20 protein-coding genes and 2 pseudogenes (1 of these 22 running past the window's edge) are annotated in these 57,671 nt (G+C 61.9%); 13 read left to right on the top strand and 9 right to left on the bottom strand.

Annotated elements, in window-relative coordinates:
- Positions 1-723, bottom strand: the 5' portion of a protein-coding gene (gene pgm / locus JQ621_RS24475; protein ID WP_212237480.1) for a phosphoglucomutase (alpha-D-glucose-1,6-bisphosphate-dependent). 924 nt of this gene lie to the left of the window's left edge; the window shows 723 of its 1,647 coding nt (coding positions 1-723); it begins with the start codon at positions 721-723; its stop codon lies beyond the left edge, outside the window.
- Positions 724-867: 144 nt separating this feature from the next.
- On the opposite strand from pgm, the gene JQ621_RS24470 reads away from it, so the two are divergent.
- Both JQ621_RS24470 and JQ621_RS24465 read left to right on the top strand, forming a co-directional pair.
- A complete protein-coding gene (locus tag JQ621_RS24470) occupies positions 868-2,007 on the top strand; it encodes an alpha/beta hydrolase family protein (RefSeq protein WP_212237478.1) in 1,140 nt (379 codons plus the stop codon).
- A gap of 58 nt (positions 2,008-2,065) precedes the next feature.
- On the top strand, positions 2,066-2,842 hold the full coding sequence (locus JQ621_RS24465; protein WP_212237476.1) for a transglycosylase SLT domain-containing protein: 777 nt from the start codon (positions 2,066-2,068) through the stop codon (positions 2,840-2,842).
- Positions 2,843-3,155: 313 nt separating this feature from the next.
- Here JQ621_RS24465 and JQ621_RS24460 read toward each other — a convergent pair whose 3' ends face one another.
- Positions 3,156-3,971: a response regulator transcription factor gene (locus tag JQ621_RS24460; protein ID WP_212237474.1), complete on the bottom strand. Its 816-nt coding sequence runs from the start codon at positions 3,969-3,971 to the stop codon at positions 3,156-3,158.
- A 340-nt stretch (positions 3,972-4,311) separates the two neighbouring features.
- On the opposite strand from JQ621_RS24460, the gene JQ621_RS24455 reads away from it, so the two are divergent.
- Positions 4,312-5,427, top strand: a complete 1,116-nt coding sequence (locus JQ621_RS24455; RefSeq protein WP_312015442.1) for an acyltransferase family protein — start codon at positions 4,312-4,314, stop codon at positions 5,425-5,427.
- Positions 5,428-5,456: 29 nt separating this feature from the next.
- Here JQ621_RS24455 and JQ621_RS24450 read toward each other — a convergent pair whose 3' ends face one another.
- Complete coding sequence (locus JQ621_RS24450; RefSeq protein ID WP_212237470.1) at positions 5,457-6,341, bottom strand: aldose 1-epimerase family protein; 885 nt, start codon at positions 6,339-6,341, stop codon at positions 5,457-5,459.
- Between the two features lie 309 nt (positions 6,342-6,650).
- Between JQ621_RS24450 and JQ621_RS24445 the strand changes: the two genes are divergently transcribed.
- Complete coding sequence (locus tag JQ621_RS24445) at positions 6,651-7,007, top strand: hypothetical protein (RefSeq protein ID WP_212237469.1); 357 nt, start codon at positions 6,651-6,653, stop codon at positions 7,005-7,007.
- Between the two features lie 669 nt (positions 7,008-7,676).
- On the opposite strand, the gene JQ621_RS24440 is transcribed toward JQ621_RS24445, so the two are convergent.
- Entirely contained in the window at positions 7,677-33,752 is a 26,076-nt protein-coding gene (locus JQ621_RS24440; protein ID WP_212237467.1) for a tandem-95 repeat protein, read from the bottom strand.
- A 349-nt stretch (positions 33,753-34,101) separates the two neighbouring features.
- Here JQ621_RS24440 and JQ621_RS24435 point away from each other — a divergent pair, with 349 nt between their 5' ends.
- The 5 genes from JQ621_RS24435 (at position 34,102) to JQ621_RS24415 (ending at position 41,315) form a co-directional block, all read left to right on the top strand.
- The gene (locus tag JQ621_RS24435; protein WP_212237465.1) at positions 34,102-34,419 is read left to right on the top strand and encodes a DUF3467 domain-containing protein; all 318 of its coding nucleotides are present in this window, start codon (positions 34,102-34,104) and stop codon (positions 34,417-34,419) included.
- A gap of 355 nt (positions 34,420-34,774) precedes the next feature.
- Positions 34,775-36,319, top strand: a complete 1,545-nt coding sequence (locus JQ621_RS24430; protein ID WP_212237463.1) for an efflux RND transporter periplasmic adaptor subunit — start codon at positions 34,775-34,777, stop codon at positions 36,317-36,319.
- Positions 36,320-36,335: 16 nt separating this feature from the next.
- Positions 36,336-38,489: a site-2 protease family protein gene (locus tag JQ621_RS24425; RefSeq protein ID WP_212237461.1), complete on the top strand. Its 2,154-nt coding sequence runs from the start codon at positions 36,336-36,338 to the stop codon at positions 38,487-38,489.
- A complete protein-coding gene (locus tag JQ621_RS24420; protein ID WP_212237459.1) occupies positions 38,482-40,464 on the top strand; it encodes a preprotein translocase subunit SecA in 1,983 nt (660 codons plus the stop codon). Before JQ621_RS24425 ends, JQ621_RS24420 begins: the two co-directional genes overlap by 8 nt.
- Before the next feature lie 32 nt (positions 40,465-40,496).
- The gene (locus JQ621_RS24415) at positions 40,497-41,315 is read left to right on the top strand and encodes an efflux RND transporter periplasmic adaptor subunit (protein WP_212237457.1); all 819 of its coding nucleotides are present in this window, start codon (positions 40,497-40,499) and stop codon (positions 41,313-41,315) included.
- A gap of 883 nt (positions 41,316-42,198) precedes the next feature.
- Here JQ621_RS24415 and JQ621_RS24410 read toward each other — a convergent pair.
- The 3 genes from JQ621_RS24410 to JQ621_RS24405 form a co-directional block, all read right to left on the bottom strand.
- Positions 42,199-42,384, bottom strand: coding sequence for a hypothetical protein (locus tag JQ621_RS24410; protein ID WP_212237455.1), 186 nt, complete (start codon positions 42,382-42,384; stop codon positions 42,199-42,201).
- Between the two features lie 139 nt (positions 42,385-42,523).
- Positions 42,524-42,925, bottom strand: coding sequence for a DUF5681 domain-containing protein (locus JQ621_RS36040; protein WP_409334242.1), 402 nt, complete (start codon positions 42,923-42,925; stop codon positions 42,524-42,526).
- Entirely contained in the window at positions 42,888-43,922 is a 1,035-nt protein-coding gene (locus tag JQ621_RS24405) for a DNA-methyltransferase (RefSeq protein ID WP_212237453.1), read from the bottom strand. The genes JQ621_RS36040 and JQ621_RS24405 overlap by 38 nt, the downstream gene beginning before the upstream one ends.
- A gap of 174 nt (positions 43,923-44,096) precedes the next feature.
- Between JQ621_RS24405 and JQ621_RS24400 the strand changes: the two are divergent.
- The 3 genes and pseudogenes from JQ621_RS24400 to JQ621_RS24390 form a co-directional block, all read left to right on the top strand.
- Positions 44,097-44,576, top strand: a pseudogene (locus JQ621_RS24400) (YqaJ viral recombinase family protein); the annotation flags it as partial.
- Positions 44,560-45,612, top strand: a pseudogene (locus JQ621_RS24395) (ERF family protein); the annotation flags it as partial. The pseudogenes JQ621_RS24400 and JQ621_RS24395, both read left to right, overlap by 17 nt.
- A gap of 122 nt (positions 45,613-45,734) precedes the next feature.
- Positions 45,735-46,316 carry a hypothetical protein gene (locus JQ621_RS24390; RefSeq protein WP_212237443.1) on the top strand — a complete coding sequence of 194 codons (582 nt, stop codon included), beginning with the start codon at positions 45,735-45,737 and terminating at the stop codon, positions 46,314-46,316.
- 748 nt (positions 46,317-47,064) lie between these two features.
- Here JQ621_RS24390 and JQ621_RS24385 read toward each other — a convergent pair.
- Together JQ621_RS24385 and JQ621_RS24380 are read right to left on the bottom strand one after the other, a co-directional pair.
- On the bottom strand, positions 47,065-47,328 hold the full coding sequence (locus JQ621_RS24385; RefSeq protein ID WP_212237441.1) for a hypothetical protein: 264 nt from the start codon (positions 47,326-47,328) through the stop codon (positions 47,065-47,067).
- 2 nt (positions 47,329-47,330) lie between these two features.
- Positions 47,331-57,383 (bottom strand): beta strand repeat-containing protein, encoded by a 10,053-nt coding sequence (locus JQ621_RS24380; RefSeq protein ID WP_212237440.1) that lies wholly within the window; start codon positions 57,381-57,383, stop codon positions 47,331-47,333.
- Between JQ621_RS24380 and JQ621_RS24375 the strand changes: the two genes are divergently transcribed.
- Entirely contained in the window at positions 57,358-57,657 is a 300-nt protein-coding gene (locus tag JQ621_RS24375) for a hypothetical protein (protein WP_212237438.1), read from the top strand. The genes JQ621_RS24380 and JQ621_RS24375 overlap by 26 nt on opposite strands.
- Positions 57,658-57,671 lie beyond the last annotated feature (14 nt).

Raw genomic sequence — 57,671 nt, 5'->3', positions numbered from 1 at the left:
CGCGCCGCCGAGCGGATCGATGCCGATTTTGATGCCCGCGGATTTGACGAGCTCTAGATCGACGACATGGCCGAGGTCGGCGACGTAGGGCGTGACGTAGTCGTAGGCGTGCACCGTCGACGATTTCAGCGCCTTGGCATAGTCGATGCGCTTCACGCCCTTCAGGCCATCAGCGAGATAGGCGTTGGCGCGCTTCTCGACGACGGAGGTCGCGTCGGTGTCGGCGGGGCCGCCATGCGGCGGATTGTATTTGTAGCCGCCGTCTTCGGGGGGATTGTGCGAGGGGGTGACGACGACGCCATCGGCAAGGCCAGACGTGCGGCCCTTGTTGTAGGTCAGGATCGCGTGCGAGATGACGGGCGTCGGCGTGTAGCCGTGATCCTTGTCGATCATGACGTCGACGCCGTTCGCCGCGAACACCTCGACGGCGCTGGCAAGCGCCGGCTCGGCCAGCGCGTGGGTGTCTATGCCGATGAAGAGCGGACCGGTCAGCCCTTTCTCTTTCCGGTAGTCGCAGATCGCTTGCGTGGTCGCAAGGATGTGGCCCTCGTTGAACGTGTTCTTGAACGAGGTGCCGCGATGGCCTGACGTCCCGAACGCCACCCGCTGCGCCGGATCGGCTGCGTCCGGCTTGCCAGCAAAATAGGCCGTCACCAGCCTTGGAATGTTGGCGAGCGCGTCCGGCGAAACCGGCTTGCCCGCCGCGGGATGAACATCAGCCACTGGGAATACCCTCGTCCTGTCGTGCAGAGATGCGACGCACCATAGCATCGGCCGCAAGCGCGCCAAGCCACAACACAGCCGACGGGTGGCCGTTCCCGGGATCGTGCTATGGTCGCTTCCGATCGGGGCTTTTCGAGTCGGGGCATGACGCGGTTTCACAGATTCCTGGGTGTTCTGATCGCCTGGCTTGCGGCGTCAGGCGCGCCGGCGCGCGCGGCCCAGTTCTACATCGAGGATCTGCGCATCCCGATGGCGGCCGCCGGACCGCAGGGGCTGGAGGCGTTCCTGGTCCGTCCGGCCGGGACCAAGCGCTATCCGCTGGCGCTGCTCAGTCACGGCTCGCCGCGCAGCTTTGCCGATCGCGCGACCATGTCGGCCCACCAATACTACGGCATCGCGCTGGAATATGCCCGGCGCGGCTTTGCCGCGCTGGTCGTGATGCGCCGCGGCTATGGCACCTCGCCGGGCGGGCGCGTCGACAACGTCGGAAGCTGCAGCAACGCCGCTTATCTGCCCGCGGCAGCGGTTTCCGTTGCAGACTTGCGCGCCGCGATCGACGCGATGGCACGCCGGGCCGACGTCACCACGTCAGGCATGATCGCGGCCGGCCATTCCGCCGGCGGTCTTGCCACCGTCGCGCTGACGGCGCAGGCACCTGCCGGCCTTATCGCCGCGATCAGCTTTGCCGGCGGTCGCGGCTCGCTCGACGATGACGAGGTCTGCAATCCGGACGGACTGGTGCAGGCCTTCGCCACCTTCGGCAAGACCTCGCGGGTGCCAATGCTCTGGGTCTATTCCACCAACGATTCCTATTTCGGCCCGGATCTGGCGCGCCGGTTCCATGATGGCTTTCGCGCCGGCGGCGGCAACGCAAAGTTCGTCACCGCGCCGCCTTACGGCGATGACGGCCACTATCTGTATTCGGTGGAGGGCCGCCCGCAATGGACGCCCTATCTCGACGCATTCCTGCGCGAGCGCGGGCTTGCCCAGGATGTGCTGAGCCCGCCCGATCCACTGCCGCCGCCGAACCATTTCAACGACGCGGCCAAAGCCGAATTCGCCCGCTATCTCGCCAGCACCTCGCCGCACAAGGCCTTTGCGGTGTCGCCGAACGGCGGCTACGGCTGGCGCTCGGGACGCAACACGGTGGAGGACGCGGAGCGCGATTCACTCGCGGCCTGCATGAAATATACCCCGACCTGCACGCTCTATGCGGTCGACGACCACCTCTCCTCCGGCAACGTCCAGGGGACCTCCACGGACCAGGTCTTGCGCGCACGATAGGCATCTCGCCTGCCGGCGGCACATCGGTTGTTAACATCAAAGATGTACGACACGCTGCATGCAGCGGGATCCGGCACGACCAAACCTCACCGCGACGTGGAAGAACGTCGTCGTGGCCGTGCTGTTGTCGGCATCGACCTGCGCGCAGGCCCAGGAGGCTGCCAAAGAGGCCGACCTCGGCGCAGGCGAAACGGCGACATCACGCGCCGAGATCCGCAAGATCATCGAGCGCGAGACGGCGAGGACCGGTTTGCCCGCCGACCTCGCGGAGGCCGTGGTCTTCGTCGAGAGCGGCTACAACTCGGCGGTCGTCGGCAGCGGCGGCGAGCTCGGCCTGATGCAACTGCGACTGGAGACCGCAGCAGCGCTCGGGTTCAAGGGAAACGCCGCGGAGCTCGCGGAGCCCGACCTCAACATCCATTACGGCGTACTCCATCTCAGCCGTGCATGGGGTCTGGCGGGCGGGGATCTCTGCCGCACGTTGATGACATATCGAGCCAGGTCCGACGAGGAGGAAACGTCTGCCCGTTCGCAGGTCTATTGCAACCGCGCCCGCAACCGGCTGCTCGCCATGAACTCGGCCGCTGCGATCACCCGGACCGCAGTCGCACCACCGGCGCCGGAACCTGCGGCAGCGCCAGCGCCGGCGACGACATCGGCACGGACTGAAAGGCCACGGATGCAGCCCAGGGCGACGCAGCCCAGGGACGTCTATGCGCGCTACCGCCGCGGCACGGCCGCCGCATCCAGGGCATTCTGGGCCGCGCATGAGGCCAGGGTCAACCGCATCAAGGCCCGCATCGAAGTCAGGTGGAAGCGGACCGCCTCGCGTTAACAGTCGTTCGCGATAAGGCGGACGCAGCTCTTGACGGGACCGTCCTGATCGATGGAATACTGCGGATGCTCCCCTTTTTGGGGGTAGCTGCAGCGATTTTGCCAAATAGTCTTTTTGCGTAGCCCCGAATAGAGACCATGCACAACGGTTTGAGAGTTTTGTTCGCGATCTTCGCCACGGCAGCCGTGGCGACCTCGACCTTCGTCGCCATCCGGCTCGTCGTCGGCTTCAGCGGCTGAGACAAAAAACGCCGGCCAGCAATGCTGACCGACGCCATATCGCTTCACGTCGTTGCTCGCGTCAGTAGTTGCGCCTAGAGGCGTTCGCTGAGCGCGAGCTTGTAGCCGACACCGGTGACCGTGGCGATGACGGGCGTGCCGCTGCCGACGAGCTTGCGGCGCAGCCGCGCCACCAGCGCATCGACCGTGCGAATGTCGACCTCGGCCTGGCGGTTGCTGACGACCTCGATCAGATAGTCACGACTGAGCGGCCGTCCGTCCGCACCGACCAGCGCGGCGAGCAGGTCGAACTCGGCACGGGTCAGCGCCACCGGCTTGCCGTCGCTGCCGAGCAGCTCGCGCCGCGTCAGGTCGATGATCCAGTCGCCGAACGCAATCGAGTTGTGGTTGCGCGCCGCCTTGCGGTCGATCGAGCGCCGCCGCAGCACGCTGCGCGCGCGCGCCAGCAGATCGCGCAGATTGATCGGCTTGGTGACGTAATGGTCGCCGGCGATCTCGAGGCCAAGGATGCGATCGACGTCGGTGTCGCGGCGTGTCACGAAGATAATGCCGGCGTTGCTGGTCGCCTGGATCTCCTTGGCGAGCTCGAAGCCGTCGCCGTCCGGCAATTGCAGGTCGAGGAAGACGAGGTCGGTGCGCGCGCGCAGCGCCTGGCGGCATTCCGCGCAGGTGCCGGCGCCGACCACATCGAAATTGTTCTCGCTGAAGTAACCGACCAGCATCGTGCGCGTCACGGGATCGTCTTCGACGACAATCAGCCGATCGCGCCCGAGCGAACGCAATTCCTGAAGTGCGGAATCAGCCACGATATTGGATGTCCTGTGTGCCTGCGACCCGGCTCGAGAGTTCAAGTCGCCGCGCCATGCGCCGTCGTGTGAACGAACATTCACGGCCTGTTCGAGCCCCCGAAATTGCCTGCCGAATACTAGGCGCGTTGCGTCGCCCAAACAATATAGGTCACGGTATTGCAGTATTTACTATGAATTGCCTCACACTTCTCAATCAGCGCATCGGCCAATGACAGCTGGCTCGCACCGGTCCCTGCAGCGCTCCCGATACCAACAATTCGGCTCATTGGATGCCGGATTCAACCGCTGATTAACGTAAAGAAAGGGTTCGGCTTCGGTTGGCATGGCCGCGCCTCTATACTTTGCGCGCTGCAACCACGGAACAATGCGAGACAACGGAGCAGGCGTGATGGGAGGGCAAGCCCGGTCGGCTGCCGGTCGAGTGGATCAAGGCGCAACACCTTTCGATCGCTCACATAGTCTCGACGTCCTGCGCGGTCTCGCCATCGCCGGCGTGATGGCAATCCACGTTTCGCAATCGTTTCCGTCGAACATTCACGGCATCGACTACGCCTTCATGTGCGGCTGGACCGGCGTCAACGTGTTCTACTTCGTTAGCGCCATGACGATGTGCCTGATGTGGACGCGGCGCGCCGAGGCAAACCCGACGCGGAAGTTCTACATCCGCCGTTTCCTGCGCATTGCGCCACTGTTCTGGCTCGCGATCCCGCTCTATCTGTTCGTCAACGGCACCGGACCGAATCACGACGCCCCCAACGGCATCGGGCCGCTCCAGGTGATCCTCACAGCGACCTTCCTGCACGGCTTCTGGCCCGACAGCGTGAACAGCGTCGTGCCCGGCGACTGGTCGATCGCGGCGGAGATGACCTTCTATGTTGTTTTTCCGTTCGTGATCACCGCGTTCGGATCGCGCAGACACCTTTATCTCGCGCTCGCGCTGCTGCTGCATCTGGTCAACGTCTGCCTGTTCAAGCCGTGGGCGTTCGCGCTGTTTTCGACGTATTACGGGCCCGGTCACGAGGCCTTCGTCTGGAACGCGCTGCACATCAGCTTCCTGAACCAGTTGCCGATCTTCCTCGTTGGCTGCGCGCTGTTCTTTGCGCTGCGCGACGGCTTTGCGAAATCCGACGCCGCGATGCTTGCCTGCTTCATCGCATTGTCCTTCATCGCAGACCGCGCGACCGGCTCGCACGAGTTCAACTATCTGATGATCAATCTGGTGCTTGGCGCAGGCGTAGCCGGCTGCATCAAACTGGCGGTGCACTGCGAACCGGTCGAGGCGCTCGGCCGCAACTCCTATTCGATGTACCTGTCGCATTTCGCGGTGATCCATGGTTTGCATCAGGTCTGGCCGTTCGCGGACGGACTGGTGTCGCTGCTGCTCGCCTATGCCGTCACAGCCGTGCTGAGCTATCTCGTCGCGCGCGCCACCTGGCATCTGGTCGAGCGCTACGCGCAGGATCTGGCGCGTCGGCTGACCGCGCCGGCGAGCAAGGTCAAGCGCGCTGAACTCATCGCCACGGCGGTGCAGCACTGAACGGCCACAGCGCCGGCGCCTCGACCCTCTCAGGACAAACCGACGTCGATTCGATAGGACAGCTCTTCCTGGGCACCAGGCGCAATGTGCATCAGGCCGGGCTTCTCGGTGAATTCGCCGCCGAAGTCCCTGGGGCTGGCGTAGCCGCGCCAGGGCTCGATGCAGAGGAACGGCGCGCCTGACGGTTTCGACCAGATACCGAGCTCGCGAAAGCCTCGCCATGACATTCTGAGCCAGGGCCCGGTACCATCGGCTCGCGCGAAGCGGACCGCATGGCTGTTGACGGGATCGAGGATAACGGCGTCGCTGGCGAACAGGGCTTCCGACAGAACAAGCACGGTGCCTCGGACGGGGCTTGGATCCGTTGCCGCGAGCAGGAGCCCACCCTCCACACGGCGAACCGGCGACGGCTCCTCGTTCGTGAATGTCAGCGCATAGCTCTGCTTCGGCACGCCAGGCTGAAGCGGCCAGTTGAAAGCGGGATGACCGCCGAGCGACACGGGCAATATCTCGCCACCGGTGTTGGCGACGGTAAGCGAGAGATCGAGACCCCCGTCGTCGAGCGCATAAGCCGCCGTGAGCCGGAACGCGAACGGATAAAGCGCGCGGGTCGCCTCGCTATCCTCGAGCACCAGCGAGCAACGGCTCTCGCCGCGTTCCACCCAGCTAAATCGGCTGTCGCGCGCAAAGCCGTGCTGCGTCATCCGGTAGGTCTTGCCCCCGTGCCGCATCTCATCGTTGGCCAGGCGCCCCACGATCGGAAACAGCAGCGGCGCATGGCGCTGCCAGGCGGGCCCCGCCTGCCAGACGAATTCGGTGCCGTCCGCGTGGCTGAGCGAGCACATCTCGGCGCCGTGGGCCTTGATGGTGGCGGTGAGGGAACCGTGGCGGAGGGTGTGGGTTTCGTCGCTCATGATTGATCTCTATATCTTCGAGATGCTAACCCACCGATGAATTGGGCCATAGGTCGCCATGCGCTCGAAAGCGGACCTTGTGTGCTCTCCTTGAGTTTTGTCATGCATGACCCAGCGCAGCCGGCTTTGCTGGCTGCGCCTCTACCGGAGAGAACTTTTCACTAACTGATATAGATCAAGGGCTTGCGGGCGATTCCAAATTACTCAATACTACCAGCAGCAGCGGTCGACCCTGAATAAGGTCCCCCGGTTGCATTGGGATTGTTAATTTTTCGATGCTTTTTCAAGCTTCATCCGTTTGGATCGCGCATGGCTGCCCATCATTCTGACGTTTACATCCTGTCTCGGGATTCCCTAGGTCCGACTGTTCAGCGGTTCTTTTCCAAACCATGGCTCGTTCAGTTCGAAGACGGGACGATCCTTGAATACGACACCGAGCACGGCGCCCGCGAGTTGCAGCGCAAATGGCGGATAGCACACGACCTTGATCCGATCACCGGCGATCCTTCGGCCGCCGATCAGGTCCACAATGACCGAGAGGCCACGCTGCTCAGCGTACTTGAAGAGAAAAACGCGAGCCTCAAAAGATTTCTGGTTGCGCAGGTACTCGAGGCGGCCGCGCTCCGGGAACTGCTGCTAGAGAAACTGATGTTGAAAAAGCAATAGGGCACAACGACGCAAGCTCACCCAGCGGCTGTCGGTGCTTTTTTTGATCTGGGGTTCTTTTGGGTCCGTTGCTGACCCTCGCTTGGAGAGCTGCAACGTCTGATTTCGGTAGATAAGCCAACCAAGGTAAAAACAGTCTGCCGAGGGCGGCGGGGCCGCTCTCCGCTTTGTTGTGGGCGGACATCTGTGTCTTTGGAAGAAGTCCGGTTCGTCTCATCGAAGTGCGACGTCTCCTGCCACCCTCGGATTTCCTACCGGATGTCGATTCAACACCCGTTGGCGGGGGGTGTCGCGATGGTGGCGGTGACCGTCGAGTCCTACGCGGCTTCAGTGATGGGCGCGATCGTCAGTATCCTGGGAAGCTTCGAATTCGGCATCGAGATGCGATGCCCCTGTCCTCACACCCATCGCAAATCCGAGGGACCGCGTCAGGTCCAATCGTCTTCGTCGCCGGCTGCCGTCCTTAAAGGTAACGAAGGCAGGCACACCATCGATGCGGCAAAACCGCACCACATTAGACCTGGATCGCGCAGCTCGAAGCGTCCGGGACGTCAGTAACGGCAGCCAGAGCGCACCGGTTGCCACCGCCGTGGAAGCGCCAATCCTCTGAGTGGCAAGGCTCGTAATCGCCTGATCTCAATCGTGCTTCGATGACAAGCTTGGCGGAACCTACTCTGCGGCATCCATCTTGACGTAGATCCACCCGTCGTCGTCGCCCTCTGCCGAGCTTCCGACGACTGACGGCAGATCCGCATTTGCATTCACGCCTTCCGGAACCAGCCGATCAGTCTCGCTGTCGAACGTGCACAACGGACCGACCGGGACCTTGCGGCCCTCGAGCTTGCCAGCAGAACCAGCCATGCTCGTTCGCTTTGCCATCAACGGAAGCAGGATGCCGCCGGCGAACAGAGCCTGCAGCATATCTGACCGCCGTGGCTGATCGCCCATCATGATGGCGATCTCCTTGGGCGAAGCAGCCTGCGTCGACGCAATCTGCAAGGAGGGAGTTTTGCCTGTATTGGTGTTTGGCGAAGCATCATCGCTTGCCACGGACCGCGCCCTCTCAGAGCCCGCGTCGACGACGGAAGGCGATTCTCTCGCCTCTACGGCGGCGAGAATGATCGGTCGCTCGACTTCGTCGCCATCTTCGATGACCGCTCGGGGCAATGCCTTCGTCTCGACCGCGGACAGCTTAATCGTGGATCGAACGAGGGCGGCGGTGCGGCCGTCTCCAATGGCGTACAGGATCGTCAGGGACTTTGGCTTGGCGGCTCCGAAATCGATGGTCACCATGCCCGTCGCGGCATTGTACGACATCTTGCCGGTCGTGACCTGCAGAACGCCTTGGAGGTTCAGCGGACGGCCGTCCGGTTGCCAGGCGTTCCCCAGCAGCTCGGCGGCAGAGATCGTGATGATCTGTGCCGCTGGCCTCGTGATGACTTCCGGGACGCCGACGACGTTGCGCGGCGTCGCGACCGCAGTCACGTTTACCGTCACCACCGCAGTCGACGCCAGATCTCCGGAACCGATCGTGTAGGCAAAGCTGGCCTTCCCGGTGAAGCCCGGGTTCGGGGTGAAATGGACGATGCCGTTGACCTGGTCGAAGACCACGCTGCCGTTGACAGCGCTTCCGACGGCCGTGACCGCCCCGATCGGCAAGGTCAGCGAACCACCATCGTTGGCCGTGAGTGCGGCGACCGGTATGGAGATCGTCTGGTTCCTGGACGTGGTGACCGTATCCGCCACCGCCTTGGGATAAGCATTGACCGTCGCCGTGCCTGACGTCGTCGAGACGCCGTCGCTCACCAGATAGGAGAACGAATCCACTCCCGCGGTGGTCGACGGGGTAAAGACGACGACCTGCTGGTCGAAGTCCACACTGATCTTGCCACCATGTGGATTGAGGACATTGGCAATGTGAAGCGCGAGACCGTCCGGAGACGACGCCGTGGCGAGCAGCGTGGCGAAGGGAATCTGGACAGGCTGCCCGGCCAGCGTGTCGAACGACACCTGGCTGACCACCGGCGCGGAATGGCGCGGAGCCAGGTCGATGGTGACGCGCGCGGTCATGGTGGTGAGGCCGTCGCTCGCCGAATAGACGAAGCTTGCCAGCCCGTTCGTATCGTTGAAATCGGTCCTCGGCTTGAACGTGATGGTCTGCTTGGCGGCGTCGAAGACCGCGGAGCCATTCAGGACGTCGGATACGCCCGTCAGGGTCAGCTTCTGATTCTTGGCCACGATGTCATTGGCGAACAGACGCGCCGCCGTCAACGTGATCGAGGTATTCTCCGCACCGGCAACGTCATCATCGACTAGCTGGGATGCAGCTGACTTCTCTTCGATCAGGACATTGACGTGGGCTACCGAGGACAATTGTCCGTTGCTGACGGTGTAGTCGAAGCCCGCGTTTCCGGTGAAGCCGGTCGTCGGCGTGAAAGTCACGGTCTTTCCGTTGGTCGAGAGCCCGACGATGCCGCCGACGGGGTTGGCAACGGACGCAAGGCTCAGCGTCCCCTTGTTGGGGTCGCTGTCGTTGAGGAGCAGCGTCGAGGCGTTGATGACGAGCGGCTGGTTCTTGAATCCGACGAGACTGTCGTTCACGGCGATCGGCGCCGACGCGAGCGGGCTCACGACCACGAAGGCGGTCGAACTGCCCGTCAACGAGCCGTCGGTCATCGAGTAGTTGAAATAGGCGCGCCCGATGAAATTCGGATTTGGCGTGAACAGGACGACGTTCTTCTGCAGATCGACCGCGTAGCTTCCTCCAGAGACGCCCGTCACATTGACGAAGTTCAGCGGCGCGTTGCCGAAGTCGACATCATTGGCCAACAGCGACGCGAACGGAATCTCGATTGATTGACCTTCCCTGGTGGTGAAGCTGTCGATGACGCCAACAGGGGCTTGTGGCGGCGCCTTGATATTCAGCGTGACGTGAGCCGAAGCCGCGTGGACGCCGTCCGTGATCGCATAGTTGAAGCCGGCGACGCCGGCACCAGAGGGCGTGAACTGAATTAGCCCATGCGAACTGTCGAAGGCGACGCCCCCACCAATGGCGCCGGAGACGCCAGTGATCGTCGGTATGATATGGTCGGCATCGGTATCGTTGGCCAGCAGCGAACTGACCGGCAGAATGATCTTGTCGCCGAACTGATAGTTGTAGGTATCGCCATTGGCGACCGGCGCATGGGTCGTTGCGGCGGTCCCGAACCGAACGATCGCAGTCCCAAAGCTGTAGTGATTGCCGTCGGATGCACCGAACCGGAAACTGGCGTCGCCGGTAAAGCCGGCATTGGGGGTGAACGTCACCGTCCGGGCCACCGGATCGAGCGCAACGGTGCCGTTCTTGGGCTGATCGGCCGAAGCGACCGTCAGCGTCACGTTCGTCGACTGGAAGACGTTTGCCAGCAGGTCGTCGAATGGAACCGTCATCGCCTGCCCAACCGGCTGGCTGGGAAGCCGGACCGTCCCGGCCACCAGTGTCACCACCGTCGGCGGCACCACGTTGATCGTGACGTGCGCCTGCGCGCTCGCGCTGCCCGAGGCATATTGAACCTGATAATCGAAGCCCGCCGTGCCCGCATAGCCCGCATCGGCGACAAACGAAAGAATGTGCGTAGCCCCGTCGTAGGTCACCGTCCCATGGGTGGGATTGAGCGTGTTGGTCAGCACCAGCAGGGTTGGGTCCCCTGTCGTATCGTTGCTGAGCAGCCGCGTTGCATCGATCGTCATCGAACTGGCAATGTTGAACGTGTCGTCCTTGGCGACAGGCGCAGGTGCCGATGCGATCACCGAGACCGTGACCTTGGCCGCCGCGGACGTGTCATGCCCGCCATTGGCGGTGCCGCCGGTGTCCACAACTTCGAAGCCGAAGCTCGCATAGGGCGCACCCGAGCCTGCACCCGGCGCGTAGATCAGCTTACCGGCGGCGATATCGCTGGCCAAAATCGCCTGCGAAGCGGTCACGGCCGTGTTGCCGAGGCTGAGCGTGCCCAGCGTCGGCAGGCTGGTGATCAGCACCGACTTCAGTGCATTGGCCGGCGTGTCGTTGGGATCGCTGAAGGCGAAGTCCGCCGTCTTGAAGACGTAGGACGTGCCCTGGTTGGTCGACACCGTCACATCGGAGGTGACCGGCGCGTGGTTGATCGCGCTGACAGACACCGTCACCGTGGCCGCGGTGGACGTATCGTGCCCGCCATTGGCGGTGCCGCCGGTATCCACCACCTCGAAGCCGAAGCTCGCATAGGCCGCACCCGAGCCTGTGCCCGGTGTATAGACCAGCTTTCCTGCCGCGATGTCGCTGGCCAGGATCGCCTGCGAAGCGGTCACGGCCGTGTTGCCGAGGCTGAGCGTGCCCAGCGTCGGCACGCTGGTGATCAGCACCGACTTCAGTGCATTGGCCGGCGTGTCGTTGGGATCGCTGAACGCGAAGTCCGTCGTCTTGAAGACGTAGGACATGCCCTGGTTGGTCGACACCGTCACATCGGAGGTGACCGGCGCGTGGTTGATCGCGCTGACCGATACCGTCACCTTGGCCGCCGCGGACGTATCGTGGCCGCCATTCGCCGTGCCGCCGGTATCCACCACCTCGAAGCCGAAGCTCGCATAGGCCACACCCGAGCCTGCGCCAGGCGTGTAGATCAGCTTGCCGGCCGCGATATCGCTGGCCAGGATCGCCTGCGAAGCGACCACGGCCGTACCGTTGAAGCTCAAGGTGCCTAGCGTCGGCAGGCTGGTGATCAGCACCGACTGCAGCGCGTTGGCCGGCGTGTCGTTCGGATCGCTGAATGCGAAGTCCGTCGTCTTGAAGACGTAGGCCGCGCCCTCGCTGGTTGACACGATCACGTCTGAGGTAACCGGCGCGTGGTTGATCGCGCTGACCGACACCGTCACCGTGGCCGCGGTGGACGTATCGTGCCCGCCATTGGCGGTGCCGCCAGTATCCACCACCTCGAAGCCGAAGCTCGCATAGGAAGCGCCCGAGCCTGTGCCCGGTGTATAGACCAGCTTACCGGCGGCGATGTCGCTGGCCAAGATCGCCTGCGAAGCAGTGACGGCCGTGTTGCCGAGGCTGAGCGTGCCCAGCGTCGGCACGCTGGTGATCAGCACCGACTTCAGTGCATTGGCCGGCGTGTCGTTGGGATCGCTGAACGCGAAGTCCGTCGTCTTGAAGACGTAGGCCGCGCCCTCGTTGGTCGACACCGTCACGTCCGAGGTGACCGGCGCGTGGTTGATCGCGCTGACCGAGACCGTCACCTTGGCCGCCGCGGACGTATCGTGGCCGCCATTCGCCGTGCCGCCGGTATCCACCACCTCGAAGCCGAAACTCGCATAGGAGGCGCCCGAGCCTGCGCCCGGCGTGTAAACCAGCTTGCCGGCCGCGATGTCGCTGGCCAGGATCGCCTGCGAAGCGACCACGGCCGTACCGTTGAAGCTCAAGGTGCCCAGCGTCGGCAGGCTGGTGATCAGCACCGACTGCAGCGCGTTGGCCGGCGTGTCGTTGGGATCGCTGAAGGCGAAGTCCGTCGTCTTGAAGACGTAGGCCGCGCCCTCGTTGGTCGAGACCGTCACGTCCGAGGTGACCGGCGCGTGGTTGATCGCACCGACCGATACCGTCACCGTGGCCGCTGTGGACGTATCGTGTCCGCCATTGGCCGTGCCGCCGGTATCCACCACCTCGAAGCCGAAGCTGGCATAAGAGGCGCCCGAGCCTGCGCCCGGCGTGTAGACCAGCTTGCCGGCTGCGATGTCGGTGGCCAGGATCGCCTGCGAAGCAGTGACGGCCGTGCCGTTGAGGGTCAAGGTGCCCAGCGACGGCAGGCTGGTGATCAGCACCGACTTCAGCGCATTCGCCGGCGTGTCGTTCGGATCGCTGAATGCGAAGTCCGTCGTCTTGAAGACGTAGGCCGCGCCCTCGTTGGTCGAGACCGTCACGTCCGAGGTGACCGGCGCGTTGTTGATCGCACCGACCGATACCGTCACCGTGGCCGCGGTGGACGTATCGTGTCCGCCATTGGCCGTGCCGCCGGTGTCCTCCACTTCGAAACCGAAGCTCGCATAGGGCGCGCCCGAACCTGCGCCCGGGGTGTAGACAAATTTGCCGGCATCGAGATCTGCCTTGCTGATCACCTGGTTTGCAGCAACGGCGTTGCCGGCCAGTGTGAGCGAACCTGCGCCGGGCAGCGTCGTGATGACGACGGCCTTGAGACCGTCGGCCGGCACGTCGTTGGGATCTCCAAACGGGAAGTCCGCGCTGCTGAAGACTTTCTGACCGTTCTGGAAGAGCTGTACCGCAAACGAAGACGTCGTCGGTGCATTGTTGATGCGCGCGACGTTGAGCGTGGCGGTTGCAGAAGCAGATGTATCCAGCCCCCCGTTGGCGGTGCCTCCGTCATCCTGAACCTCGAAATTGAAGCTCGCATAGCCCGCGCCGAATCCGCCCGTTGCCGGCGTGAAAACGAGCTTTCCGGCTGCGATATCGGCGGCAAGCACCGACTGCCCTGCGCTGACGGCGACACCGTTGTTGGTGAGGACACCCGCCGACGGCAGGCTGACGACGACAACCGCCTTGATCGAATTGGCTGGGCTGTCGTTGGGGTCGGAGAACGGGAAGTCGGCAATCTTGAAGGTGTAGCTGGCGTTCTCGACCAGCGAGACGGCGGTCGAAGCGGTCGCCGGCGCGTGGCTGATCTTGGCAACGGTCAACGAGACCGTCGCCGGCTGGCTGGTCAGGACATTGCTGGAGCTGCCGGCGGGCGCGCCGTTGTCGCGCCACGCATAGGTGAAGCTGTCGGACCCCTGGTAGGCGGCTGCCGCGGTGTAGCTGACCGTGTTCTGGCCCGTGATCGACACCGTGCCGTGCGCGGGCTGGGTCAGGATCAAAAGGGTGAGCTGATTTGCAGCCGTCTCGAGGTCGGAGCCCTGCAGCACGACGGTGAGTGGTTGGCCGGCGATGGCATTTGCCGACACGTCCGATGCGATCGGCGCGTGATTCACAGCCGTTACACCGATGACAAGGTTGGCCTCGCTGTGACCAAGCTTCGTATCATTGGCGGCGTAGCGGATCGTGTCGCTGCCGACATAACCGTAATTCGGCACGTAGGTGAAAGTACCGGCGACCGGATCGAAATTCTGGATCGTGCCGTGCTTGGGCGCCGTGACGATGGCAAAATTGATCGGATCGTTGTCGGCGTCGGTGGCGTGCAGCGTCACTGCCAGCGTCTGGTCGTTGGCGACGCTCGCGGTCGCGTCGAGCACCACCGGCGCATGATTGGCGCTGCGGTCGATGTGGAAGGTGCGGACGAATGCGCCGCCCGCCGTGCCGTCACTGTCACCATCCAGCGCGTTGCCGGCGGAATCGAGCAGACCGGAGGCCTTGCTCACGGTCAGGCGATAGAAGCCGTCGGAAAGAGGGCCGTCCGACAGTGTCAGCTGCACGATCTTGGAGGCGGAAGCATAGGACGGCACGATGGCGACGATCCTGTCGTCCGGCGTGTCGAATTTTCCATCGGCTCCGGCTTCGACGAGCTGGAAATTGGCGTTGCTGTTGGCGCTGGTGACGTCCAGCGTTTCGCTGAAGTTCAGATTGACCGACGTGAACACGGCATCGGTCGAGGCGCCCTCGGCCGGAAGGTTAGCCCCGGACAGGATGGTCGGCGGTATGACGTCGGAGGATGCGCCCTGGAATTCGATCGCCCCGATATCGTAGTAGACGCGTCCCTCGGCCTGGTTCGGCGTCAGGATCACGGCATTGGCGTTGTTCAGATCGGTGCGGCCGCTGATGGAGGCGACCGCGTAGTCGGCGCCGTTGCCGGACGACAGGCCAATGACGGGGGTAAATCCGTTGAGGTTGCCGCCATAGTCGAACCGGACGCTGCCGTCGGCACCGAGCCGCACGGATACCTGGGACAAGGTGGCCCCTGGTCCGGCGAACGCTTCCGATACGAAGCGAATAGTGACGTGATCGGCGGCGGATTCCACGTAGATGTTGCCCGTGCCGAAACGATTGTCCATCGCGGCCCAGAACGGCGCGATCATCGCGTTGGCCTTCAGCGTCGCAAGGCTCGGCGTATAGGCATCGCCGCCCGCGACGCTCGGGGTAAACGCAATGAACCCGGCCGGCGAAGCGTAGATCGTCGAATAGGACTTGCCGTAGAAGTTGAAGGCGAACGGCAGATTGATGGTGGCGTAGGACGCCGCGTAGTAGTTGATCGGGCTAACGGCGGTTCCGGCGGCGAGCACGCTCGCTCCGCCCGACGTCTCGTCATAGACCGCCGGGCCCGTACCGGTATTGGCAACGGCCGGATCATCATGTCTCGTCTGTCCCAGGAAATCCGTCGTTCCGGTGACGAAGGCATTGCCGGAATCGATCGCCGGCGAGAATTTGCCAGGCGTGAAATTGTCGTCTGCGCCGCCGCCGAGCGCCGTATCCAGACCGCCCAGCACGTTGTCGGCGCCGTTGATGTCGATGAATTTCGGATCGCCCTCCAGGCTGCCGGAATTGAGCGTCGGGACACCCGCTTGCCAGGCGGCGAGAGTGGAATAATTCGTCGCACCCCAGGCGACCAGCGTCGCCGCGCTGCTGCTGCCGCGCCAGTACAGATTGTTCGTCGCCTTGAAACCAGTCTGGCTATCGGCAGCGACCGAAATCATCGCGCCGAGATCACCCCAGACGATATCGTCGCTCATGTTGAAATTGGACGCCGAACCCGACAGCTTCACTGCGGTGCCTACGGATTGCCAGATCGTATTGCTGATCAGCTTGCTGCCGTTGCCGGCGGCCAGGTCAACGCCCGACGTGGTGTTGGCGTAGATCAGGTTTTCCTCGATATCGACGGAGCCGCCATAGAGGCTGGACTTGATGCCCGTCTTGTTCGAGTAGATGCGATTGCCGATGATCGTCCCGCCGTAATAACCGACCGTGATGCCGTTGTTCGTATTCGAGAAGATCCGGTTGCCGCGAATGATGCTGGTGATGTCGTAGCTCGAGATGCCGTCGTAATTGCCGTAGACGTCGTTGCCCGTCGCCAGGGCCGAGGAATTGACGAATATGCCGGCGTCGCCGCTGGTGGTCTGGCCGAACACATGGTTGCCCGAGATGGTCAGATTGGGGCCGCTTCCATAGATTCCGTAGTAACTGCCCTGAGTGGCGTTGTTGAACACGCGATTGTTGGACACCACGCTGGTCGCGGCGCCAGTTCCGGACAGGCCATACGCCAGAATGCCGTAGGTGCGGTTGTCATGGACGCTGTTGCTGTCCGCGAGCACGCCGGAGCCATAATAGAGTTCGATGCCAACGCTCTGTCCGAACACCTCGCTGTTCGTGATCGAGCCGGTTTCCGCGACCAATATGCCGGTCGGGGTAGCGTTGACGGGTGCGCCGAACACCCGCACGGAATCGATCGCGATGCCGGTATTCCCGGAGCCGGCGTAGATCCCGTAGGCGGCCGAAGACGAGATATCGAGGTGCGAGAGGCGGATGCCGTTGCTGGCGGCATTCGTTGTTACAAGGACGCCGATATTGCCGCCCGTCAGCGACAGATTGGCGAGCGTGACATAGTCGGCGCCGGTGAAGTCGAAATTGTAGCCATAGGCGTTGGCACGATCGATCGTCGCGACGTGACCGGTCGGCCCCTGGAACGTCAGCCGATGACCCGACGCATCGGCGTCGCCGCTGTCGCCCTGGCCGAGCACGACGTCCGACAACAGCTTGTACGAGCCCGTGTCGATGTGCACGGTATCGCCGGGTCCCAGCGCATAGGCGCGCACCAGCGCGGCGAGGCTCGCCATTGGCGCATCCGGCGTCTTGCCGGAATTGAGATCGTTGCCGATCGCGCTGGTATATTCGTCGCCGACCGTGGAGGCGTCGTTGATGAAGTAATCGTGGCCGCTGTTGGCGACGAGGAAGCTGCGGTCCGAAACGGCACTGACGCCGCCGGCCGTGACACGCACCAGCGCGGTGTTGCCGCTGGTGATGAAGTCGGGCGTCCAGGCGACCGAACCGTTCCCAAGCCTGTCGAGCGCGACATTGTCGGCCACCAATTGCCAGGTCTGGCCATTGTCGGGCGACACCTCGACCTTGGCGGTCTGCACGGCCGTGCTCGGCGTCGCCTGCTCGATCTCGATACCGGCGAGCGTGGCGGGATTGCCCGCGATCTTGTTGGTGAGCTCGATGGTAATGCCGGTGCCGCCGCTCGCCGTCACCTGGAAGCTTGCCACCACAGCCTTGTCAATCTGGTTGCCGGCCAGAGCCTGGATATTGAAATCCGTGGCGACAAGAACGCCATTGATCCGGATGTCGAACTTGCGCGGATTGTTGGCGGCGAGCGCACTATATTCGACGAAGTGAAGATTGACCGTGTAGGTGCCGTCCGCGATCGCCACGGCTTGCGTCAATTTCGCGCCGGCATTGTAGTTGGGGTTGTAGATCTCCGACTGATAGAGCGCGGCAGGGCCGGCCAGTGGCGAGCCCGATGTGTCGATCGCCTGGGTGGTGGTCGTGTTGTAAGCGCCCGACAGCGTCGTCACGCCGAACCAGTTGGTCCCCGGGTTCGATCCGGCAACGGTCGAGCCACCGTCGTTGATCGCGAGGATCGGCCGCGTGCCGACGATGCCATCCGTGCGGAAGGTAATCGTGGTCGGCACGCCCTGCTGAAGCTTCTCGTAGCCGTCGGGCGATAGCACCTGCACCGTCTGCGCGCCGCTCTGGGTGGCACTGGCGGTATTGCCCTCGTAGCCGAGGTTGATGCGTCCGCCATTGTTGCCCGGCTCGTTGTCGAACCGCGACAGCGGATTGCCGCGGTCAATTCCCGGCGAGCCGGCCTGAAGCTTGTAATTGCCGTTGGCCGCATCGGTGAACAGCGGATCGGCGCTGAGCGAATGTGCGTCATAGCCGGTGCCGAAGCGCCAGGCGTTGAAATCGGGAACCGTCAATCCCGCCCAGTTCGCCAGGGTCGCCGCCCCCGAGAGCGAGAACAGGTTCCAGTCGCTGGTGATGCCGGTCTGATGCACGGCATCGGCGTCGAACACGGTGCCGCCGGACAGGCGGAAAATGTTGTTCTCGATATCGTAGGTATACGACGTCGAATTCTGGCGGAAGCGGATCGCGATGCCGCCGGTCTGGTCGAACGTATTTTTGAGGATCGACTGGTAGCCGGCAACGTCGACGCCGATGGCGTTCCCGACCAGGATGTTGTTGGAGAGCGTGTAGATGATCTGACCGATTCCGATGCCGTTGTTCTTGACCAGGTTGCCGGACGCCGATGCGCCGTTGCTCCCCACCCCCTGAATGCCGGTATTCGAATTGTCATGGACGTTGTTGTTGGTCGCAACAGCGTTACCGCTGAGCTCGATTCCGATCGTGTCGTTGCCGGTTTCGTTATGGTCGACCCGGGTGCGTGGACCGTCGCCGTCAATTCCGAAGCCGGACGTGCCGGTGATGGTGTTACCCTGAACCAGGCTGATGCCATAGTTGTCGCTGAGATAGATGCCCTGATTGCCGCCCGATATGACGTTGGAGGTGATCGTCACCGCCGTCACAGGCGTGGCGAGATATCCCACCGTCGCGGTGATGGCATAGCCGACATTGGTGAATGTGTTGCCGCTGATCGTAATGCCGCCAAGGCTGCTGTTGACGTCAAGGCCATAGGCATACGGATAGGTAGTGGCGAGATTTGCAAAGGTATTGCCGGTTAGCAGATCATTGCTGCCGTTGTAGATGTAGACGCCATAGGTGCTGCCGAGGCTGACGTCGTGGATCTTCGATCCCGTCAGCGTAAAGCCGCTGTTACCGGCGCCGACATTGATGCCGATGCTGGAATAGCCGGAGATGTCATCGTTCTTCAGCGTGACATCCACATTTCCCGGACTCGTGATGTCGACGGTGGTCTCGCCGCGCTTGAGCGTCAATCCTTCGAGCGAGATGTCGTGTCCGCCGGAGAAACGGAACACGGCGGTGCCAGACGCGGTCGAGCCGCGATCGAACACGCTCAGTCCGTTGCCGGCACCGACGATGCGCACCGGAGTGCCAGCCACGCCCGAATCCTGCGCGTTGAGCACGATCTGGGTCGGAATGTTGTAAGTGCCGCTGTCGACGTAGACCGTGTCGCCAGCCTTGAGCTGGTAGACATTCAGCAGAGCGGCGAGACTCGCCATCGGATCGGCGGCGGTCTTGCCGGAATTGGCGTCGTTGCCGACCGCCGTCGTATAGACATCGCCCGCGGTCGAACCGTCGTTGACGTAGTAGGTGTTGCCGGCCGGGGCGACCATGAACGGCGCAGCCGATGTGTTCGTGACCGTGCTGGTGCCGTCGGTGGCGGTCACGCGCAGCAGGCCGGCGAAGCCGCTGGTTGCCGTCGTCGGCGTCCAGTTGAAGGTGCCCGCGCCGAACCGGTCCAGCGTCAGGCCGCTCGCAATGCTGCTCCAGGTATTGCCATTGTCGGTGGACACATCGAGCGCGGCCGTCCACGGCTTCGCAACCGGCACGATCCGGCTGATCTGGATTCCCGACAGGATTGCGTAGTTGACCTTCGAAGCCAGATCGAGGAGCAGGCCGGTGCCGGCCGAGGTGCTGACATCGAAGCTGTAGCTTGTCGCCTTGTTGGCCGCACCCGCCGACTTGAACACGTCGAAGGCGGAGGCAAACGTCGTGCCGTTGGCCTTGATGTCAAAGGTACGCTGGCCGGCGGCCGTCGACTGATTGTCGGCAAAGATCAGCGTGACGTGGTAGGAGCCGTCCAGGAGCGGGATCTGGTACTTGATGTCGGGCACGCCGCTGTAATTGGCCACCAGCATGTTCTGGAGGATCGCTTGCGGCACATCCAGACCATTCGGATCGATCGCGGTCGTGGTGTTGTAATTGGAGGCGCTGGTCGTCCGGTAGGAATCGGCAATCCAGTTGTTCCAGCTTTCGCTGCCCGACACGGCGCCGCCGACCGAGTTGATGAACAGGACCGGATCTTCTCCGCTCAGCCCGGTCGAGCGGAACGACAGCGTGGTCTGCCGTCCGACCTGGAAGCGTTCGTCGCCGGTCGAGCCCAGCAACTGGACGGTTTGCGCCGGACCGATATTGGCGCTTGCGGTTCCGCCGGTGGCGCCGATATCGCGCCGGTCGCCATTGCCGCCGGCACCGAGCGGCTCCTTGAAGAACGTCTGTGTCAGATCGCCCCGGTTGATCGCCGGGGAGTTCGTCTGCAGCGAGAAATCGTCGTCCGCACCATGGTCGACACCGGCCACCGCGCCCCGGATGCCGTCGGCGCCGGCCGCGTTGACGAAGGCCGGATCGCCGTTGAGGCTGTGGTGGTCGAAGCCGATCTTTGTCTTCCAATCGCGCAGCGTCGCGATGGTCTGGCCGCTCCACGTCGCCAGCGTCGCGCCGGCCTGCAGATTCCAGAGGTTGTAGTCGCTATTGAAGCCGGCTTGCGCGCTGTCCGGGCCGACGATGCCAACCGCGTTCTGCAGCGAGATGATGTTGCTACGGATGTCGGTGTTACCGGTATTCGTGCGCAGATTCAGTGCAGTTCCCTGCGTCTGCACGATCGTATTGTTGAGAATGGCATTGCCCTGCGGAGAGTTGTAGTAAAGTCCGATCTGCACTCCGGCCGTGGTGTTGTCGTAGACGAAATTGTTCGTGACGGTGTTGCCGGAGCCTTCCGCAATGATGCCGGTGACGTTGTCGTAGACCTTGTTGTTGCGGACAGTCGAACCGAGATCGTAAATCCCGATCTTGCTGTCAAAAACGCGGTTGTTTTCGGCGATGCCGGTGGCGTTAACCCGGAAACCGAGATTGCTGTTGTAGACGACATTGTTGGCGGCATAGCCGCCGTCGTCGACCGTGATGGCAGCTTCATACGCGTTACCGCCGTTTTCACCGTAGACCGTGTTGCCGATCGCGGATGCAGTGCCTTGATAGCCTCCGACCTCAATGCCGAACGAGCTGCCAGTGGCGTCGATCGTGCTGTTCTGAACGATTCCGGTCGAGCGGTAGAGATAGATGTTGTAATAGTTCGATCTGGACGCGGTCACGTGGTCGAAGAGCACGTTGTTGGACCAGTCGGCCTCCAGCAACAACGGCGCATAGCTGTTGCTGCCATCGAAGACGTCGTTCCGAACCACGGAATTATCCGCGTAACTCAGGAACACGCCGCGGGTGAAGCTTCCGGAGACGGGCAACGTGATCGACGAATTCAGAATTTGCGCGTTGGCGGCGTGAGAGACCTCTACCCCGTAGCTCTGGCTGTTGCTGATGGTTGAGTCGGTCAGCGTGAAGTGGTCGTCGCCGGCTCCGATATAGATGCCGGCGGAATTGCCATCGATCACCGAAGAGGTGATGGTCAGCCCCTTGCTACCGGCGTTGTCGTCGGCAACGACTCCCGCCGCGCCGCCGACGATGCGCAAATTCGCCAGCGTGACGTAACTTGCGCCATTGAACTCGAAGGCATCGAATGTGGATGTCGATTTCGACTGCCGATCGAAGGTCGCTACACCGCCATTGGTCGGCCCCTGAATGGTCAACCGTTGCGACGTCAGATCACCCGTGCCGGAATCAGCGGCCGTGAACACAATGTTGTTGGTGAGCTTGTAGACGCCGGTATCGACGTCGACGACGTCGCCGGCGCCGAGTGTATATTTCGCCAACAAGGCCGACAGCGTCGCCATCGGCGTTGCAGCCGACTTGCCGTCATTGGCGTCGTCGCCGGGCGCCGTGGTGTACTGGTCGCCGGCGGTCGAAGCATCGTTGACATAGTAAACCTTGACAGGTCCTGCGATGCTGAACGTGCCGTTGGAAACATCGAAGGTTGCCGGCGTCGTCGACGACGCCACCTTGATGACGTAAGTCGACGCCGGTGAAAAGGTCGCCGCGTCGATGGTCCATGAATAATTGCCACTATTGGTGATGCCGGCCGCCAACGTCGTGAAATTCACGCCGTCCTTGGAGACGGAAACGTCGACGTTGCCCGTGATGTTGAAGGAATTCCAGGTAATCTGAACCGTGGTTCCCTGAGTCAACGTTTCACCGCCATCCGGGGAGGTGACGGTAATGAACGTTGCCGGACTGAGCGAAGCTTGCGCCGTTCCGCCATAGGCCCCGACTTCCACAATGCCGCCGTTCGGCGCGGTTTCAGCGCCGATCGGCGTCGCGGGATTGCCGCTATCGATGGCGGGTGAGGTCTGCGCGTCGTTCGTCAGTTGCGCGGTCGTCAACTGCGGCAAGCCGTTGGCACCCACGACCACCGACAGCGAGCCGCCATGATAGCTGCCCTGCGCGCTCTGGACGTGGAAGTCGTCGTCGCTGCCATTGACCGCAAAAGAGACGTAGCCAAGTTGCCCGTCGGCGCCGGTGGGCGAGACAAACAGGGGATCGCCGGCACGCGAGCGAACGTCACGCGTCGTCGCGGCGCGCCATTGGCTCAAACTGCTGCGATCGGCGCCGAGCCAGCTGCCGATCCGTCCGCCGGCCCCTGTCTGGAACAGGTTGTAATCGGACACGAAGCCCGACTGGCTGGCGTCCGAGACCCTGATCCCGATGCCGGCAAGCGCTACGATGATATTGTTGGTGAGGCTGGTTCCGCTCGACGCTCCATCCAGCGAGATGGCCGCGCTGCCGTAGTTGGGATTCGACGGATCCGAGATCGTCCCGGCCGTTGGTTCGTAAAACGTGTTGTTGAGAACAGACGCGCCGGTGGCGTTGAACAGGCGGACGCCGGCGAATTTGTCGCCGTAGATGACGTTGTTGCTGATCAGCGTGCCGGAGCCGCTGTTGACCTGGATGCTGACGCCGTTGGAGTAGAACACGTTCTGGCGGATGTTGCCGGTGTTCCCGGAGACCAGCAGGCCAAAGCCGGCATTGTCGAACACGCGGTTGCCGGAGAACAGCAGATTGCTGTCGATCTCGACGCCGTTCTGGTTGGCGTAGATCAGATTGTCGGTGGCGGAGGCGGAATAGCGCAGCGTGACCGACGCCTGATAATAGGGCCCGGAATTGTCGTGAATGCTGTTGCCGACGACCGTTGCGTAGTCCGCAAACAGGGCCTCGTTCGTGCTGCCCGTGATGACATTGCCGCGGTTCAGGGACAGATCGGCATTGCCGAACACGATGCCGGCGCCGCTGAGCCTGACGCCGTAATAGGTCCCCGCGATGAGGTTTGCCTCGACCTTCGAAGACCCGGTCAATGTCAGGTAGAGACCGTATCCGAAGGTCCCGCTTCCCGAGATCGTCGAATCCGAGATCTGCCCGACGCTGCCATTGGCAATGATGCCATCATGGTCGTTGGTGCCGTTGAAGAAGGTGATTGACGCGAGCGTGCCGCTGAAATTGAGCCCGGCACCGCCAGCGCCGCTGGCGCTCAGATGCGACAGCGATCCGGTGGGCGAATTGGTGGTGATGCTGAAGGCATCGCCGGATTGGCCGGTGGCCGTCAGATACGATGCGGAGAAGCTGTCGGAACCGGCACTGGTCCGCACCGCATCGATGCCGCCTTGCAGGGTCAGATGGTTCAGCGAGACAAAGGAGGCGCCGGTGAGATCGATCAGGGCTTGTGGCGTCGCGCCCGGAATGGCCGGGAACAGCCGCGAAATGCCGTTCGACGCGCCGTTGATCGTGAAGCCGGTATCGAGGCCGAAGCCGTGGTCGGTGATGCCGCTGAGCTGCAAGGTGTCGATCAGCGCATAGTCGCCCGCAGCGATATTGACCACCGAACCCGCGCCGATGTCGTAGGTGCGGAACAGATTGACAGGGCTTGCCTTCGCGGCGTTCGCGACCTTGCCGTCGTTGCGGTTGGCGCCGTTGTTGGCATCCACGTAGTAGGTCGTTCCGGCCTCCGGCACCGTGAAGGTTTCGGTCGAGCGATCGTAGATGGTCGGATGGGCGACGCTGGCAATCTGGATGCGCAGTCCGTGGGTGCCGGCGGCGAGGCCGCTGTCGCTCGGGGTCCAGGCGAAGCGACCGGTATCGGGCGTGGATGCTGCGATGGTCGCCAGGAACTGCGGTCCGTTCGGCCCGTCCTGCCACAACTCGATCTTGACCGGGTTGTTGGCCGCCGCGCCGTAGCTGTCCCAGGTGATGAACAAGGGCTTGTTGACGGTGAGGTCGGCGTAGAGGTCCGGCGAGCGCAGCGCGAGGCGGCCGAGCGTGGAGTCGCCGGGCAGATTGTCCGCGATCGTGCGCACGCCCTGATCCTGGCCGGCGCCGCGCGGCACGACCGCAAGATAGGCCGCATCGAGCAGAGCACCCTGGCTACCGTCGCTCTTGCTGACGCCGAACAGGAATTGCGCGGTGCGGGCCCCGGCCGGAATGTAGACGGTGCTGAAGACGCGAAGCCAGCGACCGAGGTCGGTGCCGGCAGGCACCACCACCGCATCCCCGATCGCGTTATTGGCGCCGTCGCGGAACACGATCGATATCTGCGCCGAAACCGATGACGTCAGCGGCGCGACACGGCCGCCGAAAGCCAGCTTCAGCGAGCCGGAATCGATGTCGTTCGCGGAATATCCCGCGGCGACGAGATCGACATTCTGCTGCGCGACCGCGTTGGCCGCCGGGCCGGACTGGAAGGTCGACTGGCCGCTCCACGCGGCAAGACCCGTGGTGATCGTCGAGCCGCCCGCGGTCACCGTCCAGCCGGTCAGACCGTTCTCGAAATCGCCGTTGCCAAGAAGATTGGCGACCCCCTTGTAGCCGATGAACGTTCCGGCGGGGTCGCCGCCGTCGGCCGTGGGATCCGACAGCCGTTGTCCGGCGACGAGCGGCCGTGTCGTCAGGAAGCCGAGCGCGTCGGGCGCGAAATGCGGCTCGGCCCAGCCCGGATGGACGATGGTGACGCCGTCCGAATGCAGATCGAAGCGGGCAACGTCATCCTGCCAATCCAGGATGTCCTTGAAGCCCTTGGTCCAGTACGCGATCTGGCCGCTTCCGGTCGCGAACAGCGTGTTGTAGTCGCTCCAGAACCCGGCCTGGCTGTTGTTGGAGACGTTGATGCCGATGCCGCTGTCGGTCCAGATGATGTTGGAGATCAGCTCGACATTGTAGGCCGAGTTGACCAGACGGACGCCGTCCCCGGCGAGCCCATGGATCGTATTTCCTGCAATCTCGACATTGCCGACGCCGGAGGCCTGGATCGCTGCGGTTGAATTCGCGATGAACTGACTGTCGAAGATACGCAGTCCGTTGCTGGCTGCGATGCCGATTCCATTGCTCTCGATGCGGTCGAAGCGCACGAGGCCCGTAAAACCGGAGATGCCGGTCTGGTTGTAGTTGATCAGGTTGACATCGGCCGCAACGGCGCCGCCGATGGTGCCGCTGCCGGAGAGGCCGATCGTGTTGCTGAAGATGTGCTGACCGATGATCTGCGCGTTGGTCAGCACGACGCCGGTCGTGTTCTGGAAGATGTCGTTGGAGCCGGAGCCGGCAAAGGCGCCGAACAGGCTGTTCGGATCGAGCACCGAGGTCGCCACGCCAACCGTGGCGCCGTGGATGCGATTGCCCGCCAGCGCGGCGCCGGCGGCATAGGCCACGGCGGTGTTGGTCGCGGTGATGTCGTTGGCGGAGATCAGGCCGCTGAAGCTGGCATTGATCGCCAGCGCCGTCGCGGAGCCGGCAAAGCTGTTGTCGTGGATGGAGCCTTGCGAAGCACCGCTGACGACAAGGCCGGTGGTCGCGGCCAGGAGACGGTTGTCGCGCATCAACAGCGCCGTCGCCTGGTTGAGCGTGACGGTCGAGCGGAACGTGTTCTCGGCGAACTTCACCTGTGCGGTGCTTGTGACCGTGACAGGACCGGCAATGTCGAGATTGCGGATCGTGATGCCGGTGGCGCCGTTGATGGTGATGCCATGGGCGAATACGACGCCGTCCTGGCCGGCGATGACGATGCCCGCCGCAGCGGCGCCCAGCGTCAGGTCGGTATCGGTCGTCGTGGCCGTCACCAGGATCAGATCGCCGGCAGCGATGGTGCCGTTGCCGAGGATCGATGCAATCGAAGTCTGGGAATCCGCGACGAAGACGTGCGCCGCGCTGGTGAGCCCGGCACGTACGGTCACCCCGTCGATGCCGGTCGTATCCGTGGCGAGATAGGGGCGGCCGGAGGGATCAAGCGCAAGCGACGCGCTGCGCGCAGGCGCGGCAAGCTGGCCAATGCCGGTGCCGGCGATGTCGCTCGGCCGATCGGCCGCGAACGCGGTCCCGTTCCAGGATAGCGTATGGAGATAATTGGCCTCCCTCGAGGCCGTATCCACCGTCGCGGTCCAGACCAGGCGCAGCGTCGATCCCGAGCCGACCAGCAGCGGCTGTCCAGCATAGGTATCGCCCGCAGCGACGCCGCTTCCCGATGCAGCGCCTGCGCCCGCAGGCGTCCACACGCCGGCACTTTCCGACTTCACGAAAATGCGCGGCAGATAACCGGTCGACTGGTCGTGCTGCGTCCACGCCAGGAAGAGCTTGCCGCCCTGATAGGCAAGGCTCGGCAAGGTGCTGGAGCTCGAATCCGTCGGCGTATCGGCCGCGTTCGGCGACGCCAGCGCCTGCCAGCTCGCGCCGGAATATTCGAACACCTGCAACGCGCTTCCGATCGGCGTCGCCACGCTGAACGCGGCCGCAATGCGCGTGCCATCGCTGGCGACAGCGTAGTCGGACGGCACCGCCAGCGTGCCGGCAATACCGTTGCCCGATGCCGAACCGGCGCCGAGCTCGACCCAATTGGCCCCGTCGAACCGCTTGGCGTAGAGATGCGGCGTTGCGCCCGACAGATCGCGCCAGACCACCACCGGCCCGGTGCTGGTCGCCAGCACATGGGCATTGTCGACCACGCCGATACCACTCAATCCAGCCGCCGTGTCGGAGGTCCCGAGGCCGACCCAGGCCCCCGCTCCACCATTTGCGCTGGAGTCGTAAGCTGCAGCCTCGATGCTCGAGCCGGCCGCACTGATCGCTGTCCATGCAACCACCGGCCGGCCGCCGACGATGGCGATCGACGGATCGGACGCTGAGGTCCCAGCCAGCGCGAGACCGCTGCCGGTCGTGCTGCCCGCGACACTCTGCCAGCTGCCGCCGACGTCGTGCGCGACGTAAATCCCCGTCACTCCATTGTTGATCTCGGTCCAGGCGAGCCACGGTCCAGTCGCGTCGGCTGCGATCGACGGTGACGAGGCATTGCCGTTGGGACCGCCCAACGCGATGCCGTTCGGCCCGGCGAGAGCGCTCCACCAGCCCTGCGGCACCGGATCGCTCGGCAACGCCACTGATGGCGTCGCGGCAACCGGCGTCGGCAACGACAGCGAATCGCCCGAGACCGTCCCGTTCGGAAACAGCCGGTCCGTAGCGTGATCGTCACCGGCGGGATTGGCGGCATAGCCATACAGTGTATCGGAGCTCGCGGAGCTCGTGAGCAGATCATTGCCCGCGCCGCCTTCGAGCACATCGTTGCCCGCGCCGCCGATGATGACGTCGTCACCCGCTCCGCCATTGACGGAGTTGCCCGAACCGCGCAGCTCGATGCGATCGGCGCCCGATCCGCCCTGGATGATGTCGCCGCCGCCGTCCGAACCGATGATGGTGTCGCCGCCATTGCCGCCGTTGATGGTAACACCGGCGCCGCTGCCGCCCTGGATGTAGGTCGCAAGGCCGCCGCCGACAATCAGCTTCGTGCCGGAGCCGCCGATGATCGTGTCGCTGCCGGCGCCGCCGTAGAGACGGTCTGTCCCGCTGCCGCCCCGAATGATGTTGCGATCGTTGCTGACCGCGCCGCTCGGCGCGGCCGACGTGGTCGTGAGGACTCCGGTGGAGGAAAGCGAGAAGGCGAGGCCCGCATTGTCGCCATAGATCGTGTCGCTGCCCCGGGTCGCGCTCAGGACGTTGTCGCCGAGCCCGCCATAGATCGTGTCCGTGCCGGCGCCGCCGGTGATCTTGTCGTTGCCATCGCCGCCGATGATGAGGTTGGTTCCCGTCGACGCCACGATCGTATCATCGCCGGCATCGCCCATCAGCAGGCCGCCGCGAGCTCCACCATAGATGGTGTCGTTACCGTCACCGCCCGACACGGTGACCTGCCCGGCCCCGCCGTCGATCCAATCGTTGCCGGCATCGCCGAAGATCAGATTGGTGCCGGATCCCGTGACGATCGTATCGTTGCCGTCGCCGCCATGGATGGTGTTGTTGCCATTGCCGGCGCGGATATTGTCGTCGCCGGAACCGCCGGTGATCGTATTGTTGCCGCCACCGACAGTGATCGTATCGTTGCCGCCTCCGCCGTCGATGCTGTTGGCGCCATCGCCTGCCACGATCTGATCGACGCTGGCGCCGCCGGTGACGGTGTTGTTGCCGCTGCCGGCATCGATCACATTGTGGCCGTCGCCGGCGACGATGATGTCGTCGCCTGCCCCGCCAAAGATGATGTCGTCACCGGAACCGGTGGTGATGGTGTCGTTGCCCGTGCCGCCATCGACCAGATTCTTGCCGTCGCCGGCGTTGATCTGATCGTTGCCATCGCCGCCGTAAATGACGTCGGCACCAGAGCCGGTCTGGATGACATCGTCGCCCGTGCCGCCATCGACGTAATTGCCGCCATTGCCGGCGATGATCGTATCGTTACCGGTGCCGCCAAGGATCCTGTTGATGCCGTCGCCCGCAAAAATGTAGTCGTCGCCATCGCCGCCGGTGATCAGGGCGTTGTTGCCATTGCCCACCACGATATGGTCGTTATTGGCCCCGCCATCGATCAGGATGTTGTTGCCGTTTCCAGCCGTGATGGTGTCGTTGCCGTCGCCGCCATAGATCGTGTTCTGGCCGTCTCCGACCTGAATAATGTCGTCGCCGACGCCGCCGTAAATGACGTTGTTACCCTTGCCGGCGGTGATCTTGTCATTGCCGGCGCCGCCGTCGATGTAATTTGGTCCGTTGCCGGCCACGATGATGTCGTCGCCGTCGTTGCCGTAGATGGTGTTCTGGCCATTGCCCACCGTGATCGTGTCGCCGGAACCGCCGCCATAGATCAGGTTGGTGCCGTCGGCCGCCAGAATCGTATCGGCGCCCGCGCCGGCATAGATCTGGTTGTCGCCGGTGCCGCCGTCGATATAGGAACCGCCGTCGCCGCCGTGGATGATGTCGTTGCCGGCATTGCCGTAGATGAAATCGTGACCGTTGCCGCCGGTGATGTTGTCGTTGCCGTCGCCACCGGTGATGTGGTTTCCGGTGTAAGCGGGGTTGGTCGGGCTCGCGCCGACGATGATGTCGTCGCCGATGCCGCCGTCGATGGTGTCGCCGCCCGAACCGCCGGTGATCCGGTCATTGCCATCGCCGCCGAGTAGCGTCGAGGCGCCGAGCCCGCTCGATAGCACGTCGTCGCCGGCCCGACCGTCGATCATGTTGTTGCCGTCACCACCGATGATGGTGTCGTTGCCGGTCCCGCCGGTCAGCGTGTCGTTGCCTGCAAGGCCCTTGATCACGTCGCCGAGATTGTCGGCCGTGATGTTGTCGCTGAAATTGGTGCCGATGATGGTGTGGAAATTCGAGACGGTCTCGGTGCCGATGCTGACGCCGGTCGCAACGCCCGTCAGCTGGTTGAAATTGATGCCCGCGGTCTGGGCGCTGTAGTCGACGGTATTGTTGCCGGCGCCGCCGTCATAGGTCGAGGTGCCCGGGCCACCGGCTATGATCAGATCGTCGCCATTGCCGCCAAAAATCATCTGGTTTCCGGCACCGGCCGTGATCGTGTCGTTGCCGTCACCGCCATCGATGAAGTCGTTGCCGCCGTTGCTGATGATGGTGTCGTTGCCGGCGCCGCCCTTGATGACGTCGGCCGACGGGCCACCGATCAGCGTGTCGTTGCCATCGGCACCGGTCAGAACGGCGGAGCCGCCGCCGGACTCGAAATGGGCGCTGCCACCGACTGGCGTCAACGGCCCGGCGGGCCCCGGCGGCACCACATTCCCGTTGGCGTCGAGGAGCTCCGGATTGCCGTTGGCGTCCTTGATCAGATTGCCGTTGGCGTCCTTGGCGTATGTCAGCTTCTGACCGTTTGGACCGGTCGTGGCATTGGGATCATAGAGAACGCTGGTTCCGGAAGCGGTGAAATTGACCTTCACCGTATTGGGCGCAAGATTGTGAACGCGGATGATGTCGTTGCCGGAGCCGGTATCCGCCGTAATCGTATCGACCGCACCGCTCGGGGTTTGCGTGTAGGTCTTGCCGTCGCTGGCGACGTATTCGATCCTGACGGTATTATCACCGTTGATATAGATGTCGTAGGTTTCGCTCTCCGCCTTGAGGATGTCGGCGGCACTCTGACTGTTGGACTGCGAATCGTCGGCCGGGACGCCAAGCTTGGCCAGCGCCTTTGTGCGCAGTACCGACTGGCCGCCCATGTAGAGACTGAGACCCCCGCTGTGGGAATCGTACAGGCCGAGCGGTCCCAGATCCTGCGGCTTGACGGATGGATAATGGAAGATCGGCAGGTCGGTGATATTGTCGGTACCCGACGGGCCGAGCCCCCAGAACGAGCTGTAGACGAAATCGAGATAGGCATAACCGTCTGCCGTGAGCGATAGCGGACCGATTTGCCCGAGATCTTCGTTCGTCGGGCTTCCGACGATCAGCGGATAGTGAACCCGCGGGTTTTGCGGCGTTGACGCCGTCAGGGCGGCGTCGAAGTTGAGTTTCAGGCCGCCCTCCAGGCCGACACTCGCGAGCCCGGACAGTACCGACGCATTGATGCCCAGACCGAATTTCGCGTCCAGTTTCAAGACGTCACTGCTCCCCGGCAGCAGCGGGTCGGGGCCAACGTAGATTCCATCGAGCAACTTCGACGGATCCGCTCCGTTGAGCAGTTCGAGCAACCCGGTCGAGTCGTAGCCGAAACTGAGGCCCACGTCGGCGTCGATGGCGACGTCGAGGTTCAGGCTGGCCGTGAGGATGCCAAAGAAACTGATCGCTGCGATCGTCGGCTTGAACGCCACGCTGGCTCCAAAGCCGAGGTCGACATTGACGAACGTGACCTGCTGTCCGAACAGCAGCCCCAGGATGCTGGAGGGATCGTCGAAGAACGGAAACTGGACGTCCGCACGCGAACGCTGCGTGATCTTCGGGTCGTTGTCGGCGCCCGGCACCGCTGAGATGGCATCGTTGAGCGCATTGGTGGCATCGTTGATTGCGCCGTAGGCATCCTGCGCCACCTTGGCGATTTCGGCGGCGCCATTGACCAAGTCAGCCACCGGCCCCTTGGGAATGAGATTGCCCAGACTCTTGATGGTCGCATCGACATTGAGATCACCGCCCGCGCCACTGCCCAGACCAGCGAAGTTGCCGACGGCGTTGCCGAGATTGGCGAGATCAGCATCACTGTGCACATTGACCTGCGGCAGGCGGAGGTCCTTGGTGCTGAAGTTCAGATTGCCCAGCGAAATGACCAGTCCCATGCCGGCCGTGGCTTGTCCGTCGGAATAGAAGCCATCCAGTTGCTTGATGATCGAAAAGACCGCCTCGGCGATCGGCGCGATCGCCCTCGCCTCATCCGCAGAGATCGAACTGCCCTGATCCACCAACATGTCGAGGCTGAAATGCAGCCAATCCAGCGTTTCGCCGCTGGTATAGGTCGGCAGGAACTGCTTGATCGCAAAGTCGGGCAGCAATCCCAGCTTGAGGAAATCGGCGATGATCGGCACCGGCGAGGTCAGGAAGTCGATGACATCCTTCATCCCGTGGGTCGCATCGTAGAACGGCTTGATGACCGGCAGCAGGAAGCTCGTGATCGCGCCGCCGACGTCGAGGCCGATATTGTTGATGCCGACCGTCGGCGTGGTCGCGTTTGCCAGCGAACCCGCGTTGATATTCCAATCGAACTGAAAATCGCCTTTCAGGCTCGGGAAGGCGCTCTTGTCGACGTAATTGCCGTTCGAATCCTTCTGGAACGCGCCGCCGAAGGCCAGCCCGAGATTCGAATGCGCGCTCAGCGCGAAAGTGGGCGTGACCGTCACGGACCCGGCATTGCTGCCGTCGATCTCCGTGCCATGGTTGAGCGCGGCTCCCGAACCGGACCCACCGAGAGCCAGACCGATCGTGCCGCTCAGCCCGGTGTGGTTGGGTCCGGACTTCTCGGTGAGCAGTGCTTCCAGGAAGCCCATCTTGCCAATGGCGCCGAACCCGTCGCCCAGCGTGTAGCTGACGTTCAAATTGAGGGGTGAGCCGTTGTTGCTCGAATCTCCGCTCACGACGTAATAGTTGCTGGCCGAGAACCCGATGCCGAAATTGAACGTCCATCCCACCGAGCCGTTGATGGTCGAGCCCGGGTTCACGGTGAGACCGAGACCGGGAAGGCCGAGATTTGCGCCGACGGCAGTCGAACTCGTCACGGTCTTGCCGAGCTTGAGATCGAGCTCGAGCTGGCTCACCTGGGTGAGATTGTCGCTGGTCGCGTTCGTCACCGCCAGCGTGTTGCCGTTCTCGACATAATAGAGATTGACGTCGTTCGCCGGCGTCGAATCCGGCAGCAGGCCTGCCGTGGACAGCAGCGCCACGATGTCGCTCTTGATCTTGGTGAGCAGCACCGTGTTGTCCGCGAAATCCTGTTGCAGCGTGTTCTTCAGATTGCCGAGCTGGTTGATCGCGGGACCGAGCAGGTCGAGATTGGTCAGGTTGTTGCCGACGAACGGCAGATCGCTTCCGAGGACCGACGCGGCCTTGAGGCCCGAGGCGACCGTATTCAGCGCGTTGGCAGCCGCATCGATCGCAGTGTTGATCTCTCCGAACAGAAGCGAGGCTGTCGGCGCCTGGCCCGATCCCGACTGGATCTTTTGTGCACCAATGGCCGTCGACGAAAACGTCCCGACCGTGGGTTGCCCGACATTGTCCCAATGCATCGACACGGCATGCGGCACGGTAAGATCGGCAGGACTGATATGGGCATCGAGCGAGGCCGCACCGCTCACACTGGTCTGGGCCAGCGTCGTCACGTTTTGCGTCGTGACGGCGGCGAGCTGTGCTGCCGTCAGGGTGCCGCCTAACGGATCGGCGATATGGGCCGAGACGTTGGCGACGACGTCGGCGGAACCACTCGTTGCCGAGGCCGCGGCGCCGTCCACGACGACATGGCCCGCAATCTGGCTCGCCTTCACCTCGACATTCGAGCCGAGGTCGGCACTCTTCAACAAGAAAGAATTGGTCGACGTGTCCGCACCGAAGATCAGCGTGGTAGCGTGGCTGTCCAGCGTCTCGCTGCCGTTCTGGCCGCTTGGGCCTGAGAATGTGTGGCCGCCAGCTGTTGCGCTCAAATCGAAGACGAGACCCGCGGTCGTGTTGGACGTCAGCGTGACGCTGACGAGATCGACATTGCCGTTGACTGAGGTGGACGTCGTCACATGCGCGGGATCGATGGCCTTGAGCGCGCTGGCCAGACCGTCGATGGTCGCGGTGTTGTTGCCGGCAAAATAGTTGGACGCCGCGAGCTGGATCTGCCCGACCGGATCGCCTAGCGCGGCGAGCTGACCCAGCGTGCGGTTGACGACCGGCGCACTGACGTTGAGCGCAGCCGATGCATCAAGCGTGTTCGCGGCGTCGGCGAGCTTGTGCAATCCATCGACGATGGCGATACCGGCAAGAGGCGATATATCTGCCGACAGGAGCAGCCTCGGCTCGATCGGCTCGATGACGAACAGATGATCTTCATCCGATGTTTTCTTCGGATGTGAACGACCCGTCGCCTGCTTTGACGCACCGGTCTTCCGGCTCTTACGGCTTGAAAAAAACGACGGCGAATTACTTCTTCTCAAAGCAGCCTCCACCCAACAACGGGCGATCAGGCATGATCCGGGAAAACGAGAGCCGGAAATTTCAAGAGATCATGCGCAATCAGGACTTCAAAGTGCGAACGCAATCAAATTCGGCGCAGTGACACACAGCATAGTATCATTACACGACAGATACAAAGTGAAACATCCCACAGACTCAAGCGCAAAAATCAAGCAAGCTGGAGGCCTGACAAACGTCGTAGGCGCGAAGCCGATCAGTACTTGCGCCTAGCGGACCACGGGATTTCTTGTTACGTTTGATTGCCAGGTTGCATGATCGTCTGATTGCCCGGAATTCATCTCAGCCGAACAGTTTGATTGAGAGGACATTATGAGCGGAAAAAAATCTGGAGAGCAGACCGAGCCGCCCAACCCGGCCGCATCAAGCGCTCAACCGGTGCACTGGGACCAGACCAATATGCGCACCGAATTCTCCAACGTTATAAACGTCTTGAGCGCGCGAGAAGAGTTCTCCCTGCTGTTCGGCATGAACAGCACCTGGAGCCTTGCCGAAGGCAAAGGCTTCGAAGTCAAGCTCTCGAACCGGATGGTGCTGACACCTTACGCAGCCAAGAGATTGAGCATCTTGTTGAGAGAACGACTGGCCGAGTACGAAGCAAAATACGGAGTTCTGGATTTGGGAACTTAAGTTCCACCAAAAGTCTTTTCTCGCAGGAGTTATGTTTCTGAGTGAGACTCAATCATTTGGCGAAACGCTCCGCGACCAAGGTCCGGACACTTGGATCGATACCGACGTCTGGCGCTCACTGGCTCAGGCGGAGCGTATCGAGGATTTTGGCCGAGCCTGGATCGGATTGCTGAGCCGTTCGCATGAAAGCATTCTGCGATCGGCTCTGCTTGTCGGCGCGCCAGAACAGGGCCCCTACGAGCTCGTCGCCCGGTTTCCCGAGACGGCGGAGGCGGATTCATTTCCCGCTGACGTAGCGACCGTGCTTGATCTCGCGAGCCGCAGGCGGCGTCCGGCGATCGAAGGCGGAGGCGAATTGCCGGCGCGCATCGCTTATCCCCTCGTTTTCGGAGAGCTGCTGCACGGTGCGATCCTGGTCGAGGCGCGCCCGCTCGATCCGGCGGGCATACGTCAGCTGATACGACACCTGCAATGGAGCGCCGCGGGCGTGGAGGCCTTTGTCTCGCGCACCGCGTCAAAGCGAGGCTCCGCTTCCGCCGACATCGCCCAGTTCCTGATCGGCGTCGTCGACGCGCTGGCGGCGGCTCAGAGCGGGGTAGATGCGGCGCGATTGCTGAGCAATCTGATGGCGCGACGGCTGGAATGTGACAGCACGGCTGTCGGACGCTACCAGGCAAAGCGATCGCGGCTGATCGCCCTCTCGCAGACAGCGTCGATCGATCGCCGCAGCACCCTCGCCCGCACCCTGGAAGCCGCGCAGGACGAGGCCATCGATCAAGCAAGTGTCGTGCTGGCGCCGCCGCCAGCCACATCCTCGCTGCTATTGACGCGGGCCCACCAAAATTTGTCCAAGCAGTTCGCAGGAGCGCATGTCCTGACCGTGCCTCTGGTCGCCGACGCCGAGGCCGTCGGCGCGATCACGCTGCGCCGGAGCGCTCGCGCTTTCACGCAGAACGAGATCGATCTGGCGGACACGGTCGGGACGGCGGTCGGCTCCCTGCTCAACGAAAAATGGCGGCTTGATCGCTCGCTGCCGGCGCTGGCGGCGGAGAGAGCCGGGGCGGTGCTCGGCAAGCTGTTGGGCCCCCGTCACCTGATGCTCAAGCTGGCGACCGTCGTGACGATCGCGGCGGCGGGCTATCTGGCGTTCGGCACCAGCGACTATCGCGTTCGCGCAAAGGCACAGGTTCAGGGCGAGATCCGCCGGCTCGTGTCGGCGCCGTTCGACGGTTATATTCGCGCTCAATTCGCCCGCGCGGGTGACGTGGTCCCGGAAGGCTTCGTGCTCGCCGAACTGCAGGACAACGACCTCGTCCTGGAACGCCTGAGGCAGATCTCGAAGAAGCGACAGTATCAGCTCGAGCTCGACAAGGCGCTGGCCAAGCGCGACCTTGCTGAGACCAACATCGCGCGAGCGCAGATCGAGCAGGCCGATGCCGAGATCGATCTGTCCGATCAGATGATCGCCCGCGCCCAGCTGAAAGCTCCCTTTGCCGCTGTGGTCGTGAGCGGTGACCTCAGCCAATCGGTGGGCAAGCCGGTATCGCGCGGTGATGTGGTTTTCGAGATCGCTCCGCTCGACCGCTATCGCGTCACTGCCGTTGTGCCCGAAGCAGAAATCAGGCTGGTCGATCCCGGTCAGAGCGGTGAGCTGCTCCTGTCCGCACTGCCCGACCGGACGTTCCCGATGGTGATCGGCTCGGTCACGCGGGTCGCGCAGGCCAGCGAAGGCGTAAATGGTTTTGAGGCGATCGGCACCGTCGATTCGAGGGATCCAAGCGTTCGGCCGGGAATGGAAGGCGTGGTCAAGATCGACGCCGGACGGCGCAACGTCGCCTGGATCTGGTTTCATCCGCTGGTCGACTGGCTGCGGGTCAAGATCTGGGCTTTGATTCCGTGACAGGCTCGAGGGGCGGATGAGCGTAAAGTCGATACATTCGCCGCACTGGCACCTGGCAGAAAAGCTGAAGCCGCGATTGCGCGACGACTGCACCATCGAGCGTCACGTCATACGCGGGACCGTATGGCAAGTCGTCAGGGATCGCTTCTCCGCAAAGGTGCACCGCCTCTCGCCAGCCGCCTACAGCGTGCTCGCGCGCATGGACGGGACGCGGACGTTCGAGCAGATCTGGCGCGAGACCGTCGCGCAGTTCGGCGAGGACGCGCCGTCCCAGGACCAGATCCTGCATACCGCGTCGGAACTCTACGCCGCTAATCTCCTGCAATCCGACGCGCCGGTCCACGAAGGCGACCTGGCCGAGCGCGGACGCAAGGAACGCCAACACCTGCCGCTGGCCAATCTCAAGAATCCGATGCTGATCCGGATTCCTCTGTTCGACCCCGACCGGTTTCTCGACGCAACGGCGCATCTGGTCCGGCCGTTCTGCAACGTCCTCGGCGCGGCGCTCTGGCTCGCCGCCATCGTCTGGCTCGGCGTGCAGATGGTGTTTCACTGGCAGGAGCTGACTGACGACATCACAGACCGGGTTCTCGCGGCGCAGAGCATTATCACGCTGGTCCTGATCTATCCTCTGCTCAAGATCCTGCATGAGCTGGGGCACGCCTATGCGGCAAAACTGGCCGGCGCCGAGGTTCATGAAATGGGCGTCATGATGCTGACGCTCCTGCCTGCACCCTATGTCGATGCGTCGGCATCCGCGATCGTTCCGGAAAAATGGAAGCGCGCCCTGATCGCCGCTGCCGGCATGGCCGTCGAGCTCCTGATCGCGGCGCTCGCAATGCTGGTCTGGCTCAATGCGGAACCGGGATTGTTGAGGTCCATCGCCTACGACACCGTGCTGATCGCCAGCGTTTCAACACTGATCTTCAATGGCAATCCGCTGCTGCGCTTCGATGCATACTACATTTTCTGCGACCTTCTCGAACTGCCAAATCTCGGCAGCCGCTCGCAGCGATATTACAATTATCTCTTGCAGCGATATGTGTTCGGTGCGCGGGACGCGACGATCATGCGCACCACGCCGGCAGAGCGGTTCTGGTTCCTGACCTATGCGCCCGCCTCATTCATCTACCGGATGGTCACGATCACAGGCGTGGTTCTGTTCGTCTCCTCACAGTATTTCGTGATCGGCATCGTGCTGGCGATCTGGATGGCGCTGATGTCGTTCGTGTGGCCGATCGTGAAGAGCGTCAAATTCGTGCTGGTTTCGCCGTCGCTGGAACGCACCAGGCTGCGCGCCGTCGGCATCACGGTCCTGTTTCTGGGGGCGGTCGCAGCGCTCGTCGCAATCGTACCGCTGCCCAATGGCACCGTGGTCCGGGGCGTGGTCTGGATTCCGGAGGAGACACGCGTGGTCGCCAATGCGTCCGGTATCCTGGTCGAGGTTCTGGTCAGTCCCGGCACAGACGTCGCAGCGGGAGATCACCTGCTCCGCCTCGAGGATCCGCTGATCGCGAGCAAGCGGAAGAAGGCACAAGCGCGATTTGCGGAGATCGACGCGCGGCTCGTTTCCGCGCAGGCGCGGACGCCGTACGAGGCCGAACTGCTCGAGCGCCAAAGGCAATTGGCGGAAGACGAACTTCGTGAGATCGACCGCCAGTACGACAATCTCCTGCTTCGCAGCCCCGCGACGGGTCAATTCATCGTTCCGCATTTGGCGGACCTCGCCGGCAATTTCATCAAGCGCGGACAGGTGGTCGGCTACGTCGTGACCGCTCGCTCGCCGCCGATACGAACCACCATTCCCGAAAGCGAGATCGAATATGTTCGTGATCGAACCATGTCGGTGTCGGTCCGCTTCGACGAAGCCGTGTGGACGCCGGTCGAAGCTGCGCGGATCGAGCGTCAATTCCCGCAATCGACCAAGCTGTTGCCGAGCCCGGCGCTTTCCAGCGCAAACGGCGGGCCGTTCGCGCCCGATCCGAATGCAAAGGAAAAGGAGACCAGCCTGGAATCGTTCTTCCAGATCGATATCGCCACGCCAGCGCCAGTGACGATCAACCGCTGGGGCCAGCGGGTATGGGTGCGGTTCGACCACGGCGCGAGCCCGGTGCTCGAGCGAATCTATCGTGCCGGTCGGCAACTCTTCCTCGGGCGGTTTCATGTCTGACGCGCTGACCACGACAAGCCTCACTCTTCCGCGCACGTTCGAGCACCGCCGACGGACTGCGGAGGAGCCGGAAGTCGATTCCGCCTTGACCTGGCTGGCCGCCCGACTGTCGGTCGCGGCCACCGGCCTGCGCTCACGCAAGGTGAGAATCGTCGGCGAGGCGGCGGCAGTGCGCGCACGGACGCTTGCTGATCTTTCGACGGACGCTTTGGCCGAGCGTCGCACCACGGCCGCGCTCGCGCTGCGCTCCAGCGGCACGAGCAACGCCAACGTCATCGAGGCCCTTGCCGTCGCGGGCGAATACGCCCGCCGCACGCTCGGCCTTGAACCCTATCCCCAGCAGATGGCATGCGCCGGCGCGTTGACCGGGGGCTGCGTCGCGGAGATGGACACCGGCGAAGGCAAGACTATCGCCGCCTTCCTCGCTGCGGCCGTGTTTGGCCTCGCGGGCCGCGGCGTCCATGTCGTGACGTCGAACGACTACCTCGCAGGCCGCGATGCGGAGCAGGTTCGTCCCGCGCTGGAGGCACTCGGGTTGACCGTCGGGGTCGTAACCGGCGACGTCCCGGTGGCGCCGCGACGCGCGGCTTACGCCGCGGACATCACCTACATCTCGAGCAAGGAAGTCTGCTTCGATTATCTGCGGGACGGGCTCGCCGACACCTTCATCACCGGCAGATCCACTCTTGCCACCAAGCTCGGACGGCTGTTGGGGGCGTCAGCGCGGGACGATGCGCAACCCCTGCAACGCGCATTGGACGTCGCCATCATCGACGAGATCGACAGCGTCCTGATCGACGAGGCCACGACGCCGTTACTGATCTCGACCAACACGAAGGGGGATATTTCCGAGGCGACCGCGCGGCAGGCGCTGGAGATGGCGGCCGGTCTCGAGCGCGGCATCGATTTCACCGCGGACCCGCACGGCTTGATGCCGACACTGACGCTGCGCGGCGAACACCGGCTCGAGCAACAGGTCGCCGATTTGACCGGCCCCTGGCGCGTTCGCCTGATCCGCAACGAGCTCCTGCGCGCCGCAACGGCCGCAGTCCATACACTCCGGCGCGATCACCATTATCTGGTGCGCGACGGCAAGATCGTCCTGATCGACCAGCAGAACGGGCGGACGATGCCGGACAGATACCTCAACCACAGCCTCAGCCTCATGGTCGAGGTCAAGGAAGGATGCACCATCAGCGGCGAGCGCAAATCGCTGGCCAGCATCAGTTTCCAGCGCTTCTTCCGCAACTATGCAACGATCTGCGGCCTGAGCGGAACAGTGCGTGAGGTGGCGGTGGAGCTGCACACCGTCTATGGACTCCGCATGGCTCGCATCGCACGCCGCCTTCCACTGCGACGGGACTCGGCTCCTGCAAATCTGTTCTCCGACAGGGCGCAATTGTGGAGCAGTGCCGCACAGATGGCGCGCCAGCTTCAGGCGCGCGGGCAGCCGGTGCTCGTCGCCGTGCGCACGGTGACCGAAGCGAAACGGGCGAGTGAGGCCCTCACAGCTTGCGGAGTCATCCATCGCGTGCTCAGCGCCGCCCAGGATGAGGCCGAGGCCGATATCATTGCGGGCGCCGGCGCGCGCGGGACCGTGACGGTCGTGACGAACATGGCCGGCCGAGGCACCGATATTCGCCTGGGCGCGGGCGTGGCAGAACTCGGTGGCCTTGTGGTGTTGATGTGTGAACGAAACGAATCCCGGCGCGTGGACCGGCAGTTGATGGGTCGATGCGCCCGCCAGGGCGATCCGGGGCGAGTCGCGGAATTCATTTCGCAACGAGATGCCATTTTGCAGATACTAGGCCCACCGTGGAGGCGAATTCTGCTCACATGGCCACGCTTGACGGGTCGCGCAATCATCCGCGCGCAGGCTCTATCCGAACGCCGCAGCCGGCGCGATCGACTTCAACTTTTGCGCCGTGACCGCCAGCTGGCCAAGGTCCTTGCGTTTGCCGGAGGGCTTGACTGATGCAGGCAATTGCATGGCGCGCACTGTCGGGATTGTTTGCGGCCTTCCTGCTGATGCCCGCGGCGCGAGCCGAGTCCCTGGATGATTACGCCGCGCGCGCCTCGTGCCTGATCACGCCTTTTCATATCTACAAACTGGCGATGTCGATCCCCGGTCCTCTCGCCTCTGTTGCGGTCAAACGGGCCGACCTGGTCAAGAAGGGACAGGTCATTGCGCAGCTCGAATCGGTCGTTGAGCAGGCACAGGTCGACGCGGCCCGCGTGAGGGCCACGACCGACGTCGCCATTCGCCTGAAGACAGCGGTTTACAGCGCCGCGGCCGCCAAGCTGGAGCGTCAGCGCAAGCTCAAGGTGGCCGCCGTCACCTCCGAGCAGGCGTTCGAAGAAGCCGAAGCCGCGGCCTCCGTGGCCAAGGAAGAGATCGAGCAGGCGCGGCTCGACAAGGAACTAGCGGCTCTCGAGCTGGCCCGGCTGGAGGGGATGCTCGACCGCCGAATTCTCAGAGCGCCCGCCGAAGGCGTCGTGACATCGGTCGAGCTTCACGCTGGCGAATATGCCGATTCCACCAACCCGGTCGCAACCGTCACCGAAATCGATCCGCTCACCGTCGATGTGTATCTGCCGGCGAAGGCCTATCCCCTGGTAGCGATGGGGATGTCGGCTGTGGTCACGCCGCAGGAGCCGCAGGGCGGAGCACGCGAAGGCGTCGTGATCACGAAAGATCCGCAGATCGATGCTGCCAGCGGATTGTTCCTGGTGCAGCTCAGATTGCCAAATCCCGGAGCCGCGATTCCAGCCGGCGTCCATTGCAGCGTGAAGTTTGGCGGCAGGACACTCACGCACCGAGAGTAATGTCTGTCGTCATTCGTGTGCCAGCGGCCGTTGTCGCCCGCGGTTTGTCGACAAGCCAATTGTTCATGTGGCGCCGGTTGACGCGAAACGGCAAGCAGGGACAGCGCGCCGGCGCATGTTCTGTTTAAAGACTAGGCCCGGATGCGACCGGAAGAGCGTGCCGCAAACCGATAGTTGCGGCCTGAAGCACTCCGGATTTAGCGCGAGGGCTTGCGTAAACGGACCCCCGCGCCGCCACCGTTCTCGGCCTAGGCGCGCCAGAACAGGCGATCGATTCCGGTAGTGAGAAAAGCGCAACAGGTGACTGGTACGATGTAAAAGTGCAAATCAGAGTGCATTAACGAATTTAAGACGAAAGAATCTTACGTTAAATCAACACTTTGAGCTGCATGACGGGCGCGCAACTAGCTTTGCGGAACAGGGATGGTTAACCTTATTAACAGGACGAAAAACCACTCGTAACAGGTCTCGGGACGACCTTAACAGGGTTGGAACTCCAGGCAGTCTCCCCCCTCTGCAGTTGTACTGCGCTAGATCTCAACAGTCTGATCAAACGCCCACTTGTATAACAAGCCGAGCGCCGGGTCTGGCACTGGTAGCAGCCCAACCGTCCGTCCTGAGCAACGCTCGGTTATTGAAAACGAATTTGGCTATATGAAGCAGCTAGCTAAAAGCGGACTTGGTCCGGCGCTGATGCTGAACGCTGCAGCTTGGGTCCTCGCAAGGCGTCGCGATGGCGATCGTTTCTTTCCAAAATAGGACATAAGGATCGGCAAGGCAATTTGCTCACGGGAGTAGTGTCGTCGCAGCGTGCCAGCCGTGCGTATTGCCATCGATATCTGATCGCGGCTCATAACGGCGTCAACAGTATGCTGGGCGCATCCTACAGCCGCATGTCCTCTTCGCTAAGATGGAACACGATGATCTCACCAGGTAATTGCTCGCCAGGAAATTTCTTGCGAATTTTCTTGATAAGCGCGGCCGCTCCATCATCTTTATTCAGAGCCATCGTGTAGAGTTTGATGTATGCATCCCAGCGCGACATCCTCACCGGCTTGCCATCTGCCATGAGTTCGATGTCCTCCCATGCTAACCTTCGAAAATGGGCTGCTATCGAAAGCGGAGGAAGTTTGGGTTTTTTCGGTCTGCGTCGATCAGGCCTTCTTCTATGCCTGCGGCGTACGTCTTGATCTGTGTTGGTCACAGTCTCACCTCAGTTGATTGCGTTTGGTTTGGAATGCTCGCGTGGTGGCTTGAATACGATTTGTGGGGCCCTTCCGCATCGGGCGCGAAGTATTCCGACGCCATCGCGAAGACCACTCTTGATGCCTTGATGTTCCCCTGATGGCTCTTGTGAACAATTGCCGGATGAAAACTTCCGCCTTGGTGATCCACACCGTTCTGCCGTCGTCTTTGACAGCGATCAGCTCGCTGTCGACCGCTTGAAGACTTTTCCCGGGATCGCACTCCTTGGCTATTATCTTAGGCCTGCCTTTCGGGTTGCCGGACTGCCCTTTCTTGAACCGAGTATCTCTTCGCGGCCGGCCACGCCGAGATTGGTTGTTTTGCTCGCTATTCAACTTTATTTCCTTCAATCTCAGCTTCCACATCACGGAAGGATTTTCCGTCGGACATGCGGCGCGCGGTTGCGCCAGTTAAGTTCTGCCATTGGCGAATTGCAGTATCGACGTAGAGTCCATCGAGCTCGATCGCACGACATATGCGTCCGGTTCGCTCGGCTGCAAGCAGCGTGGTGCCGCTACCTAAGAAGCAATCAAGCACCAGATGACCGCGGTTCGAGCAGTCGAGCAGAGCATCCATAACCATGGACACCGGCGTCACGGTCGAGTGCAACTTCACTACATTCTTGCCCTTGCGAGCCTGATTGCTGGCGCTGGGATATTCCCAAACATTCGTGCGGTTGCGACCATTCTTGCGCGATAGAATGTTATTGATGTGCGGCCCGGCGCCCGACTTGAAGACGCATATGAGTTTATGTCGAGACTGGTACAACGACCCTGTGCCGGGGTTGTCGTTGGTCCGGACTACGATGTCTTTAAGCTCGGAATAGACTGCGCGACCTGCCGTCAGAAGCTCGTCGAGATGCTTCCAGTCCATGGTGATATAGTGGACGGCACCATCCGCGGTATGCGCCTTGAGATGAGTGCAGACCTTGGTCAGGAACCCCACAAATTCCTCGCGGCTCAAGCCGCCAGCGGCTTGCGCGGACTCGCGGTGCCGCACCTTTTCCTTTCCTGACTCATGCCCGTCGATACAGGCGTTGCAATGCGGGTCGGTGAACACAACTTGAGCCCGCTCCTCTTTCATGAGACGGGCGAATGTCTTATCGGTGGTGGCGTCGCCGCAGTAAATGCGATGGGAGCCCAGCTCCCAAACCTCTCCAAACTGGCAGACATTCACCCCCGTCTCCAAGCCAGCACCAGCGTCTGGGTCCGCGATAACGGGATCGGTCAGCTTCTGGATTGCCAGGTCGATCTCCGGCAAGGAAAAACCTGTGATCGACAGATCGAAGTCGCGTGCCAGATTTTGCAGTTCCAGCAGGCTTTCACCTAGGAGCCGCTCGTCCCAATGTGAGTTCTGCGCCAACTTATTATCTGCAATCCGAAGAGCCTTGAGCTGCGCCGCTGATAGGTGCCTAATCTCCACAACCGGATGCGGGGCATGGCCAACTTCTTGGCTGCCAGCACCCGGCCGTGACCGATGACAATTTGGCCGCTGTGATCAACAATCACCGGCATCACGAAACCGAATTCTCGGATTACCGATGAAGCGGCGGCAGACAAGCACATGGCGCAGCTGCAACACAACATGTGGGTCATCGCCGCTCGTAACGCGGTACTCTCGATCATCACCGGCGGAGGCAAGTGGGTTGAGATCAAGGTCCACGCCGACCCGCTATATCAACATCTACTACTCACTGCGGAGAAGAAGTTCTGGCGGTGTGTCCAGACCGGCGAGCGACCCGTGCTGTTCAACATCGAGACCCCACGCCCCAGGCTGGAGGCCGTCAAGGTCGTCGATATGTCTGCCTCCAATCAGTGGGCAGAACTGGCGGCCACGTATCTACGCACACGAGAAGCGCATGGCGAGCATGAAGCGGCCAAGGCCGACCTGAAAAAGGCCATGCCGGAGGACGCCAAGGAGGCAACAGGCCACGGCATCAAGGCTAAGCGTTCGAAGTCCGGTGCTATTAGCTTCGAAGCGCAGATGATGGAGGAATCCAATGCACCGGTCCAGTGAGCGTATCGGCACCATTGCCGCCGCCCTTGCCAGGGCCCAGGCGCGGTTGATGAACCCGGAGAAGGCCCTGACGGCCATCATCCGCTCACCCTTTCCGCGTGAGCAAGACCGGACCTTCCGCTATGCCTCCCTAGCCTCTGGCTTGGACATCGTACGGAAGACCCTAAGCCAGCAGGAGATTGCGACGATCCAAACCACCCGTATCGAGCAACTTGGCGGCCAGATCCACCTCACTACCTTGCTCGCGCATGCCTCAGGCGAGTGGGTCTCCTCGGATTGGCCGGTCTGTAACTCAAAGGATATCGAAGCCCCGCATCGGATGGGAGCGGCCCTCACCTACGCGCGTCGCTATGCCCTGTTTGCCCTGGTCGGAATCGCGGGAGAAGACGATCTCGATGCGCCTGATGTCATTGTCGGACCCCCAGCCGCTCCCGAGCCACTAACCGCCCCAGGACCGAAAGGGAAGCCGCCCAAGGGAGTTCTCAACCGCCCTTCGATTTTGCATCCCGAACGCTCCGCAGAGCTCCTGGAACGCCTGCTCGCCGAGTTAGCCTCCCAAGACGGGAACGACAGTTTGCTCGATTGGGCCAAAGCCAGCCTCCCCCTCAAGAATACGCTCCTGGAGGCGGACGCGCGCATTCTTGAGGCCTCTTACCAGACGCGATTTGAGGCTGCTGCTCGTCCTGAACTCAATCTGGCAGACCAACCGACGATCGAATTGATAGGTGAGTCGCACAACGGGCAACACCAATCGGAAGGCCCGCTCGCCGACGACTCCATCCCTGCAGAACCACCGGTCGGCCTTGCCTTTCCAAAGGAACCCCCGCGGAAACGCAGCAAGGCGCATCTAGCGTTCGTACGCAGCCAAGCTTGTCTGGTTTGCAAGACAAGCCCTGCTGATGCCCACCACCTGAAGTTCGCCCAAGCCAAAACACTGGGTCGTAAGGTCAGCGACGAATTCACCGTTCCGCTCTGCCGATTGCACCACCAAGCTCTTCATCGACATGGCGATGAAAAATCTTGGTGGAACGATCTGTAGATCTCCCCCTTGCCCATCGCAAAGGATCTTTGGGACGCTAGCCCAGCACATATGACTGATGAAACGCGATTGGACCACTATAGCTCCAAGTCGCCGGAGGCATTAGGGAGTCAGCGACGATGAATGGACCTTTCGAGAAGTGCCGACCACAATCTATCGTCGCTTTCCCCCTTGAATTCGAGGTTTTGTGTCCGCCACCTCAACTACTACCCGGAGAGAGCCTTGACAGATATCGTGCACTTCAGGCCGCGATCTTCCAGGACATCGCCCCAAAGTCGGCAATCGAATGGCTCCTTGCCATCGATATCGCCGAGCCCTCTTGGGAAATGCAGCGCTACCGCCGGTTACGTCAGCGGCTGCTGAGCATCAACCGACGAAAGGCCGTCGAGGCCATGCTCCGTCGCATTGATCTTGCAGGTATTGCGCCGGAATTCGAGGAAACCGCCGAGCTCTACACGGTTCGGAACGCTTTAGATTGGCAATCCGACCCTATCGCCGCGCATAGCATCGAGGCCCGTTTAGCTTCACATGGATTTGACGATCACGCTGTCAGCATGGAAGTCTATATCCAGTCGCGCGAGGCCTCGTCCTTCTTCGAAACGCTGCTTAACGGCGCTCAGCTTCGACGGCTGCTACTGTTGAAGGAGCTAAACAATTTGCGAAAGCGGGACTTTCATTTCGCAACTTCACCACAAGCCTAGAAACCAAATTGATTGCATGAAGATGTCATTCTCAGTTGATGGATTGATTGACGCAAGGACGATCTGCGTATCTGCGGTCCGCCTTACCGCAGACGAACGTACGGCGGTCAACGAGCTTGAGTGGCCGCTCATATTAACCAACTCAATCCTCGTCAACATAAACGCTACCGCACAATCAGATTGCACCTTGCACTCGGGCAGGCTACCGATCGAAAGTCCTGCTATAATTCGGCAAAGAAAACTCCGCCGACTTTTGGCCGGCGGCAGTAGAAACTAAAATTATTGGCGACCGGCGGGCACCGACCGCATGCAAACTATAGCACGAAAGCTCGCCGATTGAACAAGAAGCCGCCGATAGGCCGAAAACAGTAGCTGTCCCGACTATGCTTCCGAGGCCATGCGCACGAATAATATTATGTCGGTCGAAGCGAGTACCGAGACTTTTGAAATCACCCGGCCAAGCTTTAGGCACGCGCCAGCATAGAGTTCGACCGGGCGACGGTCGTCTAGAATGGTCACCCAATCTTAGAACCTGCAATGTGACTCTTCTGGGGGTTGAGAGCTCCGTCTGTCGTGCCCGGGCGCAACTGAGTCGATCGCCTCCTCCGATATGAGCGCTTCACAACGACGAGACCCTATCGGCAGCTCTGTTTAGGCCAGAACCATAAATTGCACCAATAAATCTTCGTACATGTCGCAGGTTCTTCGCAAACCAATGAACTTTGGCGCAGAGGCACGGACTTCGTGCTCAGAACCTGTATGAAGACATGTCTTCGACGGCATGCACAGTCTTGGCTATAATCTCTTGAAGGCGCTTCTCATGCTGTATATTTTCCGGTTCGCGCAAATGAGCAATTTTTGCAAGTAATTTGTTAATTACAATAGTGACGTTGACCTCGTGCGAATAACGGGAGCGCAGCGTTATCAGTTCTCGGCGAACTTCGAGAAGATCAAGTGACGGCTCCAATGTTAATCCTCCAAAACCCCACTGTTCGGCGACTTCAACGACCACAATCAGCTCGCAATGGGCAACACAAAATCGTTGGAGTGCACGCTTACCAACGCCACCTTCTTCAGAAGCATCATGTCCGCGTCAATGTGCTCTCTGTCTAAATTCGAATTGATCAACGAATCTTCTGCCGAAGAGGTCTTGTGATCAAATAGCCACATTTTAAAGCCGGCGAGATCACTGGGGTCTGAGGCACGATGCTCAAAGTCGACGTTCTCGCTCCGTCCTGAGTGTTCGGAAGCTAGCTGCCCCCCGGCAAAGGTCTTGAACACAAATTGATCGCTATTTGCAATCGCTGGGGCATCGCTTGGCGGCACCGACGTCGCGGGCGGATCGGTAATCAACGTACCGCCACGATTGTCAGAAGCAAAGTTTAGCGTGCCATGGAAATCATCGAATCTGATGGTCGCGCTGTGAAAGCCGTCGGTTAAGCTAAGAACACCCGTGGAAGCATTGTATGCCTCTTCGAAATTTGACGATTCGTAATCGATATTGCGAACATCAATAACATCAGAATGCACCTCGTCGGGCGCCGTGCCAGCAAACTTGGCAATGTCCCCAGTGAAGCTCTGAGGCTGGTCGATCACAAGAATGCCTGTTCCGCCTCGGAAAGTGATGGTGTCGCTCGATGCACGATTCAACTCGAGCTCTCCACCAACGGGCACCGTCTCCGGCGAAGTCGTGATATCGACACCACCGTTCTCGTGAGCCGTCAGGTTGAATGTGGTCGAGGAATAGCCCCCGTCTAGAATCAGAGACACTGCGTGATGGTCGGATGTGTCACTGACAGTGAGGGCCGTGGTGTCGTTCTGTTGATTATAGCTCGCGTCCGCTGTCGTATGGGCTGCGTCGAAGCCCTTCAGTGTCAGCACGTCGGAGTTCGAGAAGCCGGAGATCTGCCCCGCGTAGCTCGCGGGTTGATCGAGCACAAGTACACCCGCACCTGCGAAACTGACCTTATCGGAGCTTGGCGCACTCAGCTCAAGCAGAGCACCATCCGTTATGACATGTCTGGCTGCCGGCGGATCGACGATCTGGCTGATGCCATTGGCGTGAGTCACTGTGAAGGTCGAATTGGCGTAGTTACCGGATAGGTGCAGATAAGCGACGGGAGTCGCCCCGCTCTCGAGAGTGAGGATGTTGGCGTTCCAAAATGCGCTCGTGATCGAGCTGGTGGGGTCGATGAAGTCGAGCTTGTCGGTGCCATCGAGACCCAAAATGGTGGGCGAGAAAGTGAGCGTCCCGTCGAGATCCGCGCTCGACAATGTCAATGTGCCGGATTCCTGGAAGGCAATCGAAGGCGCCGATGCCGCGACCGAGGCGATCGTCAGGTTTGCGCCGACCCCAATCTCGATCTGACCGCTCCCACTGAGAACAGTGAGCGACGTTGCCCCATTCAAGACGACGGTGCCATTGTCGACAAAGCTCGTCGAGCCATAGGTGCCGGCCAGGGTTGCCGTCACCCCGCTATCGATGGTGATGCTGCCGGCCGCAGCACCGCCGGTCGTTCCGACCTCGAGCGATCCGTTGTTGCTCACCGAGATGGTCCCGGTGCCGGATAGGCCGCTGACCATCAACGCAGTGCCGTTGATGGCAAACGACCCATTGTTGATCAGCGTCGTCGGGCTCGCGAAAGAGCTGTGGTTGGTGACAGTCCAGATTCCGCCGCTCTGGTTGTCGAGAGTGACCGCAGCTGCACTTGAAACTACGGCATCCGCAACCGTTCCGTAATTGTCGATCAGGATCGCGCCAGCGCCAGCGGCTCCGGCATCGATCGCTGCCGCCGTGCCGCTGATGCTGGCATAATTGGTAATGCTGACGTTGCCGCCGCCATATGCGAAACCTGCCACGCCATATTGCGCGTTGGCGATCGTCGCACCTGCTTCGACGATAACGCTGACTGACCCGGTGCCATAGTTGAATGCCCGGATACCATCGGTTCCCGCCGCAGTAGTGATCGACGCGTAATCCTGGACGAGAACGTTGCCCGCGACGAGCGGATTGACGGCATCAACCGGGTTCGAGCCGGAAACACCTGGATTATATCCGGCCAGAATGCCTGCAGGTGCGCCGCCGCTGAGAGTCGGGATCAAACCTGAGTTGATCGTACCATAGGCTATGACCGTAATCTGGCTGGTCGACGGAACTGCGTAGCTGTTGCCGGTCGATGGAGCATAGTTTACGGCCGAGATGCCTGAACTACCCGCATTGATCGTCACGCTGCTAGTCGTTGTCACCAAGATGTTACCTGGCCCCCAGGCTCTTGCATCGATACCGTCGCCGAAGCCGTTCGTGGGGGTGGGCCCGCCAAGAGCTGTGATCGTCCCCGCACCGTCATTAACGGTGATGTCGCCGATGCCGTAAGTAACAGCTCGAATTCCGTCTCCGGCCGCCGCCGTGATGTTACCGAAATTATTGACGGTCACGGAGCCGTCGACGCCGATGACCGGGGTCACTGCGGGAATAGCGTCGCCCCCCAGATAGGATGCGATGATGCCGGCTGGCGGAGCTCCGGTACCCGTCAGCACATTTCCGGAAGTGATCGTGGAACTTGATGTCACCACGATTGAGCTTGATGCGAACGACAGCACGTCCCCGCTAGCGACCGCGCTGGACGCATTGGCCGCCAACACGACCGTGGTGCCCGTCGTCGATAAAACCGTGCCGATCGCGGCACCGGTCGTGTCATCATAGACAGTCATGCCGGTTTCGATCCATGATGGCGTCACGGCAAGGCTAAGCGTCTGACTTGACGTCGAGGTCGCAGCCGTAGCGGTGGCAATCTCGGGAAACGCGAGCGCGTCTCCATTGCCAACAGGGGTGGCCGCGTTGGCCGCAAGCGTCACAGTCGTGCCCGTCGTTGACAACACCGTACCAACGGTCTTGCCTGTAGTGATGTCGTAGACCGTCATGCCGGTCGCGATCCAGGCCGGCGTGGAAGTGAATGTCAGGGTATTGCTTGAAGTTGGAGTTGAGGCATTTGTGGTTACAAGCTGAGCGAACGATAGCGAATCACCTTGGTTGACCGCATTTGCCGCGTTCGCCGTCAAGGTCACCGTCGTAGCATTGGTTGATGACACCGTGCCGATCGCCTTCCCGGTAGTGACATCGTAGACAGGTGCACCAAGCGTGATCCACGTCGGAGCCGTCGCGAAATTCAAGGTATGGCTTGTGGTCGCGGTCGCGGCGGTCGTGGTCGCAGTCAGTGTGGCAAGCGCAATTGGCGATCCCTGGTTGGTGGCGTTTATTCCAACTCCGCTCGAGTAGATGCTCGTGCCGGGGCTGGTAGTGACCGAGATATTGCCGCTATCGGTGCTCTCTGCGAAGACAGCATAAACCTGATGTGTAATCGGCGTCGTGAAGGAAAGAACATCGCCGCTCGCGACGGCCGCAGCAGCGTTGGCAGTCAATGCGACCGTCGTCCCCGTGGTCGAAGACACGGTGCCGACTGCCTGACCGTTGGCGAGATCGTACACCGTCATGCCGGCCGCGATTCCAGATGGTGTCGAACCAAGATTGAGCGTCGCACTCGAGGTCGACGTCGCCGCAGCAGCTGAGCCGGTGATCGCCGCGAAGAACGACAACATGTCGCCATTTGCAACCGGCGCAACCGCGTTCGATGCGAGCGTCACGGTCGTTCCGGCCGTGGCAGATACGGTTCCGACAGCGCGACCGGTCGTCACGTCGTAAGCAGTCATGCCAGCCACAATCCCCGACGGCGTCGAGCCGAAGCTAAGCGTCGCGCTCGACGTCAAGGTTCCGGCGGCGACGGTGCCGGTAGGCGTCGCGGTTGCGCTGATCGCTCCCGAATAGACGTTGACCGCAACCTTGCCGCTACCTTCTCCCCAAGTGGCTGCCTGGATGCCGTATTCCGCAACCTGAGTGGTTGTCGTTGTGGTCGAGCTAGCCCTAACATTGTCGCCGGTAACGGTCACATTGGCGCTGTCATTGATGGTGACGTCGCCGTTTCCGTAGTTGTACCCGGATAGACCTCGAGCGGCGGCGACGACGGTCGCCGAATTGTTGATGATTACAGTGCCGTTGACATTCGGTGCCGCTGCACCAGCGTTGTAGAACCCGGCATTGATGGCGGCCGGTGTGCCCCCGCTGTCGTTTTGGATGTTGCCGGCGTTGATCGTGCCCGCTGCATTGACCGCAACACGGACGTTGGCCGCCGTAGCGATCGCGGTGGCTTGCTGGGTCGCGTTGATCGCCGAGCTGCCAGACGAGATGACATCGCCGCTCGATGTCGACACGTTTATGTCACCAGGACCATCAGCAATCAGTTGGATAGCGTAAGGTGAAAGGTTTGCCGATGCGCCGGTGGCGGTATTAAGTGCTGTAATCGTCTCGTTGTTGCCAATATAGACCGTAACGTTGCCCTGGCCGTGGTTGATTGCACGGATGCCATCTCCCGCCTGAGCGTTGATGCTGCTTCCGGAGGCGCTCACAAGGAGATCGCCATCGACATAGCCATTGTAGCCAAGGATGTTGCCCGGATCGATGTTGACGATAATGCCGCCCGGAGCGTTTCCGCCGTTGGGTAGATAAGGACCGGAATTGATCGGGCCGTTCGCAACAACGGTGACAGCAACCGGCGACGCATGCGTTCCGACGGGCGTCGTCTGGGATCCTACGGCCGCGTTCGATGCATAGATTCCGGTGCTTCCCGAAGTAACCGAGCCGGTGGTAACGAGTGTGACGTTGCCGCCACCGTAGTTGACGACGTTGATGCCCACTTGGGCTGTGGTTGGATTGAAGAGACCTGTGATCGGATCGGCCGCACCGTTGGTATTGCCTGCCGCCGTGGCCGTGATCGAACCCGAGTTGGAGGCAGAGATATTGCCTGTTCCATAAGTGAACGCGTTGATGCCGCCGCCCGTGTATGCGGCGATCGTGGCGGCGCTGTCGATCGTCACATCGCCAAAGATCCCCGACAATGGCGGGTTTGGAATGCTCGACGGCGCACTTGTTCCGCCGAAATAACCGACCTGAATTGCCGCGGGCCCGCCTCCGCTGACCAGGCCGGAGGAGATGTTGCCGGCTGCGTCCACAGTCAACGCGCTGGGCGCAACGAGCTTGCCCCGATTTTGAACGTTGATGCCGTTACCGCCAGCAACGATGTTGACCAGCGACCCCGTGTTCACATTGACGCTGCCAGAGGACGACTGGGCAACGATTCCTTGCGATCCCGATGCCAGGAACGACAACATTTCGCTAGGGCCGACCGGACTGGCTGCATTTGCGGTCAGCGTCACCGTCGTGCCCGACGTCGAGGACACCGTGCCAACAGCCTGGCCGGTGGTCACGTCATAAACAGTCATGCCGGCTGCAATCCACGACAAAGACGACGCAAAGCTCAACGTATTGCTGGCAGTCGTGGTCGCAGCGTTGGGGGTCGCGGTCGGTCCGCTGACGAGGGCGGATTGTCCGACGTTGATCGATATTGGCCCGGCGAAAGCGAGCGTATCGCCGTTGCCGACCGGGTTGGCAGCATTCGCGGTCAGGGTCGCCGTCGTCGCCTTCGTCGATGACACTGTACCTATGACCTTCCCGGTCGTTTCGTCATAGACCGACGTGCCGGGCACAACCCATGACGGCGTCGCAATAAGACTCAAGATATTGCTTTGGATCGAAGTTGCAGCATTCGTAACCAGGGTTGGCGCACCGAAGGATAGCGTGTCGCCATTTCCGACGGCATTCGCTGCGTTAGCAGCCAGGACGACCGTCGTGCTCGTTGTCGATTGTACCGTCCCGATGCTCTTTCCGGTCGTTTCGTCATAGACGGAGAGACCAGCGACAATTGATCCCGGTGTGCTCGTGAAGTTGAGCGTATTGCTCGTGGTCGGCGTCGCAGCGTTGGTGTAAGCTGCTCCCCCGGCCACGGCTCGGATCCCGGTCAGACCGCTGATGCTGGCGAAATCATCGATCGTGGTCGCCCCAGATCCAGAGGTCGCCGACAGACCGATACCGGCTGTGGATGAGATAACGCCCGCATTAAAGACGGCGATGTTGGCACCATCCGTTGCGAAGTTAGCGCCGGTAAATGAGCCGGTCACGAGGATCGACGAAGACTGGTCGATCGAGGTGAACAGCGTGTGCGTCGGGTCGCTGTCAAACGCGAAAATGTTCAGGCCACTCGCAGTGCTTGAGGAAATCGTCGCGGAGGATAATTGGACGAACTGCTGCGCCAGCGCCGGGTTGAGCGATTGCGAGCCCAAGGACCCCGTCAACACCGTCGGCGATGACGTCGGCAGCATGAGCCAAAGATTGCCTGAGAAGCTGCTAAAGCCCGACGGCGGTGTGTAGCCGGGGCCAGCCTGGATGATATCTCCGGCGACGGCTCCGACGATCGAAGCGCCGAAGGTCGACGGAGCATCCAGAATGAGCAGGCCTTGCTCACCGCCAAAGGAGACCGTCTGCCCCGCGGCAACCGCGGCTACGAATTCAAGGCCCGCCTGCGCGCCGATGTCAAAACTGCCCCCGCCTTTTACAGCGACTTCGATCCGGGCAACAGCCGTTGGGGCAACGTCGACAACACCGCTGTTGTCAATTGAAAGCGCACTCCCACTGATCCGGCTTGGGCCCGCGATATTGATGGTCCCGGAGTTCGTGATTGAGGCTGTGCCGTTGAAGAAATTCGCCCCCAGGATGTTCCAAACGCCGCCCACCAGGTTCTGGAAGGAAGAGGGGTGCAACGGATCCGAGGAGACCGCATTCAAGCTGACGTTACCGGAGATCACGCCGGAATTGGTGACGGTCGCCGCCCCCGTGTTTGCAGCGTTTCCACCGTAATAAGACGAGATCGCCCAATTCAGTGGGCTCCCGGCACTATAGAGGGTCGAGCGAACGAGTCCGGAGTTGGTGAAAGTGCTGGATTGCGTGCTGGCATTGTTGATTTGCACGACAGCCGTAATGCCGCCGGCGTTGATGGAAGCACCCAAGGCCTGGATGATTCCCGACGTGAAGTTCCCACTCGGATCCTTGGCCCCGGTATTGGCGATGGAGAGGATACCGCTGCCTGCGCCTGCAAGGCTGCTGCCCGTTCCGACCGCAATGCCGGTCCCGGTCGATGAGGTAATGATCCCCTTATTGACGACCGTGACACTCCCGCCGCCCTGCGCAAACGCAGACACGGCCTGATATGGGGCAGCAATCGCGGATGTCGTCTCCACAGTCACGCTGATATTGCCGACGCCGAAATTATAGGTGCCGATCCCGGCGCCCGCGGCCGCGTTGATCGTTGCAAAGTTATCGATCGTGACATTGCCCGCAACCCCGGCGTGAAACGTGCCCGTTCCGCCGTTGTAGCCGGCCCAGACGCCACCGGGGGTAGCGCCACCGCCACCGAATCCGGAGTTGATCGTCCCGTATATGGTCGTCAAGATTTGGCTGGAGGCTGGTGCGCTTGTCGCCCCGTTGTTGAGCGTGATGCCGCGGCCTCCGGACTCTATGATGTCGCCAGTCGCGGTCGTGACCACAATGTTGCCGGCGTTATTTGTACTAGCCGCAATGCCGGCCTGGCCATACTGCGCGCCTGCGGCGATCATCGCGCCGCTGAGGACGTTGATATTCACATCTCCGAACGACAACGTGTCGCCGCTGGCAACGACGTTGGACGCGTTCGCCGTCAGCGTAATCGTGCTACCGGTCGTCGAGGCCACCGTGCCGATACTCTTGCCGGTCGTGACGTCATAGACGGTCATACCAGCCAAGACCGACGACGGCACGGACGCGAAACTCAAGGTCGCGCTCGATATGGGCGTCGCGCTATTGGTGATCGCAGTCGCCGGACTGCTGGTGCCAAGAGAGTACGCGCCGATGCCGTATTGCGCACCGATGATCGAAGTCCCGGACTCCTCAGTGACGGTGACCGGGCCGCTGCCCCAATTGTAGGCCTGAACGGCGTAGCCCGCAGCCGCGACGACATTGGCGTAGTTGTCGATCGAGACCGTTCCATTGATCGAATTGTTTGTGGTCCCGTTGGCTCCATAATAGCCCGCGACGATACCTTGCGGCTGCGAGCCGGATGAATTCAGGACCGTCCCGGAAAAGACCGTACCGTGAGCGACCACTCTAATTGAGCTATTGGCCGCAATCGGCACCGCCGTTCCTTGATGCGTCAGGTTGATGCCGCCCGAACCTGAAATGATCAAGTCGCCGGCCGACGTCGTCACCGACTCGCTGCCTGAGCCGTAGTTGTTCTCGCGAACGCCGTACCCGCGCGGAGCAATGATCGTCGTATTGGCCTCGTCGGTGATGGTGACGTCGCCGATGCCGTAGTCGGAGGCACGAATGCCATCGCCACCGCCTGCGTTCACGTTGGCGAAATTGTCGATGGTCACCGAGCCAAAAACGTTCGCGTTCGGCGTGTTGTTCACGCCTCCCTTATAGGTGACGAGGATCCCTGCCGGTTGGGTCCCGTTGCCGTTCAGCGTTGGCCCCGAATTGATGGTGCCATAGGCGGAAACACTGATTGTGCTGCCGGCGGCGGACGAAATTGCCGCTGCCTGATTGTAGGCGCTGATGCCATCACCCTTGGAATTGATAATATCGCCCGCGGCCATCACCACGTTGACCTTGCCGACGCTGCTGGTATGGGCATCAATGCCGGTGCCGGACTTAGCGGTGATCGTCGCACCGGTGCCGACGGTGACGGCGACATCACCGGTGCCTCCGCTCAGGGAGGCGAGGATGCCGTTCTGCATTGACGAGACGTTGGTCCCGGCTGCGTCATTCACGGTGACGTTGCCGTTCCCATCGTTATAGGCGTCGATGCCGTAGCCGATGAAGCCGCTGGTCTGCGTGATATCGGCGAAGTTCGTGACGAGGACATTGCCGTTGATGGCGGTATTCGTCGTTCCGTTGACACCGTAAAAGCCCGCAACAATTCCCGAGGGTGCGGCGCCACTCAAATTCAGGGTTGCGCCGAAATTGATGGTTCCGTTTGCCGTGACGGAAACGGTGGTGCCGACGCCTGAAGCGATGATTGGATCCTGGTTGATCGCGTTGATGCCGGACCCAGCCGAGTTGATGGTGGACCCCGCATCCGTGACGACCGAGACGTTGCCACTGCCGTAGCTCTGTGCGCGAATGCCATATTGCTTGCTTGAGGTAACCGCACCGCCTGCCTCGACCGAAACTTTGCCGTTGCCATAGGTCAAAGCTTCGATGCCAAACACATTGCCGCTGGCCCCGCCAGTTGCGGTCACCGTGACGTTGCCGACGTTCGAGGCATCGAGATTTTCGGCCAGCACGCCGTTCATGCCGGTGCCGCTTCCGCTCACGCTTCCGGTCGCGTTCACCGTGATGTTGCCGCTACCGGTGGCGCCGATCTCGGCCAGAATCCCGTTACCTGCTCCGCCCACAACGGACGCGGCGGAATCGACCTCGACATCTCCAACCGCGTTCTGGACGACGAGGATGCCGTTGGCGGCACCCGTGATCGTGCCGGTGAGTGAAACCTTCAGACTGGCCGGGCTCGCCAGCGTTCCGCTCGAGCCTTGCAGATCGACTGCGTCGCCGCTGGTTGTTGTTACGTTTCCGGAGCCGGAAATCGTCACCGCGCCGGTCGCGGTCGAGATCGCGTCAATGGTTCCGGAAAATCCCGGCGACGAGCCGAGAACAAGACTGCCGCCCGATCCGGCAAAATCGATCAGCAGGGAGGCACCGCCGCCGACCGAAAGCGATCCGCCGTTTGAAATTTCGAAATTCCCGGCGGTCTCGACCAGCGAGCCGGTGATCGTGAGATTTGCCTGGTCGAGCAAGGTGACGTTCGGGTCGTCCAACGTGATCGTGTTGACGGCGATTACTGCGGATGCGGGAATCGTCACAACATAAAGCGAGGTCGCTCCCACGGGTTCGAACGCAACGTCGGTGCTCGGGCCCGGAACGGTTCCAATGCTCCAGTTCGCGGCAGTGGTCCAACTTCCGCCTGACGGATTACCCCAGCGCCCCGCAACAGCGTTGAATATTACCGCCGAGCTTGTGCCGGTATTGCCGGCCGCATCGGTGTCCTTGGCCACGATACTGTTGCTGCCGTTGCCCGCCAGCGTCACGCTGGTGCTCCAGGCTCCGCCGCTGCCGACCGTCGCGGTCCCGACCTGGGTGGTGACACCGTTCACGGTGTCGAACAATGTCACTGACGATCCGACCGCAGCTTCGCCCGGGGCCGCGGTCACCGTTCCGGATATCGTCTGCGTCGCCTGGTTCGTCGTCGCGCCCGTGGTGCTGATCGACACCGTCGGAGCAACCGTCTCGACCGCAATCGCCTGGCTCGCCGTCGGCGCTGCGTTGCCGGCCGCATCCGAGACGTTGGCCTTGATGCTGTAGCTGCCGTCCGCAAG

It is taken from the genome of Bradyrhizobium manausense, from assembly GCF_018129685.1.
GTDB lineage: Bacteria > Pseudomonadota > Alphaproteobacteria > Rhizobiales > Xanthobacteraceae > Bradyrhizobium > Bradyrhizobium manausense_D.
This window is presented reverse-complemented; position numbering and strand designations above follow the sequence as displayed.

What these genes read in the sequence shown, in the direction of transcription:
- JQ621_RS24450 (WP_212237470.1), bottom strand. Translation starts at nt 6,341, where the DNA reads ATGAGCGACGAAACCCACACCCTCCGCCACGGTTCCCTCACCGCCACC.
- JQ621_RS24425 (WP_212237461.1), top strand. Translation starts at nt 36,336, where the DNA reads ATGAGCGTAAAGTCGATACATTCGCCGCACTGGCACCTGGCAGAAAAG.
- JQ621_RS24435 (WP_212237465.1), top strand. Translation starts at nt 34,102, where the DNA reads ATGAGCGGAAAAAAATCTGGAGAGCAGACCGAGCCGCCCAACCCGGCC.
- JQ621_RS24410 (WP_212237455.1), bottom strand. Translation starts at nt 42,384, where the DNA reads ATGGCAGATGGCAAGCCGGTGAGGATGTCGCGCTGGGATGCATACATC.
- JQ621_RS24465 (WP_212237476.1), top strand. Translation starts at nt 2,066, where the DNA reads ATGCAGCGGGATCCGGCACGACCAAACCTCACCGCGACGTGGAAGAAC.
- JQ621_RS24390 (WP_212237443.1), top strand. Translation starts at nt 45,735, where the DNA reads ATGAATGGACCTTTCGAGAAGTGCCGACCACAATCTATCGTCGCTTTC.
- JQ621_RS24445 (WP_212237469.1), top strand. Translation starts at nt 6,651, where the DNA reads ATGGCTGCCCATCATTCTGACGTTTACATCCTGTCTCGGGATTCCCTA.
- JQ621_RS36040 (WP_409334242.1), bottom strand. Translation starts at nt 42,925, where the DNA reads ATGTGGAAGCTGAGATTGAAGGAAATAAAGTTGAATAGCGAGCAAAAC.
- JQ621_RS24420 (WP_212237459.1), top strand. Translation starts at nt 38,482, where the DNA reads ATGTCTGACGCGCTGACCACGACAAGCCTCACTCTTCCGCGCACGTTC.
- JQ621_RS24470 (WP_212237478.1), top strand. Translation starts at nt 868, where the DNA reads ATGACGCGGTTTCACAGATTCCTGGGTGTTCTGATCGCCTGGCTTGCG.